The organism is Burkholderia sp. HI2714 (assembly GCF_002223085.1).
Taxonomy (GTDB): domain Bacteria; phylum Pseudomonadota; class Gammaproteobacteria; order Burkholderiales; family Burkholderiaceae; genus Burkholderia; species Burkholderia lata_D.
The window spans coordinates 400822-456308 of the sequence record NZ_NKFM01000067.1 but is presented as its reverse complement, the minus strand read 5'-3'; the positions used below and the strand labels follow the sequence as shown (position 1 = coordinate 456308).

Sequence of the window (55487 nt, the reverse complement as noted above, 5' to 3'; positions counted from 1 at the left end):
GACAGGATTCGACGAGCGGCGGAAACCTGTCAACCCGATTCGTCGGACGATCTTCGCGAACGACCGGGGCATGCACCGCGCTTGGGCGGCATTGCCCCGAAACAGGCATGACACGCACCGGCACAGACCGGGCTGACGACATCACCGACCCCACAGGAGCGATACGAATGAACGCGGTATCGGAAACAGTGAAGCGGGCAGCTTTCGACACGTCGATCAAGGTCGACGGCAAGCGGTTGTGGGACAGCCTGATGGAAGTCGCGAAAATCGGCGCGACACCGAAGGGCGGCGTGTGCCGCCTCGCGCTGACCGATCTCGACAAGGCCGGCCGCGACCTGATCGTCGGCTGGGCGAAGGCCGCCGGCTGCACGGTGACGGTCGATACGATGGGCAACGTGTTCATGCGCCGCGCGGGCCGCGTGGCCGATGCGGCGCCGGTCGTCACGGGCTCGCACGCGGATTCGCAGCCGACGGGCGGCCGCTTCGACGGCATCTACGGCGTGCTCGGCGGCCTCGAGGTGATTCGCAGTCTCAACGATCACGGCATCGAGACCGAGCATCCGGTCGAGGTCGTGATCTGGACCAACGAGGAAGGCTCGCGCTTCGCACCGGCGATGGTTGCGTCGGGCGTGTTCGCGGGGGTGTTTTCGCTCGAATACGGACTGTCGCGCAAGGACGTGGACGGCAAGACGATCGGCGAGGAGCTGGCGCGGATCGGCTACGCGGGTGACGTGCCGTGCGGCGGACGCAAGGTGCACGCGGCGTTCGAACTGCATATCGAGCAGGGACCGATTCTCGAAGCGGAATGCAAGACGATCGGCGTCGTGACCGATGCGCAGGGGCAGCGCTGGTACGAGATCACGTTCACCGGCCAGGAAGCGCACGCGGGGCCGACGCCGATGCCGCGGCGGCGCGACGCGCTGCTAGGCGCGTCGCGCGTGGTCGATCTCGTCAACCGGATCGGTCTCGATCATGCGCCGTTCGGCTGCGCGACGGTCGGCATGATGCAGGTCTACCCGAACTCGCGCAACGTGATTCCGGGCCGCGTGTTCTTCACCGTCGATTTCCGTCATCCGGACGACGCAGTGCTCGCGAAGATGGATGCCGCATTGCGCGACGGCGTGGCGCGCATCGCGGGCGAGATCGGGCTCGAGACCGAACTCGAGCAGATTTTCTATTACAAGCCGGTCGCGTTCGACGCGGCCTGTGTGGAAGCGGTGCGCAGCGCGGCCGACCGCTTCGGCTTCTCGCATCGCGACATCGTGTCCGGTGCCGGCCACGACGCGTGCTACCTCGCGCAGGTCGCACCGACGTCGATGGTGTTCGTGCCGTGTGTCGACGGCATCAGCCACAACGAGATCGAGGACGCGACGCCCGCCTGGATCGAGGCCGGCGCGAACGTGCTGCTGCACGCGATGCTGTCGCGCGCATGCGAGCCGGCCTCATGACGCCGCGACCGTAGCCACCGGCAGGCTGCTCGACGCCTGACAGCCTGACCGTAGCATGCCTAACAACGACCGCCCCGACTGTGCATTCGCAGCCGGCGGGGACGGCTTTGTCTCCACCCAGTCGAAGGAACGCGTATGACCACCAAGCCAACCGGCGATATCGCCGCGCATCGCCTGTCGTCCACGCAACTCTCGTGCGAATTCGCCGACATCGCGCCGCTGCTCGATCCGACGGCCGCGGCGGCGGCCGCCAGCCGCTGCCACTACTGCTACGACGCGCCGTGCGTGCAGGCCTGCCCGACGCAGATCGACATCCCGAGCTTCATCCGCAAGATCGGCAACGGCAACCTGAAGGGCGCCGCGACCGACATCCTGTCGGCGAATCCCCTCGGCGGGATGTGCGCCCGCGTGTGTCCGACCGAGATCCTGTGCGAAGGCGCGTGCGTGCGCAACCACCAGGATGCGCAGCCCGTCGCGATCGGCGCGCTGCAGCGGCATGCAACGGATTGGGCGATGGAGACCGGCGCGGTGCGCTTCACGCGCGCGCCGGACACGGGCCGCCAGGTCGCGGTGGTCGGCGCGGGGCCGGCCGGGCTTGCGTGCGCGCACCGGCTCGCGCTCGCCGGGCACCGCGTCACGCTGTTCGACGCGCGCCCGAAGGGCGGCGGCCTCAACGAATACGGGATCGCCGCATACAAGACCGTCGACGATTTCGCGCAGCGTGAAGTCGAGTGGCTGCTGTCGGTGGGCGGCATCACGTTGAATACCGGCGTCGCGCTGGGCCGCGACATCACGCTCGACGCGCTGCGCGAGCAGCACGACGCGGTGTTTCTCGCGATGGGGCTCGGCGGCGTGCGGGCGCTTGCGATCGATGGCGAGCAACTGAACGGCGTGATGAATGCGGTCGATTTCATCGTGCAGGTGCGGCAGGCCGATGCGCTGGAGAACGTGCCGGTCGGGCGGCGCGTGGTCGTGATCGGCGGCGGCAATACGGCCATCGATGCGGCGGTGCAGAGCCGCAAGCTCGGCGCCGAGCGCGTGACGATGGTGTACCGGCGCGGCGTGGATGCGATGAGCGCGACGTGGGCCGAGCGCGAGTTCGCGCAGAAGAGCGGCGTCACACTCGTCACGCATGCGAAGCCGGTGCGCATGGCAGGGCAGAACGGGCAGGTGACGGGTGTCGAGTTCGAGGCGGCATCGGGCGAGCGTTTCACCGTCGACGGGGACATGGTGCTGAAGGCGATCGGTCAGACGCTGGTGCCGGACGCCATCGACGCCGCGCTGCTGACGGCGGACGGCGCGCGCATCGCGGTGGACGCCGACGGGCGCACCGCATGGCCCGACGTGTGGGCTGGCGGCGATTGCGCGGCGACGGGCGGCGTCGACCTCACGGTGCAGGCCGTGCAGGACGGCAAGCGCGCGGCCGCGTCGATCGACGCAACGCTCGCGCAGCGCGACGCGAAGGCCGCGTGACCGCACCACGCGCGTCACGCACCACGAGCACAACCAACACGACCCCACTCTCACGGAGCCGACCATGGCCGACCTTCGCTGCACCATCGCGGGCATTACTTCGCCGAACCCCTTCTGGCTGGCGTCCGCGCCGCCGACCGACAAGGCCTACAACGTGAACCGCGCGTTCGAGGCGGGCTGGGGCGGTGTCGTCTGGAAGACGCTCGGGCTCGATCCGCACGTCGTCAACGTCAGTTCGCGCTATGGCGCGGTGCAGTGGAACGGCCAGCGCATCGCGGGGCTGAACAACATCGAGCTGATCACCGACCGTCCGCTCGACGTGAACCTGAGAGAGATCGCGCAGGTGAAGCGCGACTGGCCGGACCGCGCGCTGATCGTGTCGCTGATGGTGCCGTGCAACGAACGGGACTGGAAATGGATCCTGCCGCTCGTCGAGGATACGGGCGCCGACGCGGTCGAGCTGAACTTCGGCTGTCCGCACGGGATGAGCGAGCGCGGGATGGGGGCGGCGGTCGGACAGGTCCCCGAATATGTGGAGATGGTCACGCGCTGGGTGAAGGAGGGCACGAAGCTGCCGTGTCTCGTGAAGCTCACGCCGAACATCAGCGACATCCGGATGGGGTCGCGCGCCGCGTACAAGGGCGGTGCGGACGGCGTGTCGCTGATCAACACGATCAACTCGATCGTCGCGGTCGATCTCGACCACATGGCGCCGATGCCGATGGTCGACGGCAAGGGCACGCACGGCGGCTATTGCGGCCCGGCGGTCAAGCCGATCGCATTGAACATGGTCGCGGAGATCGCGCGCGACCCGGAAACGCCGAACCTGCCGATCTCGGGTATCGGCGGCATCTCGTCATGGCGCGACGCGGCGGAGTTCATGGTGCTCGGCGCCGGCAGCGTGCAGGTGTGCACCGCCGCGATGCACTACGGCTTCCGGATCGTGTCGGACCTCGCCGACGGGTTGTCGAACTGGATGGACGAGAAGGGCTACGCGACGCTCGACGACATCCGCGGCCGCGCGGTGCCGAACGTGACCGACTGGAAATACCTGAACCTGAAGTACGACATCAAGGCGCGCATCGACCAGGACCGCTGCATCCAGTGCGGGCTGTGCCATATCGCGTGCGAGGACACGTCGCACCAGGCGATCACCGCGACGAAGGACGGCGTGCGCCACTTCGAAGTGGTGGACTCGGAATGCGTCGGGTGCAATCTTTGCATGCATGTGTGTCCGGTCGAGCAATGCATCACGATGGAGCGTGTCGATTCGGGCGACTACGCGAACTGGACCACGCATCCGAACAATCCGGCGAGCGCGGAGGCGGGGGCGAGTGCAGGCGCGGCGGCACCCGAGAAGCACGCGAAGAAGGCTGCTTGACGGCGTCCGGCGAGGCAGGTCATCCTGCATCGCCGCCTTTCGTTCCACCCGGGCCGGCATCGCATGATGCCGGCGCTGACGTTTTCGTGGAGTGCGTTCGATGAATCACGCAGCGAATTCCGCCGATCCCGATAGCGCCGCGGCGCAGGGCGGCAGCCTGTACAACGACGACCTCGCGCCGACGACGCCGGCGCAGCGCACGTGGAAGTGGTATCACTTCGCGGCGCTATGGGTCGGGATGGTGATGAACATCGCGTCGTACATGCTCGCGGCCGGGCTGATCCAGGAAGGCATGTCGCCGTGGCAGGCGGTGATGACCGTGCTGCTCGGCAACCTGATCGTGCTCGTGCCGATGCTGCTGATCGGCCATGCGGGCGCGAAGCACGGGATTCCTTACGCGGTGCTCGTGCGCGCGTCGTTCGGCACGCAGGGCGCGAAGCTGCCGGCGCTGTTGCGGGCGATCGTCGCGTGCGGCTGGTACGGGATCCAGACCTGGCTCGGCGGCAGCGCGATCTATACGCTGCTGAACATCCTGACCGGCAATGCGCTGCATGGCGCGGCGCTGCCGGTCATCGGCATCGGGTTCGGGCAGCTCGCGTGCTTCCTCGTGTTCTGGGCGCTGCAGATCTACTTCATCTGGCACGGCACCGATTCGATTCGCTGGCTCGAGAGCTGGTCCGCGCCGATCAAGGTCGTGATGTGCGTGGCGCTCGTGTGGTGGGCGACGTCGAAGGCGGGCGGCTTCGGCACGATGCTGTCGGCGCCGTCGCAGTTCGCCGCGGGCGGCAAGAAGGCCGGGCTGTTCTGGGCGACCTTCTGGCCGGGACTGACCGCGATGGTCGGCTTCTGGGCGACGCTCGCGCTGAATATTCCCGACTTCACGCGCTTCGCGCATTCGCAGCGCGACCAGATGATCGGGCAGTCGATCGGGCTGCCGTTGCCGATGGCGCTGCTGTCGGTGGTATCGGTCGTCGTGACGTCGGCGACCGTCGTGATCTACGGCAACGCGATCTGGGATCCGATCGACCTGACGAGCCGGATGACGGGCATCGGCGTGGGTATCGCGCTCGTGATCCTCACGCTCGACACGATGTGCTGCAACCTCGCCGCGAATCTCGTCGGCCCGGCCTACGACTTCTCGAGCCTGTGGCCGAAGGCGATCTCGTACCGCACGGGCGGGATGATCACCGCGACGATCGCGATCGTGATGATGCCGTGGAAGATCCTCGCGACGACGGACGGCTACATCTTCACCTGGCTCGTCGGCTATTCGGCGCTGCTCGGGCCGGTGGCGGGGATCCTGATGGTCGACTACTTCCTGATCCGCGGCACGCGCCTCGACACGCGCGCGCTGTTCGACGAGCGCGGCGGCTTCAGCTACGCGCGCGGCTGGAACCCGGCCGCGCTGGCCGCGCTCGCCGTCGGCGTGCTGCCGAACCTGCCCGGCTTCCTGCATACGGCCTTTCCGGCGTCGTTTCCGAACGTGCCGGCGTTCTTCAACACGCTTTATACGTACGCGTGGTTCGTCGGCCTCGTGCTGGCGTCATGCGTGTACGGCACCTGGATGAAGTGGCGCGCCGGACAGCACGCGCAGATCGCGAGCGCTTGATGCGGCACCCGACAGTCAACGAGGAGGCAACCCCATGGCAATCCTGATTCGTGGCGGCACCGTGGTCGATGCGGACCGCTCCTATCGCGCGGACGTGCTCTGCGCAGCCCCGGAGGACGGCGGCACGATCCTGCAGATCGCCGAGCAGATCGACGCACCGGCCGGTGCGACCGTCGTCGATGCGCACGACCAGTACGTGATGCCGGGCGGCATCGACCCGCATACGCACATGGAACTGCCGTTCATGGGCACGACCGCGAGCGACGATTTCTACTCGGGTACGGCCGCCGGGCTCGCGGGCGGCACGACGAGCATCATCGACTTCGTGATCCCGAGCCCGAAGCAGCCGCTGATGGACGCATTTCACGCATGGCGAGGCTGGGCCGAGAAGGCCGCGGCCGACTACGGCTTCCACGTGGCCGTGACGTGGTGGGACGAGAGCGTGCATCGCGACATGGGCACGCTCGTGCGCGAACACGGCGTGTCGAGCTTCAAGCACTTCATGGCGTACAAGAACGCGATCATGGCCGACGACGAGGTGCTCGTGAACAGCTTCTCGCGTTCGCTCGAACTCGGCGCGTTGCCAACCGTGCACGCGGAGAACGGCGAGCTCGTGTTCCAGTTGCAGAAGGCGTTGCTCGCGCGCGGGATGACGGGGCCGGAGGCGCATCCGCTGTCGCGGCCGCCGGAGGTCGAGGGTGAGGCCGCGAACCGCGCGATCCGCATTGCGCAGGTGCTCGGCGTGCCGGTGTATATCGTGCATGTGTCCGCGAAGGACGCGGTCGATGCGATCACCAAAGCGCGCAGCGAAGGGCTGCGCGTGTTCGGCGAGGTGCTGCCGGGCCACCTGGTGATCGACGAGGCCGTCTATCGCGATCCGGACTGGACGCGTGCGGCCGCGCACGTGATGAGCCCGCCGTTCCGCTCGGCCGAGCATCGCGAGGCACTGTGGCGCGGGCTGCAGGCGGGGCAACTGCATACGACGGCGACCGACCACTGCGTGTTCTGCGCATCGCAGAAGGCGATGGGCCGCGACGACTTCACGAAGATCCCGAACGGCTGCGGCGGTGTCGAGGATCGCATGTCGGTGCTGTGGCATCACGGCGTGAATCATGGCCGCATCACGCCGAACGAGTTCGTGCGGATCACGTCGACGAACGCCGCGCAGATCTTCAACCTGTATCCGCGCAAGGGCGCGGTGCAGGTGGGCGCCGATGCCGATCTCGTCGTGTGGGACCCGTCCGCGACCAGGACGATTTCGGTGAAGACCCATCACCAGCAGGTCGACTTCAACGTGTTCGAGGGCATGACGGTGCAGGGTGTCGCAACCCACACGCTCACGCGCGGCGCACTCGCGTGGGCCGACGGCGATCTGCGTGCCGTGCGCGGCGTGGGCCGCTATCTGAAGCGCCCGCCGGCGGCCAATTACTACGAGGCCGCGCGGATCGCGAACCGGTTGCGTGAACCGCATCCGGTCGAACGCGCCGGTTGAGCGTTGCGTATCGTGCGGGGCGTGTCGGTTGGAACGGCACGCCCCGCGCATGTTTGAGCGTGCGTTTCCATTCGTGCCGGCACCGCTCCTGCCTCCTCCCCGCATCACACCAATTCTCTCAGTATTTGGGACGAATGGAGCGTGATCCCGCCTCTCCGATCGCCCGGTACATAGAAGAACTTAGCAAGTCGACACAACCCGCGACGTCGCGCAAATGCGACCATTTTGTTTGCGTTGTCGGCGTGCATGCCCGCGAGTAATATCCACCGACGGCGTTGCGCAGGCGTGCCGGGCCGCCCGCCGAACAATCCAACAACATTGAGAGCAAGGAGTACGAGGTGGATATTCTGCGCAGTCTCCTGGGTATGCTGTTCCTGCTGCTGGTTGCCTATCTGCTGTCGAACAACCGGCGCGCGGTAAGCGGCCGGACCATGATCGCCGCGCTGTGCACGCAGCTGGCGATCGGCGCGCTGGTGCTGTTCGTGCCGGCAGGCCGCGCGGCGCTGGCGGGCGCCGCGAACGGCGTCAATCGCGTGCTCGACATGGGCAATCACGGCATCGCATTCGTATTCGGCGGGCTCGTCGACAGCCGGATGTTCCAGCTGTTCGGCGACGGCGGGTTCGTGTTCGGCCTGCGCGTGCTGCCGATGATCATCTTCGTGACCGCGCTGATCGCGGTGCTGTACTACATCGGCGTGATGAAGTGGATCGTCGCGATCCTCGGCGCGGCGCTGGCGAAAGTGCTCGGCGTGAGCCGCATCGAGGCGTGCTCGGCGGTCGCGACGATCTTTCTCGGGCAAAGCGAGATGCCCGCGCTCGTGAAGCCGTTCGTGCGGAACATGACGAGCGCCGAGATCTTCACGGTGATGGCGAGCGGCATGGCGTCGGTCGCGGGCTCGGTGCTGGTCGGCTACGCCGGCCTCGGCGTGCGGATGGAATACCTGCTCGCCGCGTCGTTCATGGCGGTGCCGGGCGGGCTGCTGTTCGGCAAGCTGCTGTATCCGACGGTCGAGCCGAGCCGCGTCGTGGTCGACGGGCTCGACTTCGACGACAAGCGGGCCGCCAACGTGATCGAGGCCGCGGCGTCGGGTGCTTCGGTCGGGCTGCGGATCGCGATCAACGTCGGCGCGATGCTGATCGCGTTCGTGGGGCTCATCGCGCTGATGAACCTCATCGTCGGCGGCGTGGCCGCGTTCGCGGGCTTTCCGCAGATCACGCTGGTGGGTATCATCGGCCACCTGTTCGCGCCGCTCGCATGGATCATCGGCGTGCCGTGGCACGACGCGGCGCTGGCCGGCAACTTCATCGGCGAGAAACTGATCTTCAACGAGTTCGTCGCGTATGGCGACCTGTCGCCGTACCTGAAGGGCGGCGAGCACGTCGCCGCCGCCGGCCTGCAGGTGCTCGACCCGAAGACGCTCGCGATCGTGTCGTTCGCGCTGTGCGGTTTCGCGAACTTCTCGTCGATCGCGATTCTCGCCGGCGGCTTCAGCGCGGTCGCGCCCGAGCGCCGCTCGGAAGTCGCGCGGCACGGCCTGCGCGCATTGACCGCCGCGACGCTGTCGAACCTGATGAGCGCCGCGATCGCCGGCCTGTTCTTTTCCCTGCATTGAACCCGCAGCGGCCATCGACCGATCGAGGAGAGGCAACGATGTTCTTACCGCAGGAATTCATTCGCCAGAAGCGCAACCGGCAGCCGCTCGATCGCGACGAGATCGCCGCGTTCGTGCGCGGCGTGACCGACGGCAGCGTGACCGAGGGCCAGGTGGCCGCGTTCGCGATGGCCGTGTATTTCAACGACCTGAGCACCGACGAGCGCGTCGCGCTGACGCTCGCGCAGCGCGATTCGGGCGACGTGCTCGACTGGCGCGCGCTCGAGCTCGACGGGCCGGTGATCGACAAGCATTCGACCGGCGGCGTCGGCGATGTCGTGTCGCTGATGCTCGGGCCGATGGTGGCCGCGTGCGGCGGCTACGTACCGATGATCTCGGGGCGCGGGCTCGGCCATACCGGCGGCACGCTCGACAAGCTCAGCGCGATTCCAGGCTACGACGTCACGCCCGATACGGGTGCGTTTCGCCGCACGGTGCGCGACGTCGGCGTCGCGATCATCGGGCAGACCGCGCGGCTGGCGCCGGCCGACATGCGCATCTATGCGATTCGCGACGTGACGGCGACCGTCGAGTCGGTCGCGATGATCACCGCATCGATCCTGTCGAAGAAGCTCGCGGCGGGGCTCGACGGGCTCGTGATGGACGTCAAGGTCGGCTCCGGCGCGTTCATGCCGACCGCCGAGCAATCGGCGGAACTGGCGCGCAGCATCGTCGACGTCGGCAACGGCGCCGGCATGAAGACGACCGCGATCCTCACCGACATGAACCAGTCGCTCGCGCCGTGCGCGGGCAATGCGCTCGAAGTGGTGTGCGCGATCGACTACCTGACGGGCAAGTCGCGTCCGGCGCGCCTGCATGAGGTCACGATGGCGCTGTCGGCGGAGCTGCTCGTCACCGGCGGGCTGGCGCGCGACGTCGCAGCGGCGCGCGCGAAGTTGCAGCAGGCGCTCGATACGGGTGCGGCAGCAGAACGCTTCGCGAGGATGGTCACGGCGCTCGGCGGCCCCGCGGACCTGATCGACGCACCTGCGCGTCATCTGGCGCGGGCGGAGGTGATCGTGCCGGTACCGTCGCGCGAGAGCGGCGTGGTGCAGCGGGTCGATTGCCGCGCGCTCGGGCTGGCGGTCGTCGCGCTCGGCGGCGGCCGCACGCGCGCGGCGGATGCGATCGACTACAGTGTCGGCCTGACGGCGCTCGCGGAGATCGGGCAGCGTGTCGAGGCCGGCCAGCCGCTCGGTTACGTGCATGCCCGCGACGCCGCAGCAGCCGCGCACGCGGTGGACACGATCCAGCGCAGCTACGTGCTGGGCGAGACGGGCGACGCGCCGCCGACCATTTATCAGCAGATCGGCTGACTGATCGCCGGTACGGGCATAGGCGATCACTTCACGTCACGGGGGTATCGCGACGGTCGGGGTTTGGCCGCGCCGATACCTTCCCGCACACAATCGAGGGTATGACGAGATGGAACGAAACGAACTGATCGAAGCGGCGAAGGCGGCGCGCGAACACGCGTATGCGCCGTATTCGCGCTTCAAGGTCGGCGCGGCGCTGCAGGCGCGCGACGGGACGGTTTTTCACGGCTGCAACGTCGAGAACGCGTCTTACGGACTCTGCAATTGTGCGGAACGCACGGCGATGTTTTCGGCCATTGCCGCCGGTTATCGTCCGGGGGATTTCACGCGGCTCGCGGTGGTGGGCGACACGGACGGTCCGATCGCGCCGTGCGGCGCGTGCCGCCAGGTGATCATCGAGATCGGCACGCCCGACATCGAAGTGATCCTGGCCAACCTGAAAGGGGCCGTCGAGGTCACGACGGCCCATGCATTGCTGCCGGGCGCGTTCCGGTTGTAACGGCGCGCGCGACTCAGGTCGCGCGCCACACGCATCACGCGCCGTCGCGTGCGTCGCGGATCGGGATCACCGTGCGCGCGCCGCATTGGCGCAGCAGGTCGCGCAGCTCGTTGATGACCGGAAACACCTCGTGGTTCCAGTCGGCGCCTTGGGCGTCGTGCGCTTCCTGCTCGCGCTCGACGATCCAGCGATCCTCACGGAAGATGCGCTCGGTGAACCAGACGAGCAGCGGCCACGCGAGATCGAGCGCGAACGGGATGCCGGGCTTGTGGATCGACAGCAGTCCGAACGTGCGGTTGGTACGCTGCTCGGCGTCGAGCGGCACGTAGACGATCCACAGGTCCATCACGAGCGTGCCTTCGCTCGAGCGGATCTGCAGCGTCTGGTACGGGTAGCCGGTGCGCACCGTCATCACGCTCTTGTCGGACTGGTCGGCCGGCTTCTTGCTGGCGCCGAACACCAGCGCTTCGCCCACCGGCTGCTTGCCTTCCATCCGCGCGAACGTGTAGTCGACCTCGACCCAGTCGTCGCCGCGGCGCCGGCCCACCGAGCGCGCGCGCATCTGCCCCATCTGCTTGCGATGCAGGAACTGATGGTTCATGTCCATCAGGTTCTCGTGCATGAACGAGTAGTGGCACTTGACCTCGCGGCCGAAGCGGCGCGTCTTGTACGCACGATTGTCCGCCGATTCGAGCGCGGGGAACGGCCGGGTGTCGGCGAGCGTCGCATCGCCCGGGAACACGAAAATCAGCCCGTGCGCTTCGCGGCACGGATACGCGCGCACGCCGTTGGGCAGGCGCTCGCGGCCGAGGTACGGCACGTCGACGCAGCGGCCGCTGTCGCACGCGTAGGTCCAGCCGTGATAGCAGCAGCGCAGCGTCTCGCCGCTCACGACGCCCGCGTGCAGCGGCACCTGGCGGTGCGCGCAACGATCCTCGAGCGCATACACGGCGCCGGATTCGGTGCGCACGAGCACGATCGGATCGCCGGCGAAGCGCACGCCGAGCGTCTTGCCGCGTTTCAGCTCGCGCGACCACGCGAGCGGGTACCAGTGATCGGGATGAATCGGCACACGGCGCAGGTCGCGCACGGCCGCGCCGGCAGAGGGTTCTACAAGGGTGCCGCTGTCAGGAATGGGCACTGCGCGCATGCGTGACGTCTCCTGGCTGAACTGGGGTTCCGGGCGCCGCATGATGCGGCGGGGATCTGGAGAAGTCTACGCGAAGTTGCCTGCCGCGGCGGACGCGATGCGGGTTTGCCCCGGCACGGCGGCCGCCGTTTCGTTGATGCAGCGCAAACCGGGTCGAAGGCGGTGTGCGCCTGGTCTTGGGTGGCTGCACGGGCCCAGACGGCGCGGCAGGCACCACGCCGTCACCCCCTCACCCCGTCACGCGGCCGCTTGCCGGTCACGAGCGCGTATCGCGCCACAGTACGGCGTCGGTGCGGTACAGCGCCGGGAAGTGCTGCTTCAGCCCGGCGATCTTCGGCATGTCGTTGTACGCGATGTACGGCGCGTCGGGGTGCAGTTCGAGGTAGTTCTGGTGATACGCCTCGGCCGGGTAGAACCCCTTGTAGTCCTCGACGCGCGTGACGACGGGCGCCGGAAACACGTGCGCGGTGCCGAGCTGCGCGATGTACGCGGTCGCGACCGCGCGTTGCTGCGCGGTGGTCGGGAAGATCGCCGACCGGTACTGCGGCCCTTCGTCGGGGCCCTGCCGGTTGAGCTCGGTCGGATCGTGCGCGACCGAGAAGAACACTTGCAGCAGCCGGCCGTACGTGATCTGGGTCGGGTCGTAGACGATGCGAACCGATTCCGCGTGCCCGGTCAGCCCCGAGCCGACGAGCGCGTAGTGCGCGGTTTCGGACGCGCCGCCCGCATAGCCGGCCGTGACCTGCTTCACGCCCTTCACGTGCTCGAACACGCCCTGCACGCCCCAGAAGCAGCCGCCGGCGAGCACGGCCGTCTCGTCGTGCGATGCGCCGGGCGTTTCGTCGAGCGTCGGGGCGGGCACGGTGCGCATCGGCTCGGCGGAATTGACGATGCGCTGGTAGCCGAACACGGCGGCAGCCGCGACGGCGATGGCGCCGATGCGGCGCAGCATCGCCGTGCGCCGTTGCGGTGCGGGACCGCGGGGGGAGGGGGTGTTCACGGTGTGCTCCTTCGAAAGGCGGAATGGGAAGCGGGTGGCTCGGACGCGGCGCCGGTGCGCCACGTCCTGCCGGGATCAGCCGAACGTGAACGCATACGCATTCACGCCGGGATCGAGAAACTCGATCGAGAACGTGCGGTCGGCGATCGCGCCGGGCTGCCGGACCAGCTGGTACAGGCGCTGCCCGGTCACGGTGCCGTAGCCTTGCGCATCGACGTCGCTGCCGTGCGCGGCACCGGGCGCCGCGCCGTCGAGCGTCACGCGAAAGCGCACCGGCTTGCCGTCCTCGCCGGGGCCGAGCACCAGGTGCAGGTCGCGTGCGTGGAAGCGGTAGACGATGCGGCCGGCCGGGGCCGCGAGCGTCGCGCGTTCGGCGCCGACCTGCCACGTGCCGGCGAGGCCCCAGTCGTTGAGACCGGGACGGGCCGGCTCGGCGTAGTGGGACGCCGCGTCGCGCACCACACCGCCCGGCGACATGAAGTCCTCGGCGCGTGCGTAGCCGACGTAGGTCTCGGGCGAGCGGACGTCCGCGCTGTCGGCCGCGGCGAGCGCACCCTTCGCGGGCGCACCGGCGAGCCCGATCGGCACGTTCAGCGCTTCCGGATGGCCGGCCTCGGCGAGCAGCGACTGGATCGCGCGCTCCGATTCCGCGTATTCGCCTTCGCCGAAGTGGTGGCGGCGCACGCGCCCCTGCGCGTCGACGAAGTAGTGCGCGGGCCAGTATTCGTTGTTGAACGCGCGCCAGATCGTGAAGCGGTTGTCGATCGCGACCGGGAAGTCGATGCCGAGGTCGTGCACGGCCTTCTTCACGTTGCCGATGTCGCGCTCGAACGCGAATTCCGGCGCGTGCACGCCGATCACGACGAGCCCGTACGGCGCGTACTTGCGTGCCCATGCGGTCGTGTACGGCAGCGTGCGCAGGCAGTTGATGCACGAATACGTCCAGAAATCGACCAGCACGACCTTGCCGCGCAGGCCGGCCGCCGTCAGCGGCGGCGAGTTCAGCCACTGCACCGCGCCGTCGAGCGACGGCAGCGTGCCTTCGACGGGCAGCGCGGCAGGCGCATGCGTCGTATCCACCGCGCGCATCATTGCGCCCCTGGCGATCGCCCCGCCACCGGCCTGCGTGCCATCGGCAGCCGCGGCCATCATCGCGCCGCCGTTCGTGTTGTCCACGGCGTTGCCTGTCGCGGCCATCGCCGCCGGTGCGCCGTTCGAACGCCCGCCGAGCCGGTCGACGAGCTTCGTCTCGAGCCCGCCCGTCGTGACGGTCGACAGCTGCGCGAGTGCCCCTGTATCGAGGCCGAGCGCGATCGCGCCGACGCCGGCCAGCAGCGCCACGCCGATTCCGCGCTTGATCCATTCGCCGGCGCCGAGCGAGCGCTTCATCGCGGCGAACACCTTGCCGCCGATCACGAGCGCGACGCCGAGCGACGTCGCCGCGCCGGCCGCATACGCGACCAGCAGCAGCGTCGTGCCGACGCTGGCGCCGCGCAGCGCGGCGCCGGTCAGCACGAGCCCGAGGATCGGGCCCGCGCACGGCGCCCACAGCAGGCCGGTCGCCACGCCGAGCAGCAGCGACGACGCGGGGCCGGCCGGACGGCCGTCGCGCTGCGCGAAGCCGGTGAGCCGGTTGCCGGCGGCGACGAGCGGGCGCGTCAGGTGCTCCGCGAGGCGCGGCATCAGCAGGGTCAGACCGAATATCGCGAGCAGCACGATCGCGACCCAGCGGCCGGCCTGGTTGGCCTGCGCGACCCAGCCGCCGCCGACGGCCGCGAGCGTCGCGACGACGGCGAACGTGAGCGCCATGCCGACGAGCAGCGGCAGGCCGCTGCGGACGAACGGCTGGTCGGCGCGCGCGAACACGAACGGCAGCACGGGCAGGATGCATGGGCTCAGGATCGTGAGCACGCCGCCGAGGTAGGCAAGGACGATGAGCAGCATGGTGCGTTCTCCAGTCGGTCGGGAGTTCGGGGCCGGATCAGGCGGCGGCGGGGTGGAAGGTGAGCGCGAGGCCGTTCATGCAGTAGCGCAGGCCGGTCGGTTGCGGACCGTCGTCGAACACGTGGCCGAGATGGCCGCCGCAGCGGCGGCAGTGCACTTCGGTGCGGATCATCCCGAACGACGCGTCGGTGTTCGTGGCGACCGCGTGGTCGAGCGGCTTCCAGAAGCTCGGCCAGCCCGTATGGCTGTCGAACTTGGTGGCCGACGAGAACAGCGCGAGGTTGCAGCCGGCGCACGCGAACGTGCCTTGCCGGTGCTCGTCGTTCAGCGGGCTGGTGTACGGCCGCTCGGTGCCGGCTTCGCGCAGGATCGAATACTGGGCGGGCGTGAGCCGGCGATGCCATTCGGCGTCGCTGAGGGTGACTTCAAAAGGGGCGGCCGTCTGCGGAGTGGCCGGCGATGCGGCGAACGCACGGCCGACCAGCGCGCGGCGGCTGACGGACGACAGGGTCGCGAGCACGGCGAGGCCGGTGGCGCCGGCGAACAGCAGATGTCTGCGGGTGGGCATGATGGGCTCCTGGCAGCAGGTCCTGAAAACATGCGCCCATCGTAGTCAGCGGCCGGTGTCGAAGTCCTCACGGAAAGTTAAATGAATTGTGATGGTTGGGGGGGCGCGGGGGGCGGTGGAATTCGTCGAAGTGCTGGCTGGTAAGGGTTGTCGAGCTGATGTTTCCGAATATCTGTTCGCGCCGCGATTTTTAGTGTTCTTTGTGTTCATCGAGCGACGGGGGGAATCCGGACCTTGGCTTGCCGATCGCATCGGATTGGGGCACGAGCGTTGTTCGATTGCGGTCGCGAATTACACCGGGCGTCTGATGCGCATTGATAGACGGATGAGTTTGCAAGCTGGCGCGACCGATGCGTGCTGCACGTGTCACGTCGCCCTAGCTCCACCAACCCATGCGACTCGCTGATACCGGCTCAGGTCCGGGGCAAGAATCTGATTGGTTCTGCTTCGAGTACCGTCTATGCTTGTCTCACGTACGAGATGGCAGGCGTGCGGAGCAGAAACAATCACGACCACAATAGATCGGTTCGGCGGGGGATAACAATGATTCGCTTGACGACAACGGCCGTTTTAGCGGCCGCATGTGGGGGAGGCTATGTCGCTGCCGCGCCCGCGCAGGACGACGTCACGCTTTACGCGGCGCACGATCGAGTGATTTTCGATGGGAAGTATGGAAAAGTCGCTCGGGCGCAAGCAGCCCTCGATGGCATGGCGCTCGGTTGTGGATCCCCCGGCCTGAAAGCAGACGGCGTGTTCGGTGCTGACTCCACGCGAGTTGTGAAGGTCGTCGCGAATTGCCCGTCAGTGAAGGAGAAGCTGCCCAAAGAGTCTGCAGCGTTTAAGGGGGCGCTGACACTGGAACTGTGGAAGCAGTTGCTTCCGGACGTGCCTCCACCTTCGGCCGATGAACGGGCGCAGTCGTTGGTCCTCACCTACGAGGCGACCGATTATGACCATCTCGAATGGAACTTCTGCCAGAACAAGCCACTTTGGTCGCCTGCTCACCCAGAGAAAACATGCTTCAGCAACGATCGTTCAAGCTTCGTGACCTGGGGGCCGCGTGGTGCCACGGCCGGCGGCGGCCAAGAAGTGCAGTGGATCGTCGCGCGGGTCGATGCTAGCACCCCCGCCCTTGTCGATCAGGCATTCGGCAGTGAGGCGGGCGCATTGCGCAAGCTCATCCACTTGAACGGTGAGTCGGCACGCAGGTTTTTGTGCTCCGTTTTTGTAGATGACCAGCGACGGGCATTATGGACGAACGGATTTGCGCGTTTCGGTTCATTCGCTGCTGTGCGCACGGCCTATCAGCAGCACTATGCGTCGCCCGCTAGCGATGCATCGAAAATGCGATCGTTTTTCCAGCTGTACCGGAGGCTGGGTGTCACGCCGACAGAGGTTGACTACGGATTTTTCCTTGACCGGTCGACGCAGTCGTCACCACCTGGCGACTCCGATGTCACGGCTACGAAGATTCGCAAGCTTCTTTCCTCTAAAGGGCTGCCGTTTACGCCACCCAACGTGCGGCGAGGTTTCTCGCAGTTGTTCCCAACCTCCAATGTGGATGACGATCGCCTGGGGCGTGATGTCGCGTTCTTTGTCGATGCGATATCTGAAGCGGGATTGACTGAGAAGGAGGCGCGTGCCTGGAATAGGAAGTGGCGCCTCCGCGCGAGTGACGTCGGATTGTCGGACGCGCGGCCGGCGCCATCGTTGTCTACGGTGCCGAGCATTGACTCGCCTGGATTCGCCGAGGTCTTGTCTCCGCTGCCCTCGTGCCCCGAATCGGTTATGCACCCAGTGCGTCCCCCGAAACCTGCCGCTTGACGCGTGTTTGCTGCGCAAGCAGTGGCGCCGCTCGATTACAACGACTCGAAAAGATGGGGATGCCATGAAACCCACTTACTTGGCAGTCTTATCGCTGCCCATTGTTCTGACTGCGGGTTGCTCAACCGTGCCACGTAGTTTTCAACTGACAGCGAAGCCTTTGATGGCGGCCAGCGAGGCGCTGGCAGGGGGGCCAGCGAGAGCGGCCGCCGCCGATGGGGCTTCGGGGGCGCAGGCGGGAGACGGAAGCGGGGCGCCGACTCAGCCGCTGTCAAATTTCCAGGCTGTTAATGTACTCGTTCAAGATTCCCAATCGAATTGTGCTGATTTCGTCAATTCCCTTTACTCGCAGATGGCGGGATCGGGATTTGCATTCGATGTACTGGGGACTATCTCGTCCGCGCTGGCTACCGTGTTCACTCCGCTCACAGTCGTCCATTCCCTTACAGCTGGTAGCACCGTGTTCGGGGCGGCAAAGACCGGTGTCAGCGCCAACTATTTGAACACCCTGTCTATCGCGCACGTCGCTCAATCTATACAGTCGACTTATCAGGCGGATATCCAGAAATACATCGCGTATCTGAACGGGCTTGACCAGAATGGGCGGGACAATCTCGATGTCTATGCCGAGCGAAGCATGATTCTTTCGTACCACAATGAATGTTCGCTTGCGTGGGCGGAGGGCACCATATCGGTTGCGTTGCAACCCTCGCAGTCAGGGCAGTCCGCTACTTCAGGCAGTCAGTCGATCAGTGTGAAATATACCGTACCGCAGGGTGGACAAACCGTCGCGGCGGTCGCGGACAGCGTGGCATCCGCGGTCGCCGCGAGTAGCGATTTTAAGAAGGCCGACGTTACAGCATCGTCCAAAAATGGCATCGTCTCCTTTGCAATGAAGAAGACATTTCCGCTGGTTGCGACCGCGAGCCCCGGTAAGCCAAATACACAAGTCACCATGAGCAACAATAGTTCTCCGGTCACGTTGACGATCGGCGGAACGCCCGCAGGCGGTGACGTTATCACCATCACGGGAAACCCGACGTCGTCCGGTACCTCGACGTCGGGGGGGGCAAGCCGCAACGGTCCTGCGGGAGAAGTCGGGGGGAGTGGTGGAGGGAAGCCAAATAATATCGGAATCAACGTCAAACCCAGTGCTGCGGTGCTACGTGTACCGGCGCTTCGTTGAGTGGCGGGATTGTCTAGATGGCCGGATAAGGCCGGACAACTCTCGGCGAGACCACAGGGTTATGTCTGGTCGTCACCCATCCTCATCTTCGCATGGCACGCCCTGACGCGCCTCAATACCTCAAGACCATCGCGGGGGCGTTCATGTGACGCGGCACGCGTCAACCGCCAACGCCAGACGGCGGCGCCTGCCATTGCCGCACATGATCGATCAACGCCCGGAGTTTCGGCACCCTGTTGCGCCGCTGCGGAAAGTAGAGAAAAAACCCCGCAAACGGCGACAGAAAATCCTCCAGCAGCGGCACGAGCGACCCATCGTCGAAATGCGCGCGCAGGCAGTCCTCGGGCGCGAACGGGATGCCGGCGCCGGCCAGCGCGAGACACAGCATCAGGCGCAAATCGTTCGTCGTCAGCTGCGGCTCCACCGCGACGTCGAAAGGGCGGCCGTTTTCCAAGAACTCCCAGCGGTAAGGTGCCAGCTCCGACGACAGCCTCCAGCCGATACAGTGGTGCCAGACGAGCTCGTCACGGTGCCCGGGCGCGCCGTACTTTTCGACGTAACCGGGCGCGGTCGCAGCCGGCGCGTCGAGATCGGCACGGCATCAACGCAGGCCGGGCTGAAGCTCGAGCGCATACACCCCACACCCTCAACGACATCCTTGGCGCCGTGACAGATGAATTCCCTCCGCACCGCGGAGAGAATTCAGGTGATGCCCGCCGGGGCCCACTCCTTGCTCAACTTCTTTCTCGGTATTTCCGAAAACGTTCGAACAAGGAGGGCCTGACATGAAAGCAGTCGTATTTCACGGAATCGGCGATATTCGCCTCGACACGGTGCCCGATCCCGAAGTCACCGACGCGACCGACGCGATCGTGCGCCTGACGGCCAGCGCGATCTGCGGCACCGACCTGCACATGGTGCGCGGAACCCTCGGCGGGATGAAGCCGGGCACGATCCTCGGCCACGAGGGTGTCGGCATCGTCGAGACGGTCGGGCGCGACGTGCGCAACCTGCGGCGCGGCGATCGTGTGCTGATTCCGTCGACGATCGCATGCGGCAGTTGCGCGTACTGTCGCGCGGGCTACACCGCGCAATGCGATGTCGCGAACCCGGGCGGCCCGCGTGCGGGTACCGCGTTCTTCGGCGGTCCGGCCGACAGCGGCGCGTTCGACGGGCTGCAGGCCGAATACGCGCGCACGCCGCTTGCGCACGCAAGCCTGATTCGGCTGCCCGATGCCATCGACGACGATCGCGCGATCCTGATGTCGGACATTTTTCCGACCGGCTATTTCGGTGCGCAGCTCGCGGAAGTGAGTCCGGGCGACACGGTCGCCGTGTTCGGTGCCGGGCCGGTCGGCCAATTCGCGATCGCGAGCGCGAAGCTGATGGGCGCCGGACGCGTGATCGCGATCGATCGCGTTGCGTCGCGTCTCGAGATGGCGTGCGCGCAAGGCGCGGAGATCGTCGATTTTTCGGAGGACGATCCGGTCGAGACGGTGCTGCGGCTGACGGGCGGGATCGGCGTCGATCGCGTGATCGACGCGGTGGGTGTCGACGCGATGCGCGCGACGCACGGGCCGGCCGCGGCCGATCGCGATGCGGCGCATGCATTCGATGCGGAAGTCGAGGCGATCGCGCCGCACCGCAAGCCGGACGGCCGCAACTGGGTGCCGGGCGACGGGCCGTCGCAGGTGCTGCAATGGGCGGTGCGCGCGGTCGCGAAAGCCGGCACGGTGGCGGTGATCGGCGTGTATCCGCCGGCGTCGCGCGTGTTTCCGGTCGGCGATGCCATGAACCGCAACCTGACGATCAAGATGGGCAACTGCAATCACCGAACGGTGGCGCCGCCGCTCGTCGAGCTCGTGCGCAGCGGCGCATTCGACCCGCTGTCGGTGCTCACGCGTTGCGAACCGCTGACGAATGCGATCGATGCCTATCGCGCGTTCGACACGCGCGAGCCGGGCTGGATGAAGGTGAAGCTGACGCCATGACGATGCCAACCGAAACCGGGAGGACTGCGATGAACAATCCATACGACAACTGCATGGCCGCTTGCGACGCATGCGCACACGCATGCGATGCGTGTACGGCCGCGTGCCTCGCCGAGCGCGACGCGCAAGCGCTGGCCGACTGCATCGCGCTCGACATCGAATGCGCGCAGCTGTGCCGCTTCGCGTCGGGCGCGATGGCGCGCCGCAGTGTGCTTACGCCAAGCATCTGCGCGCTGTGCGCGCAAGCATGCGACCTGTGTGCGGCCGAATGCCTGCGGCATGCACACGATCATTGCCGCCGCGGCGCGCTCGCGTGTGAAGCATGCGCGGCGATGTGTCGCGCGGTGGCTTGAGCATGGCGATCACGGCGTGTCGCGAACCCGGCGCGCGACGCGCTGCAGCAGCGCGTCGAGCACGGCTATTTCGACGGGCTTCACGAGGTGCTCGTCGAAACCCGCGCGTTCGGTGCGTTCAAGGTCCGCGGCGCTGGCATGTCCCGACAGCGCAACGCAGGTCGCGTCGCGCAGTGCATCGATCGCGCGCAGTTCGTGCAGGAGCGTGAAGCCGTCGACGTCGGGCATCGTGAGGTCGAGGATCATCAGCTGCGGGGCGTAGTCGCGGGCGAGCGCCAGTGCGTCGCGCGCGTTGTAGGCGACGCGGGGCGCGTGCCCTTTCACCTGCAGCAGCACGGCGAGCGTGTCGGCCGAATCGCGATTGTCGTCGACGATGACGATACGGAGCGGCGTGGTGTCCGTCTGCGCGGACTTGACCGACCCGCGCACCTCGCCGCTTGTCGCGCGCGCCATGCGGTCGATCGGCAACCGCACCGTAAACGTCGCACCGCGACCGGGGCCGTCGCTTTCGGCCGAGATGCGCCCGCCGTGCAGTTCGACGAACGTCCGGCAGATCGCGAGACCCAGCCCGAAGCCTTCGGCCGGCCGCCGGTCCGACCCGCTTTCCTGCTCGAACAGGTCGAAGATGGTTTCGAGCGCGTCGCGCGCGATGCCGACGCCACGATCGGTCACGCGGATCGCGACGACCGGCCCCTCGATCCGGGCGCCGACGTCGATGCGTCCGTCGAGCGGCGAGAACTTCGACGCGTTGTCGAGCAGGTTGTGCAGCACCTGGACGAGCCGCGCATCGTCACCGTGCAGCGGCACGGCATCGGATGGCAGATCGACGTGGATCTGCTGCCCGCGCGCGGCCAGCTTCGGCTGGATGCTTTCGACGCCGCGGCACACGATGTCGCGCACGGTAATGGGGCGGTCGTCCAGCTCGAGCTTGCCGGCGGTGATGCGCCCGACGTCGAGCAGGTCGTCGACGAGCCGCGTCAGTTGCGTGACCTGACGATTCACGGCGTCGCGGCACTGCGCGAGCGAGGGGGCCGGGTTGGCCAGGCTCTGCAGCACGCCGACCGAATGGCGCAAGGGCGCGAGATGGTTGCGCAGCTCGTGCGCGAGCATCGCGATGAACACGCTGAGCCGGTGCGTCGACGCTTCGAGTTCCTCGAGCCGCTTGCGCTCGGTCATGTCGCGCGTGATCTTGATGAAGCCGCAGAGCTGGTGCGAGTGATCGTGCACGGGCGTGATCGTCACGCTTGCCCAGAACTGCGAGCCGTCCTTGCGCACGCGCCAGCCTTCGTCCTCGAAGTGGCCGTGGGCGGCCGCTTCGGCGAGCCCGAGCGACGGCCGGCCGGCCGCGATCGCGTCGGGCGGATAGAAGCGCGAGAAGTGGTGGCCGACGATCTCCGCGGCGCGATAGCCCTTGATGCGCGCGGCCCCCGCGTTCCAGGTCGCGACGTTGCCGTGCGGATCGAGCATGAACACGGCGTAGTCGGTAATCGACTCGACCACCGTCTGGAACCGGAACTCGGCGAAGCGGTGCAACAGGTCGCACGCCTCGGATTGCCCGAGCGGCGGGGGATGCGAGCGAGGATCGATGTCGTCTTTCATCATCGGAGCGGCTTGTCGAAGACGGGCGGGCAAGCGCCGCCCGGCCACCGTCGGGCGGGCGGCGGCGGTACGAACCGGATTGGCACCCCGAAAGCATAAGGGAACTCAACGCGGGTGATCAATGGGCGCGCATCGGTTGTGCCGATCGTCGTGCCGGCCGCGCGAAATCGGTTCCAGCGGTTCCGGGGCGCGATGCGGCATGCCGATTGCGCGCGCTTGCGGTCCGCCAGCCATGCCGCGGTTGCCCGGATGCACACGGCCGCCAAGCCTCGCAAGGAGAGCGACATGAACAGCACGCTGAACCCCGACAACGAACCGTCCGACCCGGACGACGACAATGCCAGTCGCGGCCGCGACGGCCGCGCACTGGGGCCGAGCGACTCCTCCGACAGCGGCAGCGACACGGCCGGCGCGCGGCGTTATCCGTTCGACGTCGATTCGCCGCTCGACGAAAGCATGGACATCAAGCCGGACCGCGCCGAGCGACTGAGCGAGCCCGGTCGCACGACGGAACCGGATGACCAGGACGAAGCGGGCGATGACGACACGCCGTGACGCCCGGCACGCAAAAACTGCAATCGCATTGCAGATTCTCGCGCCCGGCAGCGGATCGGCGTCGCAATGCGCGTCCGTCTTCCATCGGCCACGACATCGGCACGCGACTTGCATTCGAGCTGACCGACGCGCGCCGTGACACGGCATGGGGCCGTGCGCGGCGCAGACGCGACCAAGGAGGGACACGATGCAACGACGATATCCCGGACGGCACGGCGAACGCGGTGGCCCGCCCGACTGGCAGGAGCGCAACGAACGCGCATACCGGGGCGCCGGCGAGCGCGGCATCCCGGACGATCCGGCGCGATGGCCCGAAGAGGGCGACGAGGCGGCGTACCGCCGCTTCGCGAGCGAGGACGTCGGTCCGGAAGACTGGGGCAGCGAATGGAGCGAACGCGCGGCGCGGCCGGTCGGCCAGCGGCGCGGCGGGGCCGAGGCGGGCTGGCAGGGCGACTTCCGGCGCCAGCCGGCGCGCGAACCCGATCCCGGCTACGGCGAACGCGAACGTCGCGCGCAGGGCCGCGACTGGCGGGAAAGCCAGTACGGGGAAAACCAGTACCGCGGCGTTCCCCCGGAGTTTCGCGGGCATTACCGGATGGGCGCGTACGACAGCGACCGCGCCTATGGTGACCCGTACGGCAATCGGCGCTATGGCGGCGGCGCCCCCGACTTGTCGCGGTTCTGCAGCGAGGCCGAACGCGACGCGTTGCGCAATCGTCGCGGGCCGAAAGGCTATACGCGATCGGACGAGCGGATCCGCGAAGATGTGTGCGAGCGTCTCACGCGTGCACTCGACATCGACGTGAGCGACGTCACGGTGCAGGTACAGGATGGACGCGTCGAACTGGACGGCACGGTGCCGGCGCGATGGATGAAGCATGGCATCGAGGATCTGGCCGACGGCTGCATGTGCGTGCGCGACGTCGAGAATCGCGTGCGGGTTCGTCGTGAGGGCGAGCACGATTCGGGGATGGTGCTGCATCCCGACCAGCGGACCGTGACGCCGACGCAGCCTGCCGCGCTCGATCCCGAGCCGGGCACCGTCGGTCGCGACCGCGACCGCGACCGCGAGCGCAAGCCGCACCACTGAGCGCGCGTGCACGAAACGGCGCGCCCCGAACCGCCTCCGGCACGCATGACGACGGGAACCGACGATACGCCGCCCGGGCGGTGCTCGTGCTCGCCGTCGGCAAGTACGGCGGCGGCTTCACCGCGATCATCTTCGTCACGTTCGCGATCCATGCGGCATGCACGGCCGTGTTCACGCGCCGGGCTATGCGCTACCAGCGGCCGTGATGCTGCCGGACGACCTGTGGCGCGCGCGCCGGGCCGACTGGCCGGCGCTGCTCGTGTGCGACATCGACCTGGGCGACGACGAGGAAGACGGCGCTGCGGTGATGTCGCGCATTCGCCAGATCGACGCCGCGCGTGATCGGGAAGGCCGCGCGCCGCTCGAGGGCGTGGCGCTGTCCGGCCACGCGCGCGAGCGCGACCGCACGCCCGCGGTCGAGGCCGGTTTCCATGCTTACCTGACCAAGCCCGCGGCAACGGCCGACCTGATCGCGACGTTGCGCGCACGCACATTTTCCTCTGGAGAAACCCATGTCCAACCCGCCACCCGAAGCGCTGACCGGCCGCCGCGCCGGTAGCGCGTTTGTCGACCGCCCGACCGCGGTCGCCGCGGTCGAACTGCTCCTGCCGAGCCTGTCGGCCGCGCTGCAGAGCGACTTCGTCGGCGACAGCGGTTGCCTGCACATCGTGATCATGGATCCCGCGCTCGGGCCTCACGACGCGGCGTTCGAGGACGCGATCCTGTATGAGTTCTCGTTGCCCGACCCGAAGGACTGGGACGCCGACTACCGCGCGTATGCGCGCGCGAAGGCGCGGCTGTCGTGGGAAACGGGCCGCGACGGCCACGTCGTGCAGGCGCTGGAGCCGTACCGGCTGCGCGCGGGCGATACGAACCTGTGGGGCGGTGTCGCGCTCGGCGGGATCGTGGTCGGCGTGTCGGGCGCGCAGCCGTGGTTCGACGAGGCATTCGCGGGCTGCATCGCGCACTGCCTGCGTGCGCTCGCGAAGCGCCGCGCGCAGGCCACGCCGGACGCGCTGGCGATCTGAGCGCGGCCGGCCGGGGCGGTTTTTACAGCAGCTTATAAAAAAGCCAGCGATCGCGTACCGGCGCGCGAGGCGGCACGGGCGCACGCAAGTCGGCACGGTTCTCGCTGTATCTCCGGCACCGACGCTTGTCGCGACACGCGTCACAGCCCGTCCGGATGCGTCCGGACGTCCACGGGAGGTGCAGGTGAACGACGTCAAACACGATCCGGCCCAAGCGCCGCTCGCCGGCCGCGTCGCGCTGGTGACCGGCGGCGGCCGCGGGCTCGGCGAGGCCATTTGCGAAGACCTGGCGCGGCACGGTGCGCACGTGATCGTCGCCGATCTCGACGGCGACCGCGCGGCCGCCGTCGCGCAGCGGCTCGAACGGCACGGTGGGCCGGCGGTCGGCCGGCCGCTCGACGTGCGCGACGAAGCGTCCGTGCTGCAGGTCGTGCACGACGCGCGGGAAGCGCTCGGCGACCTCGACGTGATCGTCAACAACGCGGCGATCGACGTGACCGCGCCGATCGACGACGTGAGCGTCGATGCGTGGCGGCAGGTGCTGATGACGAACCTGCTCGGCCCCTACCTGATGTGCCATGCCGCCGTGCCGATGATGAAGGCGCGCGGCACCGGACATATCGTCAACATCGCGTCGACCGCGTCGAAACGCGCGTGGCCGAATGCATCCGCCTATCACGCGACGAAGTGGGGGCTGCTCGGGCTGTCGCACGCGCTGCATGCCGAACTGCGGCCGGCCGGCGTGAGCGTGTCGGCGATCGTCGCGGGCGGGATGCGCACGCCGTTCGTGCTCGACCGCTTCCCGGACATCGACGCGGACACGCTGCAGCCGGCCGAGAACGTCGCGGCCGCCGTGCGCTTCGTGCTGATGCAGCCACCCGGCACCGTGGTGCCGGAACTGATGGTGCTGCCGATGAAGGAGACGTCATGGCCCTGACGCGCGAAAGGGGGCTGCCCGGGGCCGTGCTGATCGACAAGGACGGCACGTTGCTCGACGACGTGCCCTACAACGTCGATCCGGCGCGGATGCGCCTCGCACCGGGCGCGGCACGCGCGCTGCGCACGCTCGGCACGACCGGCATACCGATCGTGGTCGTCTCGAACCAGCCGGGCGTCGCGCTCGGCCGCTTTACCGAAAACGAACTGGGCGCGGTCCGTCGGCGTCTCGCCGAACTGTTCGAAGCGAACGACGCGACGCTGGCGGATTTTTTCTACTGCCCGCATCATCCGCGTGGCAGCGTGCCGGCTTATACGGTCGACTGCGTCTGCCGCAAGCCGCGCCCCGGCATGTTGCGTCGCGCGCTGGCCGCGCTGGGCGTCGTCCCCGAATGGAGCTGGATGATCGGCGACATCCTCGACGACGTCGCGGCCGGGCGCGCCGCGCGTTGCCGCACGATCCTCGTCGACTGCGGGCACGAGACCGAATGGCGCACCGGCGCCGCGCGTACGCCGCACCATGTCGTCGATCGCGTCGACCTCGCGGCCGACATCGTCGCGCGCGAAGCCGTGCGGCGGCACGGCACGTGGGTGCGGCGATGAACGCCGCGTGGCGTCGCGCGCGACGCATCCTGTGCGTGCGGCTCGACAGCGTCGGCGACGTGCTGATGACGACGCCCGCGTTGCGCGCGCTGAAGGAAAGCGGCGAGGGTCGCCGGCTCACGCTGCTGACGTCGCGCACGGGCGCCGCGCTGGCGGCGCACCTGCCGATGGTCGACGACGTGTGGACCTACGACGCGCCGTGGGTCAAGCACCCCGACGTGCGCGGCGATCCGGTGGCCGATCTCGACATGATCGCTCGGCTGCTGGCCGGCCGTTTCGATGCGGCCGCGGTCTTTACCGTCTACAGCCAGAATCCGCTGCCCGCCGCGATGATGTGCTGGCTGGCGGGCATTCCGCTGCGGCTCGCGCATTGCCGCGAGAACCCGTATGAACTGCTGACCGACCGCGTGCCGGAAAGCGAACCGGAGTCGCACGTGCGGCACGAGGTGGCGCGGCAGCTTGCGCTCGTGCGCGCGATCGGCGCCACGACGTCGAACTGGCGGATGGCGTTCGAGCCGGGCGACGCGGCGCGGCGCGCGGTCAGTGCGCGATTGCGGGCCGCGTTGCAGTGCATCGGCGGCCCGCGCCGGCCGGACGCGCCATCCGCGCGCTGGCTCGTCGTTCATCCGGGCGCGAGCGCGGCGTCGCGTCGCTGGCCGGCCGAGCGCTTCGGCGAGGTGGCCGCGTGCGTCGCGCCGCTGTTCGACGGCATCGCGGTGACGGGTAGCGAGAGCGAGCGCGCGCTGGTCGACACGGTGTGCGCCCGCGCGGGCCCGCGCGCGGTGCCGTTGGCGGGCGCGCTGTCGCTCGGCGAACTCGGTGCGCTGATCGAGACGGCCGACCTGCTGCTGTCGAATAATTCCGGCCCGGTGCATCTCGCGGCCGCGCTCGGCACGCCGGTGGTCGATCTCTATGCGCTGACCAATCCGCAGCACACGCCCTGGCGGGTGCCGCATCGGGTGCTGAACGTCGACGTGCCATGCCGCAACTGCTACCACAGCGTGTGCGATCAACCCGGCCATCCGTGCCTGCGCGCGGTGAGCGTCGACGATGCGGTCGCAGCCGTGCACGCGCTGCTGCGCGGCCGCATACGCCATGCGCGGCGGGCGGCCGTGCGGGCCGCCATGCATGGCGACGGACCGGTCGAGGCGAGGACATCGAACGTGATTCCGTTCGCGCCCGCCATCACGAGGAGCTGACCCATGCCCGCACCGATCCATACGCTCGGCATCAACGCCGCCTTTCACGACAGTGCGGCGTGCCTCGTGCGCGACGGCGTCGTGATCGCGGCCGCCGAGGACGAACGCTTCACGCACGTGAAGCACGCGAAGCGCCCGGTACCGTTCTCGACCTGGGAGCTGCCCTACCATGCGATCGACTACTGTCTCGCGGAGGCCGGCATCGTGCTCGCGGACGTCGACCATGTCGCGTATTCATACGATCCGTGGTTCGAGCTCGACCGCGACACTGCCGAGTCGTCGCTGACCTTGCCGCTTTCGCCGTCGGCCCATGCGCCGCGCAACGGCGGCGCGTCGCCATGGCATCCGCTGTTCCTGTCGTCGATCGTGAACGCGCCGCGCCAGCTCGCGGGCGGTGCGCCGCACCACCTGCAGCGGCGTTTTCGCGGCGTCACGCACGACGGGCCGTTCCGCTGGCATTTCGTCGAGCACCATCTCGCGCACGAAGCGAGCGCGTTTCTCGCGGCGCCTTTCGAGCGCTGCGCGGTGATGACGATGGACGGGCGCGGCGAGCGTGCGACGACGAGCTACGGCGCGTTCGACGGCCGGTCGTACCGGCGGCTCGGCCAGGTCAACCTGCCGCATTCGCTTGGGTTGCTGTACGAACGCGTGACGCGCTACCTCGGCTTCCTGCATTCGTCCGACGAGTACAAGGTGATGGCGCTCGCGTCATACGGCAAGCCGGTGTTCGCCGACGCGATGCGCAAGCTGGTGCGCTATGACGGCGACGGACGCTACGCGATCCTCGACGGCGATCTCGTCGCGCTGTTCGGCCCGCCGCGCGAACGCGGCGGCCCGATCGAGCCGCATCACTGCGACATCGCGCATGCGTTGCAGCGCGTGCTGGAAGAAACGGCCTTGCAGGCGGTCGACTGGCTGGCCGCCGGCACCCGCGAGCGGGAGCTCGCGATGGCGGGCGGCGTCGCGCTGAACTGCGTGATGAACGCGAAGATCCGCGATCGCGGCCCGTTCGACGACGTGTGGGTGCAACCCGCCTCCGGCGACGCCGGCACCGCGCTCGGCGCGGCGCTGTGGACCGACTTCCGGATGCGCGGCGAGCGCGGCGCATGGCGGATGGACCATGCGTATCTCGGGCCGTCATACGATGACGACGCGATCGAGGCGTTCCTGAAGGATGCCCAGCTGCCGTACCGGCGGCTGGCCGACGTCGCCGCGCAAACGGCCGCGCTGCTCGCGGCGAACCGCGTGATCGGCTGGTTCCAGGGGCGCATGGAGTTCGGCCCGCGCGCGCTCGGCGCACGCTCGATCCTCGCGTCGCCGACCGACCCGGACATGCAGCGCAAGCTCAACCGGATCAAGGACCGCGAGGACTTTCGCCCGGTCGCGCCGGTCGTGCTCGAAAGCAAGGCGCATCACTGGTTCCGCGGCGGGCGGCGCACGCCGCTGCGCGCGCCGTTCACGCTGTTCGTGTACGACGTCGCGCCCGGCGCCGAAGCGACGATTCCGGCCGTGCGCCATATCGACGGCACCGCGCGCGTGCAGACCGTCGACGACATCCAGCATCCGCTGCTGCACGCGTTGCTGACCGAGTTCGACGCGCTCACCGGCGTACCGGTGCTCGTCAACACGTCGTTCAATACACGCGGCGAACCGATCGTCTGCACGCCGCGCGACGCGCTCGAATGCTACTGGACGTCGCCGCTCGACGCGCTCGTGATCGGTTCGTTCCTGCTGGAGAAACCGAGATGAACGCGCGCGACACGCAACGACCGCCGGTCGTGTCGGTCGTCGTGCCGACCTACCGGCGGCCCGACTTGCTCGAACGCTGCCTCGACGCACTGTGCGTGCAGGTGTTCGACCCGACGGCCTACGAGATCATCGTGGTCGATGACGATTCCGCCGGCAGCGCGCGGCCCGTCGTCGAGCGGTGCCGGGCGCGCGTGACCGACGTGCCGGCGATTCGCTACATGACCGCGCCCGCCACGCAGGGGCCGGCCGGTGCGCGCAACGTCGGCTGGCGCAGCGCGTGCGGCGCGTTGATCGCGTTCACCGACGACGACACGATTCCCGATCCGGCGTGGCTGCGCCACGGCACGGCCGCGTTGCTGGCCGAACCGTCCGCGGCGGCGGCCGCGGGCCGCATCGACGTGCCGTTGCGGCCGCACCCGACCGACTACGAACGCGACGCGGCCGGCCTCGCACATGCGGAATTCGCGACCGCGAACTGCTTCGTGCGGCGCGTGGCGCTCGAACGTGTCGGCGGCTTCGACGAACGCTTCACGCGCGCATGGCGCGAGGACGCCGACCTGATGTTCGCGTTGCGCGAACACGCCGGGCCGATCGTCGACGCCGATGCGGCGTGCATCGTGCATCCGGTCCGCCCCGCGCGCTGGGGCGCGAGCATCGGCCAGCAGTCGAAGGTCTATTTCGACGCGCTGCTGTACAAGAAGCATCGTGCGACCTACCGCCGCCATATCCGGTCGGCGCCACCGTGGCACTACTACGCGGCGGTGCTCGCCGGGCTCGGCGCGATCGTGTGCTTCGCGGCCGGGTGGCCGGCGCCGGGCGTGGCATGCGCGACGGTCTGGGCCGTGATGACCGCGGCGTTCTGCGTGAAGCGCTTGCGCGGCACCGAGCTCACGCCGTCACACGTTGCCGAGATGATCGTCACGTCCATCGCGATTCCGCCCGTGTCGCTGTACTGGCGCATGCGCGGCGCGCTTCATTTCCGGGTCTTGTTCCTATGACAACCGAACCTCCTGATTTCGAGCGCGTGCAACGCCCGACGCGCATCGCGGTGTTCCGTGCGCTGCAGCTCGGCGACATGCTGTGCGCGGTGCCCGCGTTGCGCGCGCTGCGGCGCGGCGAACCCGACGCGCGGATCACGCTGATCGGGTTGCCGTGGGCGCGCGAGTTTGCTTCGCGTTTCTCGGACTACATCGACGGTTTCATCGCGTTTCCCGGCGCGCCGGGGCTCGACGAACAACCCGTGCCCGACGCAGCCGCCCGTGAAGCGTTCATCGCCGAGTGCCGCGCCCGGGATTTCGACCTCGCGATCCAGCTGCACGGCAGCGGCACGACCACCAACGCGATCGTCGCGTCGCTCGGGGCAACGCGCACGGCCGGCTTCATGCCGGCCGACGGTGGCGCGACCCGGCTCGACCACACGCTCGCCTGGCGGGACGACGAGCCGGAAGTCACGCGTTACCTGGCGCTGATGCGCGCGCTCGGCTATGCGGCATGGGGTGACTACCTCGAATTCCCGCTCGGCGGCCTGGATTATGCGTTGTGGCACGTGCTGTGCGACGAGCATGCGCTCGATCCGGGGCGCTACGTGATCGTGCATCCCGGCGCGCGGATGGCGTCGCGGCGCTGGCCGGTCGAGCGCTTCGCGCTCGCCGCACGGCAGCTCGCCGACGACGGCTGGCAGATCGTGTTGACCGGCACGCGCGCGGAACTGGCGCTGGCCGGTGCGTTCGCCGAGCATCTCGCGCGGCCCTGCGTGAACCTGTGCGGCCGCACGCCGCTCGGCGCGCTTGCCGCGCTGATCGGACGTGCACGGCTGCTGCTGTGCAACGACACGGGCGTGTCGCACGTCGCTGCGGCGCTCGGCACGCCGAGCGTGGTTGTCGCGTGCGGCAGCGACACGGCCCGCTGGGCGCCGCTCGACGGCGCGCGTCATCGCGTCCTCGCGAACCATCCGGCGTGCCGGCCGTGCATGTTCGACACGTGCCCGTATGGGCACGAATGCGCGATGGCGATCGGCGTCGGCGACGTGATCGAGCGGGCGGGCGAAATGCTTGCGGAGGAGAGGCGTCATGTCACGTAAGCGGCTGCGCGTGCTGACCTGGCACGTGCATGGCAACTACCTGTATTACCTGTCGCAGGCGCCGCACGAGTTCTTCATCGTGACGAAGCCGCACGATCCGCCCGGCTATGCAGGCCGCGTCGGGCATCTGCCATGGGGCGACAACGTGCACGAGGTGCCGGTGGAGTGCGTACGCGACACCGCATTCGACTGCGTGCTGTACCAGCATCAGAGCCACTACGAGCACGACCGCCTGCGGCTGCTGAGCGACGACCAGCGTGCGTTGCCGACCCTGTTCGTCGAGCACGATCCGCCGCGCGGGCATCCGACCGATACGCTGCATCCGGTGCAGGATCCGAACGTGCTGCTGGTGCACGTGACGCCGTTCAATGCGCTGATGTGGGACAACGGCGTGACGCCGACGCGTGTGATCGAGCATGGCGTGCTGATGCCCGACAACGTCGCGTACCACGGGACGTTGCCGAAAGGCGTGACGGTCGTGAACAACCTGGCGCGCCGGGGCCGTCGCCTGGGCGCCGACCTGTTCGAGGCCGCGCGTCACAGCGTGCCGCTCGAACTGGTCGGGATGGGCTCGGCCGAGCTGGGCGGGATCGGCGAGGTGCCGAACCCGGCACTGCCGCACTTCCTGTCGCACTACCGGTTCTTTTTCAATCCGATCCGCTATACGAGCCTCGGGCTCGCGGTGATCGAGGCGATGATGATCGGGATGCCGATCGTCGCGTTCGCGACGACCGAGATGGCGTTGCTCGTCCGGAGCGGCCGCAACGGCGTGGCCGATACGCGGCCGGCCGTGCTGATCGATGCGATGCGCATGCTGATCCGCGATCCCGATCTCGCACGCGAGTGGGGCGCCGCCGCGCGACGCGACGCATGCGAGCGCTTCGGCATCGAGCGGTTCGTGCGCGACTGGGACGCGGCGTTGCACGACGTCGCGACGTGAGTCGCACGCGTGCCGCGCGGGCTCAGGGCGTCGGTGCGTCGGGTGGGTTCGGCACGTTCGGCACGTTCGACGCGCCGGTTCCGCGAAACGCATCCCGTTCATGTTCGGGCAGGAGCGCGAGCCGGTTGTACAGCGTCTTCAGGCTGATGCCGAGCGCTTTCGCGGTGCGCGGCTTGTCGCCGTTGAAATGCCGCAGCGACGCGACGATGAAGCGCTGCTGCGTGTGCGCGAGCGTCGTGCCGATATGCAGCGTGATCGCGTTGTGACGACATTCGTCGCGCGGTGGCGCACGGCGCGGCAACTGCAGCTCGATCTGCTCGTCGGCGAGGATGAACGCGCGCTCCAGCGTATTGCGCAGCTCGCGCACGTTACCGGGCCACGTGTAGGCGCGCAACGCCTTCATCGCCTGGATGGACAGCCGTTTTCTCGTGCGGTGCCGCGCATTCAGCCGCTCGACGATCTGCAGCGCGATATCGTCGACGTCGTCCTCGCGCTGCCTGAGCGGAGGCACGTGCAGCGCGACCGTCGCGATTCGGTAGAACAGGTCCTCGCGCAGCCGCCCGCTGCGCACGGCCTCGACCGGGTCGTGATGGGTGGCGGCGACGATCCGCACGTCGAGCGGGATCGATTCGTGGCCGCCGACCCGCACGATCGAGTTCGACTCGAGCGTGCGCAGCAGCTTGACCTGCAGCTCGGCCGGCATTTCGGCGATCTCGTCGAGAAACAGCGTGCCGCCGCGCGCGGCCTCGAACATGCCGACATGCTGGGCAACGGCGCCGGTGAAACTGCCTTTCTCGTGACCGAACAGATGCGATTCCGCAATGTCGTGCGGGATCGCGCCGCAATTGACGGGAACGAACGGCCCGCGGCGGCGTGGGCTCAGGTCGTGCAAGAGCCGCGCGACGATGTCCTTGCCCGCGCCGCTTTCGCCGACGATCAGCACGCCGACGCGTGTCGCGGCCACGCGCGACACCTTCAGCAACAGGGTCTGGATCGCACGCGAGCGGCCGAAGAGCCGCGCGCCGTCATCGACGGGTTTCGACATGGGGGTGGGATATCGAATGGGAAGATTTGACCGAATGCGCCGAGACCGGATGAAAAAATGACGTGGCATGCGTCACCGTTTTCCTGTATCGAGAATACCTTTTATACCGGTGGTGAGACATTGAATCTGCAATGCGCGCCGCGCGGCCGGATAGATTTATTCGATTGGCGGAGAATGCGCGACACCGTTCTTCTATACTGCTAAGCGTTGCGTCCCGGGCACGAACGCTCGCCCGTCCGATCATGCGCAGCGCGGCGCGTGCCGCCGCAAAACGAGGCGGAGACAATGCGCTGCGCGTCCGTCGCGGTGCCGGCCATGCAGGGGGCGGGCCGCTTCACGAGGAGCCTCGATGCCCTACGTCCTGATCGTCGAAGACGATGCCGATACACGCACCATGCTCGCGACGCTCGCACGCACACAGCAGCTGTCGTGCGATACGGCCGCGACGCTCGAGGAAGCGCGCACGCTCGTGTCGACGCATCCCCCCGATCTCGTGCTGTGCGATCTCGTACTGCCGGACGGCAACGGGATGGATCTGTTCGATGCGTTGCCGAAGCGTGCGCACTGTGAAATCGTGCTGACCACCGGCCACGCGAGTCTCGAAACCGCGATCGATGCGCTGCGTCGCGGCGCAACCGACTACCTGGTGAAGCCGCTCAACATGCAGCGGCTGAACAGCATCTTCGCGCGCGTGCCGCGCACCACCGCGCTGCATGAAGAGATTGCCGAACTGCGCTCGGAACTGCAGCGGCTCGGGCGCTTCGGCCGCATGCTCGGCAGCTCGCCCGCGATGCAGACCGTCTACGACGCGATCGGCCGCGTGGCGCGCACCGAGGCGTCGGTGCTGTTGACGGGCGAATCGGGCACCGGCAAGGAGCTGGCCGCGCAGACGGTGCACGACCTGAGCCTGCGCCGCCGCGGCCCGTTCCTCGCGGTGAATTGCGGCGCGATCGCCGCGAACCTCGTCGAGAGCGAGATGTTCGGCCACGACCGCGGCAGCTTCACGGGCGCGGAGCGCCAGCACAAGGGCTTCTTCGAACGCGCGGACGGCGGCACGCTGTTTCTCGACGAGATCACCGAGATGCCGCTCGAGTCACAGGTCAAGCTGCTGCGCGTGCTCGAGACGGGGCGCCTCACGCGGCTCGGCTCGACGCGCGAGATCGATGTCGACGTGCGCATCGTCGCGGCGACCAACCGCGACCCGGAGGCCGCGATGGCCGACGGCAAGCTGCGGCCCGACCTGTTCCACCGGATCAACGTGTTCCCGATCCCGCTGCCGTCGCTGCGCGAGCGCGGCGACGACATCCCGATGCTCGCCGATGCATTCCTGCAGCAGTTCAACGCCGAAAGCGGCCGGAACCTGCGCTTCTCGCCCGCCGCGCGCGACGCGCTGAAGACTTACGCGTGGCCCGGCAACGTACGCGAGCTGCGCAACTTCGTGCAGCGCGCGAGCATCTTCAGCGATACGGACCTGATTGATACGCTGCCGCCGCCGATCATGGACGAATTGTCGAGCATGGTCGATTCGCATGACGATCGCGTCACGGTGCCGTTCGGCACGCCGCTCGAGGAAGTCGACCGCAAGCTGATCCTCGGCACCATCGCGCAATGCGGGGGCGTGAAGGCGCAGGCGGCCGAGGTGCTCGACGTCAGCCTGAAAACGATCTACAACCGGCTCGCGCAACTGGATGACGATGCAGGAAAACCGGATTCCTGATGGTGCCGCCGCGCTCATGCTCCGTTGCACGCATCCCGACGCGCATCACGGTCGAGCTGGCGGCGCAGGCGTTCCACGTGCGGCGGGGTCGCACGGCGCTCCCGCAGGATCCACGCCAGGCCCGCGAACGTGCGCGCGAGCATGCGGTCGCGCCACAGGCGCGGCAGCAGCCGCACGGTCTGCCGCAGCGCGGCCGGGGCCGGCCACCTGAGCCAGGCGGTCCATACCGCGTTGCGGGCGGTGACGCGGGCGCGCGTCAGCGAGTCGCGCTGCGGCGACGGGTCATGGTGGACCGTGAGGCGCGGCGCATAGACGAGCCATTCGCCGGCGCGGTACAGGTCGAGCGCGAGCAGCGCTTCCTCGCCGCCGAGAAAGTAGCGCGGATGGTGGCCGCCTGCCTTCACGAACGCGTCGCGCCGGAACGCCGTCGCGCCGGCCAGCAAGCCGAGGATCGGGCGGCCGGGCAGCGTGACGGGCGCATCGAGCGGGCTGTCGGCCATCCGGCGGCAGGTTGGGTCTTCGCGCTGATCGGCGCCGACGAGCACGCGTGCGGTGACGGCCGCGACGTGCGGATACGCGTCGAGCAGGTCCGCCGCTTGCTCCATCGAACCGGGCGCCCACCAGGTGTCGTCGTCGCAGAACGCGACGTGGCGCGTGCGGGCGACGGCCACGCCGAGGTTGCGGCCGGCCGCGCCGAGATTGGCGGGCGCATGCACGAGTACGACGTGCGGAAAGCGGTGGCGGATCAGGGCGGCGGTGTCGGCTTCCGACGCATTGTCGACGACGACGATGGCGGGGCGGTCGGGCAGCGACGAGAGCCGGGCCAGCGTGTGCGCGAGCCCGGCCGGTCGTCTGTAGGTCAGCACGATGGCGGTCACGCGTGGTTCGGCCGGGGGCGCAACGTTGCGCGCGGATGTTACGCGAACGTGACGTCGCATTCGAGCCGCCAGTACGTTTCGGGTTCCTTGAGATCGGCGCGCATATGAGAATCGAACAACGCAATCTGGCTCGCATACGCGGCGACCGCGGCGCTTTTCGCGGCGATGGCTTCCGCGCGGTCGCAGGCCGGGGCGCCGGCCGGATGGGCGATCCAGCCGCGCTCGCGCCAGCCGGTCACGCGCGTGGCCATCAGCCCCGCGATCCGGCGATACGGTACGTCCTCGTAGAAGCGCCACGCGCGCGCCGCGTCGTGCGAGGCGCGTGCGCGATCCAGCAGCGACAGCGCGGCCTGCTGCACGTGCAGGTGATCCCGGTGGAACAGGCCGGCCGGCGCGAGGACGCCGAATCCGGCATGTGCGTCAATCTCCTGTGCCAGGCGCGCGGCAATCGCTGCCGATGCGGCGGGCATCCCGTATTGATCGTCGAGAAAGTCGAGCCAGACCGGCCGCGCGTCGAGCCGTGCGAGCGCGCGTCGGTCTTCGTCGCGGCGCGCGCGCACGGCTTCGTCGGCGCGATGGAAGCCTGCGCGGCGATCCCACGGCGGCACCGGCGCATCGCGCGGCGGAATGCCGGCGAACACGGTGACGACGATCGAACCGGGCGCCGCGGCAAGCAGGCGCCCGCAACTGAAGACGGCGTCGTCCGGATGGGGCGAGACAACGAGCCAGCATGTCGGGGCATGCGTCACGAGATGATCTCCCGGGTGGGTGGCCAGCCGGGCGAGCAGGCATCGTGCCCGGCCATCGTTTCCGCGAGGGCGCCCGGCCACTCGCGGCAGGAATGCGTCCGATGATTGAAATGACCCGTCCGCGAGCCGGCAGTTACGTGATGGCAGCGATGCTGGTCGCGATCGCGACCGTGTTGCAGTCGCTCGCGATCCGTTTCGGCGGCGTGAACCTGCCGTTCGTGCTGTACTACCCGTTGCTCGCGGGCGCCGCATGGGCGACGTCGTTCCTGTTCGGCATCGTGTCGACCGTGGCCAGCGGCATACTCGTGTGGACGCTGTTCCTCTCGGATCCCGCGGCCTATACGCAGCCGCTGCCCGATCGGCTCGTGCAGCTCGGCACGTTCATGCTGGTCGGCGTGCTGGTGTGTGCGCTCGCGGCGATGCTGCGCCATACGCGGCTCACGAACGATCGTGCGCGCCGGCGCGAGGCGGCCGCGCGGCAGCGGCTCGAAGCCGTGTTGCAGGCACTGCCGCACGGTGTGATCGCGGCCGATGCGAACGGGCGGCTCACCTACCTCAACGCAGCCGCGGCCGCGCTCGTCGGCTGCACGCCGGAAGACGCGACGGGGCGGCCCGCGCGCGACGTGCTGCGGATCGTCGACCATGAGGGCCGCCGCGTGCCGACGACCCCGCTCGAACGCGCGCTCGGCGGCGCCCATGCGACGTCCGACCGGCACTGGCTGCAGGCGACGGAGGGCGGCGATCCGGTACCGGTCGTCGAGGTGGCGTCGCCGCTCGGTGACGTGGACGGCAACATCGACGGCGCGGTGATGATCGTGCGCGACGCCAGTGCGGACCGCGCGCGGGTCGATGCGTCGCGTCTTCAGCAAGCGGTCGTCGACGCATCGCCCGACGCGATCGTCGGCGTCGACGGCGATGGCCGCATCGTCAGCTGGAACCCGGCCGCGCAGCGGATGTTCGGCTACGAGGAAGACGACGCACGCGGCCGTTCGCTCGAGACGTTCGTCGCGATGCGCTGGCTGTGGCGCAGGCCGTTCGCCGAATCGTTCGACGCCATGCGCGATGCGGTCGGGCCGGTCGAACTGCTGTGCGTCCGGCGCGATGGCCGGCGGTTTCGTGCGACCGTGTCGGCGCGCCGGTTGCGCGGCGACGCGGGCGCGACCCTCGCGCTGTCGCTGACGCTGCACGAAACCGGTGCGCGGCGCCGGCGTGATCTGCGCGCGCAGCGGTCGCTGCAGGGCGCGCGCGATGCGCGCGACCAGGCCGATACGTCGAACCGGTTGAAGGACGAGTTGCTGGCCACGGTGTCGCACGAATTGCGCACGCCGCTGAACGTGATCTACGGTTGGATCGAGGTACTGCGCCATTCGGTCGACCACGCGCTCCAGCGTCAGGCGATCGATGCGATCGACCGCAGCGCGCGCTCGCTCACGCGGATGGTCGGCGACATTCTCGATGCATCGTCGCTCGCGACCGGCAAGCTGCGGCTCGACACGGCGCCGGTCGACATCGCGCGGCTGTTCTCCGACTCGGTCGGCACGTTCCAGACGGCCGCGTCGTCGGCCGGCGTCATGCTCGAATTCGCTTGCGGGTCCAGCACGTTCATCGTGTCCGGCGACGCCGAACGGTTGCGGCAGATGCTGTCGAACCTCGTGTCGAACGCGCTCAAGTTCACGCCGGGCGGCGGCAGCGTGCATGTCGGGCTGGCGCGCAACGGCACGCACGCGGTGTTGACCGTGGCCGATACGGGGCAGGGGGTCGCGCCCGAGTTCGTGCCGTACGTCTTCGACATGTTCCGTCGCGCGGACGATTCGCCCGCGTCGTCGCGGCGCGGGCTCGGCCTGGGGCTGTCGATCGTGCGGCATATCGCGGAGCTGCACGGCGGCACCGTGACGGCCGAAAGCGCGGGCCGCAATCTCGGCTCGACGTTCACTGTGAGGCTGCCGGCCGACTGGCAGCCGGCCGGCGCGATGGCGTGGGGGTTCGCGCAGGCGGGCGACCGTCACGCACCGCTCGGGCTCGCCACGCAGCGGATCCTGATCGTCGACGATGATGCGACGACGCGCGCGAGCCTGACCGCCGCGCTGACGACGTTCGGCGCGGCCGTCACGGTCGCGTCGTCGGGCCGCGAAGCGCTCGCGATGGCCGCCGACCTGCAGCCCACCGTCGTGCTTTCCGATCTCGCGATGCCGGACGGTGACGGCTTCTGGTTGCTCGACGCGCTTCGGCACGGCGCCGGCAACGGCAACGGCGAGGGCGACACGCGGAACCTGCGCGTGCTCGCCGTCACCGCGCACGCGGGCCCGGCGGACGAGCGCCGTGCCCTCGAGGCCGGCTTCGACGGCTATCTGTGCAAGCCGGTCGACGTGCGCGAACTGGCGCACAAGATCATGCTCGTGACGAAGGGCGACGACTGACGGTCGGTGCGCGCCGGATGCACCGGCGTCGTCACTGCGCCGGTGCCGGGCGGCGCGGCATATCGACCTGCGCGAGCAGGTGCGACGCGATTTGCGTGCTGCGCACGAGATCGCCCGGTTGGTGAAGCGCGGCCTGCCGATGAATGAAGTACCGGACGGTACGCGCGAGCCCGGTGGCGAGCGGCGTGGTCGCGCGCCAGTCGAGGCGCCGCTGCGCGGCGTCGAGGTTCGGCCGCCGCTGGCGCGGATCGTCGGATGGCAGCGGCCGGAACTCGATCGCGACCGTCGCGCCGACGATCCGCACGACTTCGCGCGCGACGTCGAGCATCGCGATTTCGGCGTCGCTGCCGAGATTGACCGGCTCGCTCGCGTCGCCCGGCTCATTCATCAGCCGAATCAGCGCATCGATCATGTCGTCCACGTAACAGAACGAGCGCGTCTGCCTGCCGTCGCCGTAGACGGTCAGCGGCGCGTCGGCGAGCGCCTGCGTGATGAAGTTCGACACGACGCGGCCGTCGGCCGGATGCATGCGCGGGCCGTACGTGTTGAAGATGCGCGCGATCCGCACGTCGACGCCGTACTGGCGGTGATAGTCCATGAACAGCGTTTCCGCGCAGCGCTTGCCTTCGTCGTAGCAGGCGCGCAGGCCGACCGGGTTCACGCGGCCGCGGTATTGCTCGTACTTCGGATGGACGTCGGGGTCGCCGTGCACCTCGCTCGTGGACGCCTGCAGGATGCGCGCCTTCACGCGCTTCGCGAGGCCGAGCAGGTTGATCGCGCCATGCACGCTCGTCTTGGTCGTCTGGACGGGGTCGCGCTGGTAGTGGACGGGACGGGCGACGCGGGGCACGCGAGGTTGTAGATCTCGTCGACTTCGACATAGAGCGGAAACGTCACGTCGTGCCGCATCAATTCGAAGGTCGGCGCGTCGAGCAGATGCGCGATGTTGTCCTTCGTGCCGGTGTAGAAGTTGTCGACGCACAGCACGTCGTGGCCGTCCGACACGAGGCGTTCGCACGGATGCGAGCCGAGGAAGCCGGCGCCGCCGGCGACGAGCACGCGTTTGCGATCATGGCCCTTCATCATGCGTTCTCCTTGCGATGGGCGAGCGCGCCCGATGTGATCGAGACGGGGGTGCGGCGACCGGTGCCGGCCGACGCGCCGGCGCTGCGCGGTCGGGCGACGTCGCGATAGATGTCGACGAGCCGGTCGGCCACGCCTTTCCAGGTATAGAACCGATGCGCGCGCAGGTAGCCGGCGCGTCCCAGCGTCGCGCACAGATCGGGTTGCGCGCGCAACTGGACGAGCCGCGCGGCCAGCGCGGCGGGATCGCGCGGGGGGACGAGGTAGCCGGTCGTTCCGTCGTCCACCGTCGTGCGGATGCCGCCGACGTGGCTGCCGATCACCGGCGGCGCGCAGGCCATGGCCTCGAACGGTGTGATGCCGAACGGCTCGTACCACGGGGTCGTGACGAACACGTCGGCCGCGCTGTAGTACAGGTGCAGCGTGTCGCGGTCGCGCCGGCCGACGAAGGTCACGCGGTTGGCGATCCCCAGTTCGTGCGCCAGCCCGGCGAGGCGGGCGAGTTCCGGGTCGCGTGCCGGATCGGGCGTGGCCTGGCTGCCGCCGACGATGTAGAGGTGGGTCGGCCGTTGCGGATCGCGCGGCATGCGGGCCAGTGCGTCGATCACCGTGTCGATGCCTTTGCGCGGCACGAGGCGGCCGAGCTGCAGCACGACGAAGGCATCCTGCGGCCAGCCGAGCTGCGCACGCGCGTCGATGCGCGGCGTCGGCCTGAGTTCCCGCACGTCGAAACCGCACGGCACGATCTCGATGCGCGCGGCGTCGGCGCGATAGTGCGTCATCAGGTCGAGTGCATCCTGCGGGCATTCGGCGATCACGCGGTCCGAGCGGCGCGCGAGCGTGTCCTCGATCGCGAAGCGCGCATCGGGGAAGCCGTCGGCGTCGCCCTGATGGAGCCGGCGCACGCGACCGAGCGCATGGAAGGTCGTGACGAGCGGGATGCCGAGCCGCCGCTTCACGCGCAACGCCGCGTCGCCCGACATGAAGAAGTTCGCGTGCATCACGTCGACCGGGTCGGGCTCGCGTCGCATGCGCGCGACCATGCCGTCCGCGAACGCGGCCATGTACGGCAGCAGCCGCTCCTTGGGGATGTCGGTCGGTGGTCCGGCCGGTACGTGGATCACGCGCATGCGCGTGCCGATCGGCACGACTTCCGGCAGGTGCGGGTTGTCGCAGCGCGTATAGACATCGACGTCGAGGCCGCGCTCGGCCAGCTGCTTCGCGACGTTCGCGACGTAGATGTTCTGCCCGCCGGCATCGACGCCGCCGATCACCCCCAGCGGCGATGCGTGCTCACTGATCAACGCGATTCTTTGCATGGTGTTGCTCCCGGTAACGGGGCCGCGTGGATGGGCCACTGTTGCCAGTGGTTCGGCAAGCGGCATACCCGGGGCGTTGCCCGTGAAGCCGCCCGTCGCGATACCGAAAAAATTACAACGGGTTGGATGAAAGGGCGTCTGATCGGGAGAACCCGCGGCGGCGCCGCACGGGCACCGAGGCACGCGACTTGCGCTGCCCCGTTCACCCGCCGGCAACCCCGGTTCGACGAAAGGAGGTCACGATGAAGGCATTTCCGCTGCAAGCCCGTTCCTTGAGGTTCCGTCGTCGCAACGCCATGCGCACCGGCATGGCGATCGCGATCGCCGCCACCACGGCGTGCGCGGTGATCGCACCGGTCGCAGTCGCCGCCGGCGACGACAGTGCCGCGTCGACGTCAGCGTCGTCGTCGCATTCGTCGACCGGCGCGAAGATCCGCGACGCCACGATCACGACCAAGGCGAAGGCCGAGCTCGTCGGGACGAACGGCCTGTCGTCCGGCGACATCCACGTGAAGACGCGGCGCGGCATCGTGACGCTCACCGGCAGCGTGCCCGACGAGGCGCAGCGCACGCAGGCCGTCAGCGTCGTGAAGCAGGTCGACGGCGTACAGGACGTGCGCGATCAGTTGACGATCCGGGCCAAGTGACCGCGGCCGCGCCGCACAAGGAGTCCAGTCATGCAATGCATGCTCAAACCGGTCGGCGAGCAGACGATCGTGATCACCGGCGCGACGAGCGGCATCGGCCTCGTCACCGCGCGCAAGGCCGCCCGCCGCGGCGCGAAGCTGGTGCTGTTCGCGCGGAATGAAGCCGCGCTCAACACGTTGTGCGAGGAGCTTCGCCAGCATGGCGATCTCGCGGTGGCGGTCGCGGGCGACGTGGGCAATCTCGAGGATCTGCAACGCGCGGCCGCCAAGGCGGTCGAGACCTACGGCGGTTTCGACACGTGGGTCAACAACGCCGGCGTATCGATCTTCGGTCCGGCTTCGGCCGTGCCGCTCGACGACCAGCGCAAGCTGTTCGACACCAACTACTGGGGCGTCGTGCACGGGTCGCTCGTCGCGGCCGACCACTTCCGGCGCAAGAACGACTTTCATGGCGGCGCGATCATCAACATGGGCAGCGAGGCGTCCGACGCGCCGGTGCCGTTGCAGAGCGCGTATGCGGCGTCCAAGCATGCGGTGAAGGGCTTTACCGATTCGCTGCGGCTCGAGATGGAGGGTGACCACCTGCCGATATCCGTGACGTTGATCAAGCCGGCCGCGATCGACACGATGCTCGTGATGCACGCGAAAAACTACATGAACGTCGAGGCGAAGCTGCCGCCGCCGATCTACGACCCGGAACTGGTGGCCGACGCGATCCTGTTCGCGGCCGCGCATCCGCGCCGCACGCTGTTCGTGGGCGGCGCGGCGAAGTTCACGTCGGCGAGCGCGTATCACGCGCCGCGCCTGTTCGATCGCGTCGCGGCCCGGCTCTTCTGGCGCAGCCAGCGCACGGATCGCCCCGCCCGCCCGCGCGACGACAACGCGCTGTACGAGCCACGCCATGCGTTGCACGAGCGCGAAGGCATGAACGGGCCCGTGCTGCGCGGTTGCGCCTACAACACGGTGGTTCAGCGGCCGAAGGTGGCGGGGGCGGTCGCCCTCGGCGCGGTGGCGCTGGTGGTCGCCGCGCTGGCGCGTGCGCGCCGTGCGTCGACGTGATTTCGTTCATCCCCAAGGAGATTTTCATGACATCCCGACAACATACGGGCCACGAGTACAGCCACTCACGCGCGCACGAAGGCGAGCGCGTGCAGCAGGACCATGACAAGGGCGGCCATCAGGGCGGCCACGGCAAGGCGCCGAGCCCGATCGACGTGCAGAAGGCGTTGAAGGGCATGGACTATCCGGCCAGCAAGGCGGCGGTCGTCGAGTGCGCGGAACGCTCGCATGCGGACCCCGGCGTGATCGACATGCTCCGCCGCATTCCCGATCGCGAATACGGCACGCCGGCCTCGGTGTCGAAGGAACTCGGGCGGCTGATGTGAGCGCCGCCCCGTCGCGCCGCGTGCGGTGGCACGCGGCGCCACCACCGTCACGAGGAGCACGACCATGGCGATGATCGTCGCAGGCCGCTTCACGACGTTCGACGAAGCGGAAGGTGGGGCGCGTCACCTTTACGAGCGCGCGTTCGGCTCGGACGACGTATCGATCTTCTTCCTGAATCCCGCCGGACAGCATGCGCGCTTTCCGATCGGCGGCGACGTCTATGCCGATACGGCGGCGAAGCCGGGCGGGCGCGGCGCGATGATCGGCGCGATCCGCGGGGTGGTGATCGGTATCGTCGTGGGGCTCCTCGTCTACGCGATCGGCGTGCGCTACTGGTTCGTTCCGGCTGCGGCCGCGCTGGCCGGCGCGTATCTCGGCGCATTCGGCGGCGCGCTGGGCCGCATGCGCGGCGAGCAGGCCGAGGGCAAGGGCACGCTCGCGCAGAGCGAATCCGGCGTGATCCTCGCGGTGCGCGTGGCGCCCGATACCGTGAATACCGCGGAAGACGTGCTGCGCGCGACCGGTGCGTCGTCGATCGAGCGTGTCGAGGGCGACTGGCAGGACGGCGAGTGGCGTGACTTCGATCCGGTACGCCGGCCCGGCGAGCCCGCATCGGGCGGCCATCCACGCTGAATTTTTCACGCCCGTTCGCAGCGTCGCACGCGCAACGAGGTCGCTGCCGTGCGCGGCACGCCGCTTGCGAGCGTTTGACGACACCGTTCAGGGAGGAACGAACCCATGACTACCGCACAGACCCCGCCGCCCCAGCACCAGGACCACCAGCCGGGCACCGAGCGCGACATGCATCCGCAGCCGCGCGACGAGGCGGCCGACTACGTCGGCAGCGGCAAGCTCGCCGGCAAGGTCGCGCTCGTGACGGGCGGCGACAGCGGGATCGGCCGTGCGGTCGCGATCGGCTTCGCGAAGGAAGGGGCCGACGTCGCGATCGTCTACCTGAAGGAGTCCGCCGACGCCGCGCATACGAAGCAGCTGATCGAGCGGGCCGGCCGGCGTTGCGAGGCGATCATGTGCGACGTGGGCGACCGACGGCAGGCGCACGACGCGGTGGCGCGCACGGTCGAGCGGCTCGGGCGGCTCGACGTGCTCGTGAACAACGCGGGCGAACAGCATCCGCGCCCGGGCATCGAGGACGTGACCGAGGAACAGCTCGAACGCACGTTCCGTACGAACGTGTACGGGATGGTCTTCTGCACGCAGGCCGCGCTGCCGCACATGAAGCACGGCGGACGCATCGTCAACACCGCGTCGGTGACCGCGTATCACGGCAATCCGACGCTGCCCGACTACTCGGCGACCAAGGGCGCGATCGTCGCGTTCACGCGGTCGCTGTCGGCGGAGCTGGCCGAACGCGACATCCGCGTCAACGCGGTCGCGCCCGGACCGATCTGGACGCCGCTGATTCCGTCGACGTTCACGGCCGAGCAGGTCGCGAAGTTCGGCGAGAACGTGCCGCTCAAGCGGCCGGGGCAGCCGGACGAACTGATCGGCTGCTACGTGCTGCTCGCGTCGGAAGGCGCGAGCTACATGACCGGGCAGACGCTGCACCCGAACGGCGGCTCGATCGTCGGCGGCTGACGGCCGTCTGTCGCCCCATGCAAGGAGGAAGCACATGAAACGACCCAACTGGACGATCGCGGCGTTCGCCGCGGCCGTGCTCGCTGCCGCGGGCGTCGCCCGCGCGCAGATGCCGAGCGAGCCGCCCGCATCGAATTCACATGTGCCCGGCGGCGTGATCAATCCGTCGTCGGGTGCGGGCGACGCGATGATCGCGAAAGCGCCGCAAGGCGGCGACGCGGAATTCGTCGACAAGGCCGCCATCGCCGGCAAGGCCGAGGTGCAGGCGAGCCAGCTCGCGCTGCGGCAGGCGCAGTCGCCGGACGTGCGCGCATTCGCGCAGCGCATGGTGGCCGACCACGGCAAGGCGAATGCGCAATTGAACGAGATCGCCGCGCGCCAGGGCAGGAAGCCGCAGGTCGAACAGATCCAGGATCCCGACGTCGAGGCGCTGCGCGGCAAGCACGGTCGCGACTTCGACGTCGCGTACGTCGCGGCGGCCGGCCCGGATGCGCACCGCAAGGCCGTCGCGCTGTTCGAAGGCGAGGCGCGCGACGGGCGGGATCCGCAATTGCGCGAGTTCGCGAGCGCCACGCTGCCGACGCTGCGGCATCACCTGAGCATGGCGCAGGCGCTCGAAAGCAAGATGGGCGCGCACTGACGCGCGCCCGTTCAACCCCGGGCCGCGCGTGCGGCCCGTCTTTTTGGAGAGGCAGTCATGGCCCATCGGCAACCGAAGCATGAAGGCATCCGCGAATTGCTCTGCCAGGCATACGAAACCGAGCTTGGCGGCGCGAAGATCTACGAAGCCGCGCTGCAATGCGCGACCGACGAGGATCTGCACAAGGAATGGGAGAAGTACCACCGCGAGACGCTGCATCACCAGGAGGTGCTGCGCAAGGTGTTCGAGACGTTCGGCATGGACGCCGACGCGCAGACGCCGGGCCGCAGTGCGGTGGCGGCCATCGGCAAGGCGCTCGTGCATACGATCGAGCAGGCGCAGAAGCAGGCCGAGCCGGCCGTCGCGCAAATCATCGCGGCCGAGTGCGTGGTGCTCGCCGAGACCAAGGATCACCTGAACTGGGAGCTGATCGGCTATGCGGCCGATCAATTGTCGGGCGATGCCGCGAAGACGCTGAAGGACGCGCACGACGAGGTCGAGGCCGACGAGGATCATCACCTGTATCACACGCGGGGCTGGGCGCGCGAGATGTGGATCGGGTCGATGGGCTTCAAGGCGGTGCTCCCGCCGCCGGAAGAAGTGAAGAAGGTCGAATCGGCGGCCGACGCGGCGCGCGCCGAACGTTCGCGCGGCAAGATGATGTGAGCGCGGCGGGCCGGGCATGGCCGCGACGCGGTCGGCCCGGCTCGGCTCGGCGAAAGTCGTGCGCGCGCAATGAATGGACGATGCGCGGTTCAGGTCAGCAGGTCGACGACCATCGTCACGACCGATGCCGCCATCAGCGCGACCGCCAGCCAGCCGAACGTTTTCGACACGATGCCGCTGCCGGGTTGTCCGGCCGTCTCGCGCCGGTGCGACAGCAGCATCACGAGCACGAGCATCGGTACCGCCGCGATACCGTTGAGCACCGCGCTCCAGTACAGCGCCTTGATCGGATCGATGGGGCTCACGCAGATCGCGATGCCGACGATCACGCACAGCGCGAGCACCGCATAGAACGCGGGGGCACGCCGCACCGGCTCGTTCAGCCCTTCGCGGAACCGCCACGCTTCCGCGCAGCCATACGCGGCGCTGCCCGCAAACGCGGGAATCGCGAGCAGCCCGCAGCCGACGATGCCGAACGCGAACACGAGAAACGCGGCTTCGCCGGCGATCGGCCGCAGCGCTTCCGCAGCTTGCGCGGTGGTGCCGATGTCGTGCCGGCCGTGCGCGAAGAACACGGCGGCGCCGACCACCATGATGCAGAACGACACCGCGTTCGTGACGATCATGCCGACCCACGTGTCGAACGTGACGCGCCGCTCGGTGTCGCGGTGCGCGGCGCCCGCGGCCGGCTGCGTGTCGTCGCCCGGTGCGCTCATCGGGTGTCTCCCCGTGCGCCGTGCCGGTGGTCGCGATCGGGGTCGCGCTCGGGTTCGCCGGCCAGGCGCGACGCGGTGCGCAACGCGTCGACGAGCCTCCGGTACGCCTGCTCGCGCGAATCGGCGCCGCGCGTGCGCAGCACGTACGACGGGTGATAGGTCGCGACGACGAGCCGGCCTTCCGCCGTGCGAATCGGCGCGCGCGCGGCCTCGAGCGTCGCATCGTTGTCTTGCAGCAGCGCGCGCAACGCGGTGCCGCCGAGCGCGACGATGACGCGCGGCCGTACCGCGTCGAGTTCGCGTTCGAGCCAGTAGCGGCACGCGGCCACCTCGCGTTGCGCGGGCGTCTTGTGCAGCCGGCGCTTGCCGCGCGGCTCCCATTTGAAGTGCTTGACCGCGTTCGTCAGGTAGCAGTGCGCGCGCTCGATCCCGGCTTCATCGAGTGCGCGGTCCAGCATGCGTCCGGCCGCGCCGACGAACGGCAATCCCTGGCGATCCTCCTGGTCGCCCGGCTGCTCGCCGACCAGCATGATCGTCGCGTCGACGGGGCCGGCGCCGGGCACCGGCTGGGTCGCATGCTCCCACAACGCGCAGCGGCGGCACGCACCGAGTGTCGCCGGTGCGTCGTCGGCGGCGGGCGGCGTCTGGCGCGTCATATGACCACGCCCGTGCGGCCCGGGGCGCGGCATGTCGCGCACGCCAGCGGGGCTGGACGGAAACGAAAGCGCAGCGTGACGCGCATGAAGGGCTCCGGTACGACGATTCGTCCCTGTGCAGCAACCGCCGTTCCGCATCGGCCGGGACGGGCGCGTGGTTTGCGTGGAGGCGGTGTCAACGACAGGAGAAACGCGATGCTTCCCGAACCCGGCGACGATCCGGCCGCGGACGACGTGCTGCTGTGGCGCGCACCCGACAGCGTGCCGAGGCGTCCGCGTCGGGTGCTGATCGTCGACGACTATCGCGACGCGGCCGATGCGCTGCGCCTGCTGCTCGAGGCGCGCGGCTTCGAATGCCGCATTGCCGTCGATCCGTTCGCTGTCTGCGCGATCGCGCGCGACTGGCAGCCGTTCGCGGTCGTGCTCGATATCGCGATGCCGGGCCTCGACGGGCTGCAGCTGGCCGCGCGGCTGCGCGGGGATCCGCATACCGGCGACATGCTGCTCGTCGCGTGCAGCGGGTTGGCGTCGCCACGCGACTGCGAGGCGGCGCGGCAAGCCGGGTTCGACGCGCACTGCGCGAAGCCGCTGACGCCGCACCGGCTGCTCGGTTATCTGGACGCGGCGAGCGGCCGCGCGAAGCCGGACGGGGCGGTTACACGACGCTTGTAAAAACGCCGCCGGGGCGTCGTGGCGCAGGCATCAACCGCCGGTGCGCGTGGCCGCGCGTCGGGCGGACCGGCCCGCGACGACGGCCAGCCCGCCGGCGAGCGCGAGCAGTGCCGCGCTCATCGCGAAGGTCGCGCGGTAGCCGTGCAGGTCGAACAGCATGCCGCCGATCGTCGCGCCGAGCCCGATCGCGAGTTGCACGACCGCCACCATCAGCCCGCCGCCGGCTTCCGCATCGTGCGGCAGCGTACGGGCGAGCCACGTCCACCAGCCGACCGGCGCCGCGGTGCCGAGCAGGCCCCATGCGCCGAGCAGGCAGGCGGTTGCCGCCGTGGAGCCGCCGACGACCATCAGCGCCGCCGCGATCGCGGCCATCAGTACCGGCGTGGCCACGAGTGTCCGGTAGAGCCCGCGTGCCAGCACGCCGCCGATCAGGAACGTGCCCGCGAAACCCGCGATGCCGATCACGAGCAGGATCAGCGACAGCGTGACGGTGCCGGCGTGCGTGACGGTTTCGAGGAACGCACGCAGGTAGGTGAACAGCGTGAACTGGCCCATGAAGAACACGCTGACCGCCGCCATGCCGAGCGCGACCGGCGGCCGGGCCAGCAGCCTGAGCGCGTTGGCCGACGTGTCGCGCGGCGCGGACCGCATCGACGGCAGGCTGACGAGCTTCCAGCCGAATGCGATCGCGGCGACCGGCACGACGCAGAAGAACGCCCAGCGCCACCCGACGATCCCGCCCAGAAAGCTGCCGAGCGGGGCCGCGACGACGGTCGCCAGCGCATTGCCGCCGTTCACGATCGCCAGCGCGCGCGGCACGTGCGGCGCCGGCACGAGGCGCATCGCGGTGGCGGCCGACATCGACCAGAAGCCGCCGATCGCCACGCCGATCAGTGCCCGGCCGGCGATGAACGCGGCGTAGTTCGGCGCGAATGCGACGAGCGTGCCGGACACGATCGTCAGCAGTGTCAGCAACAGCAGCAACGGCTTGCGATCGCGCCGGCCGGCGAGCGACGCGATGAACAGGCTCGTGACCAGCGCGAAAGCGCCCGACACGGAGATGGCCTGGCCGGCCTGCCCTTCGCTGACGTGCAGGTCGCCTGCAATCGGCGTGAGCAGGCTGACGGGCATGAACTCGGAGGCGACCAGCGCGAACGCGCCGAGCGACATCGCGAGGACGGCGCCCCACGCGGCCGCGCCGTCAGGTGCCGTGCCGCGATCGGGAGTGGAGACGGATTGCATGTCGGGAACCGGATCGGAAGGGCGGGGCGGTCGCGCGCTCAGTCGCAATGCGTCGTGGCGCCGTGCACGGCGAGCTGCGTGCGCGCGTCGTCGGCGCGCCCGGCCTGCACCCGGGCCGCGGCGGCCTGGGCGTCGTCGACCCAGCTGCGCGGGTTCATGCGTGCGGGATTGAAGCCGGCGGCCTCGTAGCGCTGCATGTCCTCGCGGACCTGCTCGCGCGTCAGGCCCGGTGCGGATTGCGCGAACAGCGAGCCGGACGCGACAAGCGTGGCGATCGCGGTGACGGCAGTGAGAAAGCGGGTAGTCATGAGATTGGGCTCCGGAATGCGGGGAGTCCGAGCGTCCGGGCGCTGCCGCGACGCATCGGGTCGATGGCTTCGCAGTCTAGCGAGCCGTCCCGGATCGATTAAGTAGCGCGGCGCGCTTGGACTGATGAGCCAAACTGATGAATCGCCGCCGGCGGTGCTACGATTGGCGTCCGTCCCGACCGGAGCTTTTCGACATGGCGCGCGAAAATCTGAACGACCTGCTCGTCTTTCTCGCGGTGGCCCGCGACCGCAGCTTCACGCGCGCGGCCACGCGGCTCGGCGTGTCGCAGTCGGCGCTGAGCCACACCATTCGCGATCTCGAAGCGCGGGTCGGCGTGCGGCTGCTGACGCGCACGACGCGCAGCGTGTCGACGACCGACGCGGGCGAAGCGCTGTTCCAGGCGGTGGCCCCGCGCATCGACGAGATCACCGCGCAACTGGCCGCGCTGTCGGATTTCCGGGACAAGCCGGCCGGTGTGGTGCGCATTACGGCGACCGAGCATCCGATCGATACGATCATCTGGCCGAAACTCAGGCAGATCCTGCCCGACTACCCGGATATCCGCATCGAGCTGTCGGTCGATTACGGGCTGTCGAACATCGTCGAGGAGCGCTACGACATCGGCGTGCGCTACGGCGACCAGGTGGCGAAGGACATGATCGCCGTGCGGATCAGCCCGGATGTCCGGATGGCGATGGTCGCGGCGCCGGCCTATCTCGACGGCCGCAAGCCGCCGAAGAAGCCGCAGGACCTGCTCGATCACGATTGCGTCACGTTGCGGCTCGCCACGGCGAAGGGCATCTATGCGTGGGAGCTGAAGAAGGGCAGGAACGACGTGCTGGCGCGCGTGAACGGCCGGATCACCTGCAACACGCAGCCGCACATGGTCCAGGCGGCGCTCGACGGCTTCGGCATCGCGTTCGTCACCGAGGACATCGTGCTGGAGCATGTCCGCAACGGCAGCCTGCGGATCGTGATGCCGGACTGGTGCCCGGTCTTTCCCGGCTACCACGCGTACTATCCGAGCCGCCGCCCGGCGTCGCGCGCGTTCACCATCGTGATCGACGCGTTGCGGCATCGCGCGTAGCGCGTGTCGCGTCGGGGCCGCCGTCGCGACGGCCGGCAAGAAAAACGCCCCGCGCGGGCGGGGCGTTCGAAGCGGCTGCGCCGGTGAACCGGCGCAGCGCGATGGCGCGATCAGAGACGGTCGCGTGAGCGCGGATCGTTCAGTTCCTCGGTCGGGTCGGTCAGCCCGAGTTCGTCGCCGGCGCTCCAGTACGGCGCGCTGCCGTAGAACTCGTGCAGCGGCCCGGCCCATTGCGGATCGGCCATCGCCGGCCAGTGGTCCTTGTCGAACCCCGGTGCGTTGCGGATCCGCTCGGACGACACCGACAGCAGGAAGCATTTGCGCTCGGTGTCGAGCGTGAGCGCGCTCCACGGGATCGCGTGCAGCTTGTCGCCGATGCCGAGGATGCCGCCGCTCGACAGCACCGCGTAGGCGACGCGGCCGGAGCGCACGTCGAGCATGATGTCCTTGATCTTGCCGACATCGTCGCCGTCGGTCGTATAGACCTTGTCGCCTTCCAGCGTATCGGCCGCCATCACGTCGGGGCCAGGGCCGGCCGCCGTTGCTGCGCCCTTGCCGATGATGCGGGTCTGACCTTGATCGGAAGTCTGCATGGTTTCCTCCAGACTGTATGAGGCGCGACGGTGCCCGGGGCGGGCCCTGCGGGTCGCGCGGGGTGGTCGGGACGGGGCAGGGATCGCTCCGTCACGTCTGCTTCGGTTGCGACACGCCTTCGAGCGTGTTCGCGAGATCGTCCCGCTCGGGGCCGGCCATGCGTGTCGCGATATCCGCGAGCGACAGCATGCCGACCAGCCGCTTGTCGTGATCGACGACCGGCAGGCGGCGCAGTTGCGCGTCCGCCATGTAGTGCTGGATCTCGTCCAGCGAATCGTCGTCGAAACACCATTCGATCGGTCCCGACGCGACTTCGTGAATGCGCGTCTCCGGCGGCTTGCCGGCCGAAATCGCGCGCACCGCGAGATCCCGGTCCGTCACCATCCCGATCAGCCGGTTGTTGTCGCACACGGGCAGGGCGCCGACGTCGTAGCGCTCCATCAGTTGCGCGGCATGACGGATCGAGTCGGTCGGTGCGATGTGCACGACGTCCTGCGACATGATTTCGTTGACGCGATGCATGAAATTCTCCTCACGAGTTCGGTAGTGCAATGGATGGAAATGGGCGGGACGGAATCAGCAAGCCACGTGCCGTGGGCGCTCACGTGTCGCCGCGTTCGCGCTTGTCCTGCCACGGCCCCTCGTCGTGCGTGCCGGGCGGCGTGTCCGGCTCGATGCGCGTGACACCGCCGGTCGCGGGCGGGTCGCTCGCGGGAAACGTATCCTCGAGCTGCTTGTCGATATGGCGTTCCGAGTGGCGCGTCCGCGCGCGGTCGCGGTGCTTGAGCGGCGGCGACGGATCGGGTTGCCGTTCGTGTGCCGGCGCGTCGTGGCCGGTCCGGGTCGAATCCTTCATCGCGAGCCTCCGTGTCGATGCCGATGGCGTGTCCCATTCGCAACGGCCATGCCCGGTATGCGCCGAGATGCGCCGGACGCGAGCGGCACGCGACTTGCCGTGATGACGACGAAAGCGCGTGGCGCAACCGGTGCCGGCCGCGCACCCATCGAGCGGGAGGCACGATGACGATTCCGAAACGACGACCGGGCGTGCGCTACGAGGTCAACGTCTGCGGCGGCGGATTCGATTCGTTGAAGAGCCATTTCAACGAATGGAAGCATGAACCGCTGATCTACCGGCCCGAGCGCCGGATGTTCGAAGGCAAGGCCGACGTGAGGCCGCTCGGCGGCGAGACGTTCGGCTTGACCGAGCCGGCGCGGTTCGCGCTGCAGCGTGCGTGCGAGCCGTCCGATTCGTATGCGCTCGCCGCGCAGGTGCGCGATGACGGCCGCGAGCGATGGCTCGTGATGGCCGCTTACGACGCGTAGCCGCGCCGTTGCAAGATTTGCAGCGGACGGTGTAGCGAAGGCACGGCAGGCCGTTCGCGGCGCCCGCGTGCGCAGCGCGGCGGCTAGGCGGACGACGTGGACGACGGCATGCGGCTTGCGCACCCTGGGCAGGCGCAGGTCGCGCCCGCAGTCGACCCGCCGACCCCGCAATGAAGGAGTGCCGATGACACATGACGCAGCGCAGTGGTTGCAGCGGCCCGAACCGCCGCTATCCGACATCGGGCCGGATCCGGACCCGCCCGATCCCGACGATTTGCCGCCCGACCTGCCCGAGCCGTACCGGGAGCCCGAGGGCGACCCACCGGGGCATGCACCGCCCGAGCGCGAGCCGCCCGTGCATACGCCGCCGATGGGTGCGGTAACGCGAACGCGCAACGAGGTATTGCCATGAGCATCCGTGTGAAACCCGGCGTGTTGCGCGACATCGCCGAAACGCTTGGCCGCCATTTCGAGGCGCGCGCGATGCCGTTCCATATCGAGGAAGCGACGCTCGATGCGTTGCATATCGGCTTTCGCGTCGACGGCCATCCGGCGTCGCTGACCGTGGCGTTCGACGCCGACGCGTTCGCCGCGCTCGAGCAGGCCGGCATCGAATCGCAGCGCCGCGCGCTGACGCGCGTCGCGGTGGAGTTCGACGAGATGATGGCGCGTCGCGCCCCGACCGCCTACGCAGGCGATTTCCGTTTCAACCGGCTATGAGACGTCGATCACAGGGAGGATTTCGATGAACCCGATCCAGACGATACGCATGGGCATCCTTGCGTTCGCCGCCGCGTGCGCGCTGGGTGCATGCACGCAACCGGCGAACGGCCCCTACGGTACCCGCGGTGCGCCACCCGACAGCCGTGGGACACAGTCGACCACGACGACGCCCGACGCGAATGCGCGTGGCGATACGCACCCGGCGCCGGCCACCATGATGCCGCAGGGCGCGGCCGGCGGCGAATCGGCCGACGGGCCGTCCACCGGCGCGAACGGCGCGCAGGGCGACCGGCCGCTGCCGGGCACGCCGCCGCTGATGCAGTACTGACCCGGCACCGGGACATCACCCACCGGACGTGCGCGGGATCGCGTGCGCCGAGCAACGCGCCGTCCAGTGCGGCGCACGGCATGCCGCCGCGCGACGCGGCCGGAGGAAACCGATGGCGAATCCGCGCGAACACCTGGAAGACTGGCTGCGCGATGCCTATGCGATGGAGCGGCAGGCGGAGATGCTGCTCGCCGCGCAACTGAAACGGCTCGATCACTATCCGCAGTTGCAGGACCGGCTGCGCCTGCATCTCGACGACACGCTCGGCCACCAGGCGCTCGTCGAAGCGTGCCTGATGCGGCTCGGTACGACGCCGTCCGCGATCAAGGACCTCGCCGCGCGGATCACCGCGTACGGCCGGATCGCGAGCGGCATGCTGGCCGTCGACGAAGTGGTGAAGGGGGCGTTGGCCGGTTATGCGTTCGCGCAGGTCGAGATCGCCGCGTATACCGCGCTCGTCGCCGCGGCGCAGGCAGCCGGCGAAGCGGAGATTGGCGCGTGCTGCGAACGGATCCTGCAACAGGAGCGCAGCGTGGCCGCTTGGCTGCTGAGTCACCTGCCGGCACTGACGACCGCCTTTCTCGATCGTTCGGCCGTCGATCGCATCGATGCGAAGCGATGACGGCCGACGATCCGGCATGCTTCCCGGCTCCCGGAACGCGTGTCCAAAACTTGCCGCCGGCTTGTAAATAAGCGGCTCCCGCCTGCGGCGACACGCGGGGCGAACCCGCAACGAACGCGCTTCGACGAGCTGGCATGCTCAATGCATGAGGCATGCAGACGGTCAATCGTGAATCGAATCGCCTGACGGCTTTCGAAGCCGTGTTCGGCGGTGCCGCGCGCGGCCTAGGCATCGTTTTTGCGCATTGCCCGGTGACGCAGGATCGCCAGGCGATGACGATTTCGCCGGCCGGCCCGTGGCGTCGCGACGCGGCGTGAGAGCCGGGCGATTCGACCGCGCTCAACCGCGTTCAACCGCGTGCGTGCCACCGCTTGCCGCGATGCACGCACCCACGAGAGGAGCAC

General features: G+C 68.8%; 55 protein-coding genes and 4 pseudogenes. 41 read left to right on the top strand and 18 right to left on the bottom strand.

Translation table 11 applies throughout. The features are described from left to right. Window positions 1-167: 167 nt before the first annotated feature. The 8 genes from CFB82_RS38705 (at window position 168) to CFB82_RS38670 (ending at window position 10870) form a co-directional block, all read left to right on the top strand. Window positions 168-1448 (top strand): Zn-dependent hydrolase, encoded by a 1281-nt coding sequence (locus CFB82_RS38705; RefSeq protein WP_089487522.1) that lies wholly within the window; start codon window positions 168-170, stop codon window positions 1446-1448. A 135-nt stretch (window positions 1449-1583) separates the two neighbouring features. Then, a complete protein-coding gene (locus CFB82_RS38700; protein ID WP_089487521.1) occupies window positions 1584-2921 on the top strand; it encodes an NAD(P)-dependent oxidoreductase in 1338 nt (445 codons plus the stop codon). Between the two features lie 64 nt (window positions 2922-2985). After that, complete coding sequence (gene preA, locus CFB82_RS38695) at window positions 2986-4302, top strand: NAD-dependent dihydropyrimidine dehydrogenase subunit PreA (RefSeq protein ID WP_011349350.1); 1317 nt, start codon at window positions 2986-2988, stop codon at window positions 4300-4302. Window positions 4303-4402: 100 nt separating this feature from the next. Next, the gene (locus tag CFB82_RS38690) at window positions 4403-5911 is read left to right on the top strand and encodes an NCS1 family nucleobase:cation symporter-1 (protein WP_089487520.1); all 1509 of its coding nucleotides are present in this window, start codon (window positions 4403-4405) and stop codon (window positions 5909-5911) included. 34 nt (window positions 5912-5945) lie between these two features. Further along, window positions 5946-7403 (top strand): dihydropyrimidinase, encoded by a 1458-nt coding sequence (hydA, locus tag CFB82_RS38685; protein WP_089487519.1) that lies wholly within the window; start codon window positions 5946-5948, stop codon window positions 7401-7403. A 338-nt stretch (window positions 7404-7741) separates the two neighbouring features. After that, window positions 7742-9016: a NupC/NupG family nucleoside CNT transporter gene (locus CFB82_RS38680; RefSeq protein ID WP_069249965.1), complete on the top strand. Its 1275-nt coding sequence runs from the start codon at window positions 7742-7744 to the stop codon at window positions 9014-9016. Between the two features lie 38 nt (window positions 9017-9054). Next, window positions 9055-10371 (top strand): thymidine phosphorylase, encoded by a 1317-nt coding sequence (gene deoA, locus CFB82_RS38675; protein WP_089487518.1) that lies wholly within the window; start codon window positions 9055-9057, stop codon window positions 10369-10371. 109 nt (window positions 10372-10480) lie between these two features. Then, entirely contained in the window at window positions 10481-10870 is a 390-nt protein-coding gene (locus tag CFB82_RS38670; RefSeq protein WP_089487517.1) for a cytidine deaminase, read from the top strand. A 34-nt stretch (window positions 10871-10904) separates the two neighbouring features. On the opposite strand, the gene CFB82_RS38665 is transcribed toward CFB82_RS38670, so the two are convergent. From CFB82_RS38665 to msrB, 4 genes are all read right to left on the bottom strand, one after another. Next, window positions 10905-12020 (bottom strand): aromatic ring-hydroxylating oxygenase subunit alpha, encoded by a 1116-nt coding sequence (locus CFB82_RS38665; RefSeq protein WP_089487516.1) that lies wholly within the window; start codon window positions 12018-12020, stop codon window positions 10905-10907. A gap of 256 nt (window positions 12021-12276) precedes the next feature. Beyond that, window positions 12277-12972: a peptide-methionine (S)-S-oxide reductase MsrA gene (msrA, locus tag CFB82_RS38660; protein ID WP_089487515.1), complete on the bottom strand. Its 696-nt coding sequence runs from the start codon at window positions 12970-12972 to the stop codon at window positions 12277-12279. Between the two features lie 123 nt (window positions 12973-13095). After that, window positions 13096-14964, bottom strand: coding sequence for a cytochrome c biogenesis protein DipZ (locus CFB82_RS38655; RefSeq protein ID WP_089487514.1), 1869 nt, complete (start codon window positions 14962-14964; stop codon window positions 13096-13098). Between the two features lie 37 nt (window positions 14965-15001). Beyond that, window positions 15002-15532 carry a peptide-methionine (R)-S-oxide reductase MsrB gene (gene msrB / locus CFB82_RS38650; protein WP_089487513.1) on the bottom strand — a complete coding sequence of 177 codons (531 nt, stop codon included), beginning with the start codon at window positions 15530-15532 and terminating at the stop codon, window positions 15002-15004. Between the two features lie 543 nt (window positions 15533-16075). Here msrB and CFB82_RS38645 point away from each other — a divergent pair. Then, on the top strand, window positions 16076-17356 hold the full coding sequence (locus CFB82_RS38645; protein ID WP_089487512.1) for a hypothetical protein: 1281 nt from the start codon (window positions 16076-16078) through the stop codon (window positions 17354-17356). A 64-nt stretch (window positions 17357-17420) separates the two neighbouring features. After that, window positions 17421-18542, top strand: coding sequence for a hypothetical protein (locus CFB82_RS42710; RefSeq protein WP_143751037.1), 1122 nt, complete (start codon window positions 17421-17423; stop codon window positions 18540-18542). A gap of 160 nt (window positions 18543-18702) precedes the next feature. Here CFB82_RS42710 and CFB82_RS38635 read toward each other — a convergent pair. Next, window positions 18703-19104, bottom strand: a pseudogene (locus tag CFB82_RS38635) (LysR substrate-binding domain-containing protein); the annotation flags it as partial. Window positions 19105-19327: 223 nt separating this feature from the next. Here CFB82_RS38635 and CFB82_RS38630 point away from each other — a divergent pair. Both CFB82_RS38630 and CFB82_RS38625 read left to right on the top strand, forming a co-directional pair. Then, window positions 19328-20533 carry a zinc-dependent alcohol dehydrogenase gene (locus CFB82_RS38630; RefSeq protein ID WP_089487510.1) on the top strand — a complete coding sequence of 402 codons (1206 nt, stop codon included), beginning with the start codon at window positions 19328-19330 and terminating at the stop codon, window positions 20531-20533. 29 nt (window positions 20534-20562) lie between these two features. Further along, a complete protein-coding gene (locus tag CFB82_RS38625) occupies window positions 20563-20886 on the top strand; it encodes a four-helix bundle copper-binding protein (RefSeq protein ID WP_174946848.1) in 324 nt (107 codons plus the stop codon). Window positions 20887-20895: 9 nt separating this feature from the next. Here the strand turns inward: CFB82_RS38625 and CFB82_RS38620 are convergent, their stop codons facing one another. Beyond that, window positions 20896-22488, bottom strand: a complete 1593-nt coding sequence (locus CFB82_RS38620; protein WP_089487509.1) for a PAS domain-containing hybrid sensor histidine kinase/response regulator — start codon at window positions 22486-22488, stop codon at window positions 20896-20898. Window positions 22489-22770: 282 nt separating this feature from the next. Here CFB82_RS38620 and CFB82_RS38615 point away from each other — a divergent pair, with 282 nt between their 5' ends. The 12 genes and pseudogenes from CFB82_RS38615 to CFB82_RS38565 all read left to right on the top strand — a co-directional run bounded on the left by CFB82_RS38615 (window position 22771) and on the right by CFB82_RS38565 (window position 32665). Beyond that, on the top strand, window positions 22771-23040 hold the full coding sequence (locus CFB82_RS38615; protein WP_089487557.1) for a chemotaxis protein: 270 nt from the start codon (window positions 22771-22773) through the stop codon (window positions 23038-23040). A gap of 187 nt (window positions 23041-23227) precedes the next feature. Further along, complete coding sequence (locus tag CFB82_RS38610) at window positions 23228-24130, top strand: BON domain-containing protein (protein ID WP_089487508.1); 903 nt, start codon at window positions 23228-23230, stop codon at window positions 24128-24130. 80 nt (window positions 24131-24210) lie between these two features. Then, window positions 24211-24336: a hypothetical protein gene (locus tag CFB82_RS44300; RefSeq protein ID WP_256990707.1), complete on the top strand. Its 126-nt coding sequence runs from the start codon at window positions 24211-24213 to the stop codon at window positions 24334-24336. After that, window positions 24318-24689 (top strand): annotated as a pseudogene (locus tag CFB82_RS38605) (response regulator); the annotation flags it as partial. The gene CFB82_RS44300 and the pseudogene CFB82_RS38605, both read left to right, overlap by 19 nt. Next, window positions 24643-25158, top strand: a complete 516-nt coding sequence (locus CFB82_RS38600; protein WP_089487507.1) for a hypothetical protein — start codon at window positions 24643-24645, stop codon at window positions 25156-25158. The pseudogene CFB82_RS38605 and the gene CFB82_RS38600, both read left to right, overlap by 47 nt. A 184-nt stretch (window positions 25159-25342) precedes the next feature. Further along, the gene (locus tag CFB82_RS38595) at window positions 25343-26095 is read left to right on the top strand and encodes an SDR family oxidoreductase (protein ID WP_089487555.1); all 753 of its coding nucleotides are present in this window, start codon (window positions 25343-25345) and stop codon (window positions 26093-26095) included. Continuing rightward, the gene (locus CFB82_RS38590; protein WP_089487506.1) at window positions 26086-26697 is read left to right on the top strand and encodes a D-glycero-alpha-D-manno-heptose-1,7-bisphosphate 7-phosphatase; all 612 of its coding nucleotides are present in this window, start codon (window positions 26086-26088) and stop codon (window positions 26695-26697) included. The genes CFB82_RS38595 and CFB82_RS38590 overlap by 10 nt, the downstream gene beginning before the upstream one ends. Beyond that, window positions 26694-27896, top strand: a complete 1203-nt coding sequence (locus CFB82_RS38585) for a glycosyltransferase family 9 protein (protein WP_089487556.1) — start codon at window positions 26694-26696, stop codon at window positions 27894-27896. The genes CFB82_RS38590 and CFB82_RS38585 overlap by 4 nt, the downstream gene beginning before the upstream one ends. A gap of 3 nt (window positions 27897-27899) precedes the next feature. Further along, the gene (locus CFB82_RS38580) at window positions 27900-29645 is read left to right on the top strand and encodes a carbamoyltransferase family protein (RefSeq protein WP_089487505.1); all 1746 of its coding nucleotides are present in this window, start codon (window positions 27900-27902) and stop codon (window positions 29643-29645) included. Next, the gene (locus CFB82_RS38575) at window positions 29642-30643 is read left to right on the top strand and encodes a glycosyltransferase family 2 protein (RefSeq protein ID WP_089487504.1); all 1002 of its coding nucleotides are present in this window, start codon (window positions 29642-29644) and stop codon (window positions 30641-30643) included. The genes CFB82_RS38580 and CFB82_RS38575 overlap by 4 nt, the downstream gene beginning before the upstream one ends. Beyond that, the gene (locus tag CFB82_RS38570) at window positions 30640-31725 is read left to right on the top strand and encodes a glycosyltransferase family 9 protein (protein ID WP_089487503.1); all 1086 of its coding nucleotides are present in this window, start codon (window positions 30640-30642) and stop codon (window positions 31723-31725) included. The genes CFB82_RS38575 and CFB82_RS38570 overlap by 4 nt, the downstream gene beginning before the upstream one ends. Then, window positions 31715-32665 carry a glycosyltransferase gene (locus CFB82_RS38565; RefSeq protein WP_089487502.1) on the top strand — a complete coding sequence of 317 codons (951 nt, stop codon included), beginning with the start codon at window positions 31715-31717 and terminating at the stop codon, window positions 32663-32665. The genes CFB82_RS38570 and CFB82_RS38565 overlap by 11 nt, the downstream gene beginning before the upstream one ends. A 22-nt stretch (window positions 32666-32687) precedes the next feature. Here the strand turns inward: CFB82_RS38565 and CFB82_RS38560 are convergent, their stop codons facing one another. Next, a complete protein-coding gene (locus CFB82_RS38560; RefSeq protein ID WP_089487501.1) occupies window positions 32688-33710 on the bottom strand; it encodes a sigma-54 interaction domain-containing protein in 1023 nt (340 codons plus the stop codon). Window positions 33711-34059: 349 nt separating this feature from the next. Between CFB82_RS38560 and CFB82_RS38555 the strand changes: the two genes are divergently transcribed. Continuing rightward, on the top strand, window positions 34060-35427 hold the full coding sequence (locus CFB82_RS38555; protein ID WP_089487500.1) for a sigma-54-dependent transcriptional regulator: 1368 nt from the start codon (window positions 34060-34062) through the stop codon (window positions 35425-35427). A gap of 14 nt (window positions 35428-35441) precedes the next feature. Here the strand turns inward: CFB82_RS38555 and CFB82_RS38550 are convergent, their stop codons facing one another. Next, the gene (locus CFB82_RS38550) at window positions 35442-36365 is read right to left on the bottom strand and encodes a glycosyltransferase family 2 protein (RefSeq protein ID WP_089487499.1); all 924 of its coding nucleotides are present in this window, start codon (window positions 36363-36365) and stop codon (window positions 35442-35444) included. Then, window positions 36344-37054 (bottom strand): PIG-L family deacetylase, encoded by a 711-nt coding sequence (locus CFB82_RS38545; RefSeq protein WP_089487498.1) that lies wholly within the window; start codon window positions 37052-37054, stop codon window positions 36344-36346. Before CFB82_RS38545 ends, CFB82_RS38550 begins: the two co-directional genes overlap by 22 nt. 101 nt (window positions 37055-37155) lie before the next feature. On the opposite strand from CFB82_RS38545, the gene CFB82_RS38540 reads away from it, so the two are divergent. Further along, the gene (locus CFB82_RS38540; protein WP_089487497.1) at window positions 37156-39471 is read left to right on the top strand and encodes a hybrid sensor histidine kinase/response regulator; all 2316 of its coding nucleotides are present in this window, start codon (window positions 37156-37158) and stop codon (window positions 39469-39471) included. A gap of 31 nt (window positions 39472-39502) precedes the next feature. Here CFB82_RS38540 and CFB82_RS38535 read toward each other — a convergent pair. Continuing rightward, window positions 39503-40554: pseudogene (locus CFB82_RS38535) on the bottom strand (UDP-glucuronic acid decarboxylase family protein). Continuing rightward, a complete protein-coding gene (locus CFB82_RS38530; RefSeq protein WP_089487496.1) occupies window positions 40554-41873 on the bottom strand; it encodes a glycosyltransferase family 4 protein in 1320 nt (439 codons plus the stop codon). Before CFB82_RS38530 ends, CFB82_RS38535 begins: the two are co-directional and overlap by 1 nt. Before the next feature lie 242 nt (window positions 41874-42115). Between CFB82_RS38530 and CFB82_RS38525 the strand changes: the two genes are divergently transcribed. From CFB82_RS38525 to CFB82_RS38495, 7 genes are all read left to right on the top strand, one after another. Beyond that, complete coding sequence (locus CFB82_RS38525) at window positions 42116-42520, top strand: BON domain-containing protein (protein ID WP_089487495.1); 405 nt, start codon at window positions 42116-42118, stop codon at window positions 42518-42520. Between the two features lie 30 nt (window positions 42521-42550). Then, complete coding sequence (locus tag CFB82_RS38520) at window positions 42551-43579, top strand: SDR family oxidoreductase (protein WP_089487494.1); 1029 nt, start codon at window positions 42551-42553, stop codon at window positions 43577-43579. 26 nt (window positions 43580-43605) lie between these two features. Beyond that, window positions 43606-43905, top strand: coding sequence for a DUF2795 domain-containing protein (locus CFB82_RS38515; RefSeq protein ID WP_069250315.1), 300 nt, complete (start codon window positions 43606-43608; stop codon window positions 43903-43905). Between the two features lie 64 nt (window positions 43906-43969). Further along, a complete protein-coding gene (locus CFB82_RS38510; RefSeq protein WP_089487493.1) occupies window positions 43970-44539 on the top strand; it encodes a hypothetical protein in 570 nt (189 codons plus the stop codon). A 105-nt stretch (window positions 44540-44644) separates the two neighbouring features. Next, the gene (locus CFB82_RS38505) at window positions 44645-45502 is read left to right on the top strand and encodes an SDR family oxidoreductase (protein ID WP_089487492.1); all 858 of its coding nucleotides are present in this window, start codon (window positions 44645-44647) and stop codon (window positions 45500-45502) included. A 34-nt stretch (window positions 45503-45536) separates the two neighbouring features. Beyond that, complete coding sequence (locus tag CFB82_RS38500; RefSeq protein WP_089487491.1) at window positions 45537-46142, top strand: DUF4142 domain-containing protein; 606 nt, start codon at window positions 45537-45539, stop codon at window positions 46140-46142. Window positions 46143-46199: 57 nt separating this feature from the next. After that, complete coding sequence (locus CFB82_RS38495) at window positions 46200-46808, top strand: DUF892 family protein (RefSeq protein ID WP_069250001.1); 609 nt, start codon at window positions 46200-46202, stop codon at window positions 46806-46808. A gap of 89 nt (window positions 46809-46897) precedes the next feature. Here the strand turns inward: CFB82_RS38495 and CFB82_RS38490 are convergent. Together CFB82_RS38490 and CFB82_RS38485 are read right to left on the bottom strand one after the other, a co-directional pair. Beyond that, window positions 46898-47494, bottom strand: a pseudogene (locus CFB82_RS38490) (divalent metal cation transporter); the annotation flags it as partial. A 26-nt stretch (window positions 47495-47520) separates the two neighbouring features. Beyond that, window positions 47521-48180, bottom strand: coding sequence for a UdgX family uracil-DNA binding protein (locus tag CFB82_RS38485; protein ID WP_089487490.1), 660 nt, complete (start codon window positions 48178-48180; stop codon window positions 47521-47523). 195 nt (window positions 48181-48375) lie between these two features. On the opposite strand from CFB82_RS38485, the gene CFB82_RS38480 reads away from it, so the two are divergent. Beyond that, complete coding sequence (locus CFB82_RS38480; protein ID WP_089449139.1) at window positions 48376-48852, top strand: response regulator; 477 nt, start codon at window positions 48376-48378, stop codon at window positions 48850-48852. Between the two features lie 30 nt (window positions 48853-48882). Here CFB82_RS38480 and CFB82_RS38475 read toward each other — a convergent pair whose 3' ends face one another. Both CFB82_RS38475 and CFB82_RS38470 read right to left on the bottom strand, forming a co-directional pair. Further along, window positions 48883-50094, bottom strand: coding sequence for an MFS transporter (locus CFB82_RS38475; RefSeq protein ID WP_089487489.1), 1212 nt, complete (start codon window positions 50092-50094; stop codon window positions 48883-48885). Window positions 50095-50132: 38 nt separating this feature from the next. After that, the gene (locus CFB82_RS38470) at window positions 50133-50402 is read right to left on the bottom strand and encodes a DUF4148 domain-containing protein (RefSeq protein WP_089487488.1); all 270 of its coding nucleotides are present in this window, start codon (window positions 50400-50402) and stop codon (window positions 50133-50135) included. A gap of 194 nt (window positions 50403-50596) precedes the next feature. Between CFB82_RS38470 and CFB82_RS38465 the strand changes: the two genes are divergently transcribed. Further along, window positions 50597-51490, top strand: coding sequence for a LysR family transcriptional regulator (locus tag CFB82_RS38465; protein ID WP_089487487.1), 894 nt, complete (start codon window positions 50597-50599; stop codon window positions 51488-51490). 110 nt (window positions 51491-51600) lie between these two features. On the opposite strand, the gene CFB82_RS38460 is transcribed toward CFB82_RS38465, so the two are convergent. From CFB82_RS38460 to CFB82_RS38450, 3 genes are all read right to left on the bottom strand, one after another. Beyond that, a complete protein-coding gene (locus tag CFB82_RS38460; RefSeq protein ID WP_069250007.1) occupies window positions 51601-52083 on the bottom strand; it encodes a PRC-barrel domain-containing protein in 483 nt (160 codons plus the stop codon). A gap of 91 nt (window positions 52084-52174) precedes the next feature. Next, window positions 52175-52606 carry a CBS domain-containing protein gene (locus CFB82_RS38455; RefSeq protein WP_039371315.1) on the bottom strand — a complete coding sequence of 144 codons (432 nt, stop codon included), beginning with the start codon at window positions 52604-52606 and terminating at the stop codon, window positions 52175-52177. Between the two features lie 79 nt (window positions 52607-52685). Beyond that, on the bottom strand, window positions 52686-52940 hold the full coding sequence (locus CFB82_RS38450) for a hypothetical protein (RefSeq protein WP_069250008.1): 255 nt from the start codon (window positions 52938-52940) through the stop codon (window positions 52686-52688). A gap of 164 nt (window positions 52941-53104) precedes the next feature. Between CFB82_RS38450 and CFB82_RS38445 the strand changes: the two genes are divergently transcribed. From CFB82_RS38445 to CFB82_RS43555, 6 genes are all read left to right on the top strand, one after another. Beyond that, on the top strand, window positions 53105-53410 hold the full coding sequence (locus CFB82_RS38445; RefSeq protein WP_089487486.1) for a hypothetical protein: 306 nt from the start codon (window positions 53105-53107) through the stop codon (window positions 53408-53410). Between the two features lie 184 nt (window positions 53411-53594). Continuing rightward, window positions 53595-53822: a hypothetical protein gene (locus CFB82_RS38440; protein ID WP_083265987.1), complete on the top strand. Its 228-nt coding sequence runs from the start codon at window positions 53595-53597 to the stop codon at window positions 53820-53822. Further along, on the top strand, window positions 53819-54130 hold the full coding sequence (locus CFB82_RS38435; RefSeq protein ID WP_089487485.1) for a hypothetical protein: 312 nt from the start codon (window positions 53819-53821) through the stop codon (window positions 54128-54130). The genes CFB82_RS38440 and CFB82_RS38435 overlap by 4 nt, the downstream gene beginning before the upstream one ends. A 25-nt stretch (window positions 54131-54155) precedes the next feature. Further along, the gene (locus CFB82_RS38430; protein ID WP_089487484.1) at window positions 54156-54461 is read left to right on the top strand and encodes a hypothetical protein; all 306 of its coding nucleotides are present in this window, start codon (window positions 54156-54158) and stop codon (window positions 54459-54461) included. 112 nt (window positions 54462-54573) lie between these two features. After that, window positions 54574-55083 carry a DUF892 family protein gene (locus tag CFB82_RS38425; RefSeq protein ID WP_069250012.1) on the top strand — a complete coding sequence of 170 codons (510 nt, stop codon included), beginning with the start codon at window positions 54574-54576 and terminating at the stop codon, window positions 55081-55083. A 152-nt stretch (window positions 55084-55235) separates the two neighbouring features. Continuing rightward, complete coding sequence (locus CFB82_RS43555) at window positions 55236-55400, top strand: hypothetical protein (protein ID WP_179255514.1); 165 nt, start codon at window positions 55236-55238, stop codon at window positions 55398-55400. The last annotated feature ends 87 nt before the right edge of the window (window positions 55401-55487 follow it).

Coding starts and splice junctions, on each gene's coding strand:
- CFB82_RS38610 (WP_089487508.1), top strand. CDS start 23,228: ATGCAACGACGATATCCCGGACGGCACGGCGAACGCGGTGGCCCGCCC.
- CFB82_RS38525 (WP_089487495.1), top strand. CDS start 42,116: ATGAAGGCATTTCCGCTGCAAGCCCGTTCCTTGAGGTTCCGTCGTCGC.
- CFB82_RS38705 (WP_089487522.1), top strand. CDS start 168: ATGAACGCGGTATCGGAAACAGTGAAGCGGGCAGCTTTCGACACGTCG.
- CFB82_RS38700 (WP_089487521.1), top strand. CDS start 1,584: ATGACCACCAAGCCAACCGGCGATATCGCCGCGCATCGCCTGTCGTCC.
- CFB82_RS38655 (WP_089487514.1), bottom strand. CDS start 14,964: ATGCTGCTCATCGTCCTTGCCTACCTCGGCGGCGTGCTCACGATCCTG.
- CFB82_RS38565 (WP_089487502.1), top strand. CDS start 31,715: ATGTCACGTAAGCGGCTGCGCGTGCTGACCTGGCACGTGCATGGCAAC.
- CFB82_RS38480 (WP_089449139.1), top strand. CDS start 48,376: ATGCTTCCCGAACCCGGCGACGATCCGGCCGCGGACGACGTGCTGCTG.
- hydA (WP_089487519.1), top strand. CDS start 5,946: ATGGCAATCCTGATTCGTGGCGGCACCGTGGTCGATGCGGACCGCTCC.
- msrA (WP_089487515.1), bottom strand. CDS start 12,972: ATGCTGCGCCGCATCGGCGCCATCGCCGTCGCGGCTGCCGCCGTGTTC.
- CFB82_RS38665 (WP_089487516.1), bottom strand. CDS start 12,020: ATGCGCGCAGTGCCCATTCCTGACAGCGGCACCCTTGTAGAACCCTCT.
- CFB82_RS38495 (WP_069250001.1), top strand. CDS start 46,200: ATGGCCCATCGGCAACCGAAGCATGAAGGCATCCGCGAATTGCTCTGC.
- CFB82_RS38580 (WP_089487505.1), top strand. CDS start 27,900: ATGCCCGCACCGATCCATACGCTCGGCATCAACGCCGCCTTTCACGAC.
- CFB82_RS38570 (WP_089487503.1), top strand. CDS start 30,640: ATGACAACCGAACCTCCTGATTTCGAGCGCGTGCAACGCCCGACGCGC.
- CFB82_RS38500 (WP_089487491.1), top strand. CDS start 45,537: ATGAAACGACCCAACTGGACGATCGCGGCGTTCGCCGCGGCCGTGCTC.
- CFB82_RS38620 (WP_089487509.1), bottom strand. CDS start 22,488: ATGATGAAAGACGACATCGATCCTCGCTCGCATCCCCCGCCGCTCGGG.
- CFB82_RS38440 (WP_083265987.1), top strand. CDS start 53,595: ATGACACATGACGCAGCGCAGTGGTTGCAGCGGCCCGAACCGCCGCTA.
- CFB82_RS38450 (WP_069250008.1), bottom strand. CDS start 52,940: ATGAAGGATTCGACCCGGACCGGCCACGACGCGCCGGCACACGAACGG.
- CFB82_RS38560 (WP_089487501.1), bottom strand. CDS start 33,710: ATGTCGAAACCCGTCGATGACGGCGCGCGGCTCTTCGGCCGCTCGCGT.
- CFB82_RS38435 (WP_089487485.1), top strand. CDS start 53,819: ATGAGCATCCGTGTGAAACCCGGCGTGTTGCGCGACATCGCCGAAACG.
- preA (WP_011349350.1), top strand. CDS start 2,986: ATGGCCGACCTTCGCTGCACCATCGCGGGCATTACTTCGCCGAACCCC.
- CFB82_RS42710 (WP_143751037.1), top strand. CDS start 17,421: ATGAAACCCACTTACTTGGCAGTCTTATCGCTGCCCATTGTTCTGACT.
- CFB82_RS38670 (WP_089487517.1), top strand. CDS start 10,481: ATGGAACGAAACGAACTGATCGAAGCGGCGAAGGCGGCGCGCGAACAC.
- CFB82_RS38470 (WP_089487488.1), bottom strand. CDS start 50,402: ATGACTACCCGCTTTCTCACTGCCGTCACCGCGATCGCCACGCTTGTC.
- CFB82_RS38475 (WP_089487489.1), bottom strand. CDS start 50,094: ATGCAATCCGTCTCCACTCCCGATCGCGGCACGGCACCTGACGGCGCG.
- CFB82_RS38585 (WP_089487556.1), top strand. CDS start 26,694: ATGAACGCCGCGTGGCGTCGCGCGCGACGCATCCTGTGCGTGCGGCTC.
- CFB82_RS38465 (WP_089487487.1), top strand. CDS start 50,597: ATGGCGCGCGAAAATCTGAACGACCTGCTCGTCTTTCTCGCGGTGGCC.
- CFB82_RS38575 (WP_089487504.1), top strand. CDS start 29,642: ATGAACGCGCGCGACACGCAACGACCGCCGGTCGTGTCGGTCGTCGTG.
- CFB82_RS38515 (WP_069250315.1), top strand. CDS start 43,606: ATGACATCCCGACAACATACGGGCCACGAGTACAGCCACTCACGCGCG.
- CFB82_RS38460 (WP_069250007.1), bottom strand. CDS start 52,083: ATGCAGACTTCCGATCAAGGTCAGACCCGCATCATCGGCAAGGGCGCA.
- CFB82_RS38505 (WP_089487492.1), top strand. CDS start 44,645: ATGACTACCGCACAGACCCCGCCGCCCCAGCACCAGGACCACCAGCCG.
- CFB82_RS38625 (WP_174946848.1), top strand. CDS start 20,563: ATGAACAATCCATACGACAACTGCATGGCCGCTTGCGACGCATGCGCA.
- CFB82_RS38430 (WP_089487484.1), top strand. CDS start 54,156: ATGAACCCGATCCAGACGATACGCATGGGCATCCTTGCGTTCGCCGCC.
- msrB (WP_089487513.1), bottom strand. CDS start 15,532: ATGCCCACCCGCAGACATCTGCTGTTCGCCGGCGCCACCGGCCTCGCC.
- CFB82_RS38600 (WP_089487507.1), top strand. CDS start 24,643: ATGTCCAACCCGCCACCCGAAGCGCTGACCGGCCGCCGCGCCGGTAGC.
- CFB82_RS38510 (WP_089487493.1), top strand. CDS start 43,970: ATGGCGATGATCGTCGCAGGCCGCTTCACGACGTTCGACGAAGCGGAA.
- CFB82_RS43555 (WP_179255514.1), top strand. CDS start 55,236: ATGCAGACGGTCAATCGTGAATCGAATCGCCTGACGGCTTTCGAAGCC.
- CFB82_RS38485 (WP_089487490.1), bottom strand. CDS start 48,180: ATGACGCGCCAGACGCCGCCCGCCGCCGACGACGCACCGGCGACACTC.
- CFB82_RS38540 (WP_089487497.1), top strand. CDS start 37,156: ATGATTGAAATGACCCGTCCGCGAGCCGGCAGTTACGTGATGGCAGCG.
- CFB82_RS38645 (WP_089487512.1), top strand. CDS start 16,076: ATGATTCGCTTGACGACAACGGCCGTTTTAGCGGCCGCATGTGGGGGA.
- CFB82_RS38590 (WP_089487506.1), top strand. CDS start 26,086: ATGGCCCTGACGCGCGAAAGGGGGCTGCCCGGGGCCGTGCTGATCGAC.
- CFB82_RS38520 (WP_089487494.1), top strand. CDS start 42,551: ATGCAATGCATGCTCAAACCGGTCGGCGAGCAGACGATCGTGATCACC.
- CFB82_RS38445 (WP_089487486.1), top strand. CDS start 53,105: ATGACGATTCCGAAACGACGACCGGGCGTGCGCTACGAGGTCAACGTC.
- CFB82_RS38530 (WP_089487496.1), bottom strand. CDS start 41,873: ATGCAAAGAATCGCGTTGATCAGTGAGCACGCATCGCCGCTGGGGGTG.
- CFB82_RS38615 (WP_089487557.1), top strand. CDS start 22,771: ATGAACAGCACGCTGAACCCCGACAACGAACCGTCCGACCCGGACGAC.
- CFB82_RS38425 (WP_069250012.1), top strand. CDS start 54,574: ATGGCGAATCCGCGCGAACACCTGGAAGACTGGCTGCGCGATGCCTAT.
- CFB82_RS38455 (WP_039371315.1), bottom strand. CDS start 52,606: ATGCATCGCGTCAACGAAATCATGTCGCAGGACGTCGTGCACATCGCA.
- CFB82_RS38630 (WP_089487510.1), top strand. CDS start 19,328: ATGAAAGCAGTCGTATTTCACGGAATCGGCGATATTCGCCTCGACACG.
- deoA (WP_089487518.1), top strand. CDS start 9,055: ATGTTCTTACCGCAGGAATTCATTCGCCAGAAGCGCAACCGGCAGCCG.
- CFB82_RS38550 (WP_089487499.1), bottom strand. CDS start 36,365: ATGCGACGTCACGTTCGCGTAACATCCGCGCGCAACGTTGCGCCCCCG.
- CFB82_RS38690 (WP_089487520.1), top strand. CDS start 4,403: ATGAATCACGCAGCGAATTCCGCCGATCCCGATAGCGCCGCGGCGCAG.
- CFB82_RS38555 (WP_089487500.1), top strand. CDS start 34,060: ATGCCCTACGTCCTGATCGTCGAAGACGATGCCGATACACGCACCATG.